Here is a 57671-nt window from a genome sequence, read left to right as displayed (position 1 = left end):
AGATTGGGTAAGCGAGCCATTGTGACTGTACAATCACCTGATTAGAGATTTTTTTGTGGTGGAGAAAGCAGCTTTCTTGAGATAATTATTCTTCCAAATCTTTTTCCGTAATTCCCGCATCTTTCATGATGCTTTTCAAAGTTCCTATTGGCAAATCTCGATTACTATGAACGGGTATGGAAAGGATGGCAGGAACATCTTCTTTGGCATAGATATGATGACTGCCAGTTATTCGCTTCAACTCCCAACCATGCCGTTCCACTACTTTACATAGAGCCTTACCAGAAATAGCTTTCATATCGATAGCTCAACTAACTGCTTCTCTGGCTCAATTTCTTCCCGCTCACTTGCAACTTCTAACCAACCTTGAACAGCGTCCTGTAACATCTCTAGCAAGTGTTCGTAGCTCTCTCCCCAAGTATGACATCCTGGTAATGCAGGTACAGAACCACACCACACTCCATTTTCTTGCCAAATAACCGCTTTAATTTTCATCTAAAAACCTCCGGGAGTGTGGAAACCGCGCACCTTTAGGTCGCGGAGGAAACACGACACGAGCTAATTTATTAGCCGTCCCCTTACGGGGTTGGATAAGCAGAGGAGTAGTGCCTATCCACTTCCCTGTATGCCGGGAACACCTTGCTACTCCAGTAATGTGAGCCTTGCCAAAGTTATCGGTCGGTACCCTTACGGGTTCGGCAATATCCTGCGACGGGAAACCCGTCTTCAGATTTGCCTCACTATCCAAACAGCACTGTCTTACCCCTCGTAAAACTGGTTAACCATTTGGTTGTAGAGCAGCGAACTGGCATCACGTATTCGCAGGTACGAACTTTAACTCTTGCCGATAACGTAGTCCAGTTAAGGACTTAAGCGGGTCAGCTACCTAAAGGCAGAGGCACGAAGCCCCGTTTCTTCAGAGCGGGGTGCTGACAAACTATCCATCAGTCTGTACTCATGAATTTTAACGCATTGGGCATTTTCTGTGCTTCCACTGTAAGACAAACACATTTAAATTTTGAAAGTCATATGCAATAAGAGTTTTAATTCCTTAGCACTCGCATTGAGTATGCTTTTTTTATAACAGCATAGTACTGGCTCCAAAATGCGGTTCATTTAAATAGATAGTCTTCGGTTGGAAAAGGAATAGTCGTTTCGCGAATCGCAAAAAATAATTCTAGACTCGCCTTTACAGTACGATATTACTCCAAATCAACCCCCAAAAAGCGGTCTAAAAATCGCGTGCGCCACATCAACCGTACAATGAAACTCCACTCTATAGCAACTAACCCCAACCACAAGCAATTGATAGGTGAAATTGGTGCTAATTCAAAAAATTCCCGGATAGGAGAAATATATAAAATTAATAAATAGGTAATAATAAGAATTCCTGCTACGCTGGTATAACGCCAGTCGCCATTGAGAGGTTCAGCGGCTACCCATGCTGTTGTAGGCGGTTTTAGAAAAGGAATTAATAGGAGTTCGCAAAATACCAAAATGGTCACAAGTGCTGTGCGAGGAATTTCATAATCAACCCTAGCAATTCCAGCAGCTGGTGGTAAATCGAGTATGGCACTGACTAAGTAGAAAAGGTAAACAATCAAAGCTACCAAAGTGATGGACAAACTTGCGGGAATAATAAAGTGGAGAATTGAACGCACCATGCTTTGTTTTGATTGTTCTCCCGGTTGCGCCCAAACAGGAATAAACATGGTGGGAATACCAACGCCAACGAGAGTGACAATTGCACTGTGTTTGTTCATCAACGGGAAGCTATCGGAGACAATTGCTGTGGCAAAAATAAGTAGTGCGACACAGCAAACTCGCACCATAAAGAGTTTCATGACATCACGGATACCATTGCGAATTCTTTGCCCTTCTAAAAACGCAGGAGGTAGTGCTTCAAAGGAATCTTTTAGCAAAACTATATCGGCAATACCCCTAGTTGCTTGAGAGCCGCTTTCCATAGCAATCCCTAAATTTGCCATCTTAAGGGAGAGGACATCGTTGACTCCATCTCCTGTCATCGCAACGTAATGTCCTGCATCCCTAAGACTTTTAACAATTTTAGCTTTCTGTTGCGGCGCAATTCTGCCAAACACATTATAACTAGAAGCTGCTTGAGCAAATTGGACATCATTCATTTGCTCTAATTCAGCACCAGAAATCAGCTTGATTTGTTCGCTAAATCCTGCTTGTAAAGCAATGGCTGCTACTGTTTGAGGATTATCTCCAGAAATGATTTTGACTGCAATTTCTGCTTGGGTAAAGCCTTGTAGTGTTTCACTTGCTCCTTTTCGCAAGCGATCGCTAAAACTTAAGATCCCGATCGCGCTAAGATCTGGTGGTAAGGAAGGAGTGTCATTTGCGCCCAGAGAAACAGAGACGGGGCTGCGAGCAAACAGCAGAACTCTTAACCCTTGGTTAATTTGCTCCTGAATGTAATTTTTGGCTGTTGCGTCTAAGGGTGTAGCAAGTGATAAAACTTCCGGCGCACCCAATACATATGTACCATCTCTTTCTGTATCGTCAAAGACGACCGAACTCCACTTGCGATCGCTAGAAAAAGGAACTTCGGTTTTGATAAGCTTGGTATAACCGGAGCAACCGTTAAGAATAGCGTCTGTTGTGCGATTGCCTGACTGAGTACTTGCAGCATAATCACCGAGTATAGAGCGAAGATCCCCTACAGGAACTTCTATGGGGTAAAGGTCGTGCAATTCAATTTGATTGGTTGTGAGCGTTCCGGTTTTATCAAGACACAACACATCAACATTACTTAAAGACTCTACAGCATTAGTTTGCTGGATTAAGATATTTTTTCCCAACATTTGAACCGCACCCATGACATAGGCAAGTGTAATTGCAATTAAAAGCCCTGCAGGAATTAAACCTGCAATGACAGCTGCTCTTTGAACAATTTCATTTAATGATTGAGAGCGAATAATAAAACTAATTGCAATTAAAATCCATAAAAAACAGGCGAGAAGTAAAAGTACCCGAATAATTAAGTTAATTTCTTGCTGAAGTGGCGTGTAAACTTGACGAAACTGTCTTGCACCAGCCATAAGTTGGTAAGCAACTGTTTCAGTACCTACCTTCTGCGCTTCATAGCAAGCACGTCCGCTGACACAAAAGCTACCAGAGTAAACTTCCTGTCCTTCCATTTTTGGAATTAAATCTGATTCACCTGTCAGCAGTGACTCATCAACTTCAATTCGTCCTTCACCAACAATTTGACCATCTACTAGAATTTGTTCGCCAGGATAAAGTAGGAGAAGATCTCCCAAAACAATTTCCCTCGGATCGACAGTATATTCTTTGCCATCTCGAATGACAGTTGCTACAGGGCGAGTTAGCAGAGCAATTTTATCGAGTTTTCGCTTTGCCCAAATTTCTTGGCAAATACCAATAACGACACCACTAAAAATTATAACGGCTACAAAAATAGCATCAGAAGGGCGTTGTAAAAACAGAAAAACACCGCTAATGGCAAAAAAAACCGCGTTGACAAAAGTAAAAAGGTTCTCGCGTAAAATTTGAACGTAAGAACGGCTAGTTGGCAGTTTAACATTATTGCTCTTTCCTGCTGTGCGCCTTTCTTTGACTTCTTGTTCGCTCAACCCTTGGAGCTTAGATATCTGCATAAATAATAGAAAATAGAAATTTTAGATTTTAGATTTCGGATTTTGAATTGAAAGCTTTGTATTTAATACTGTTTCAAGCTTGACCTACAATACCAACTTTTCTAAGTTTTGTATAATTTGAGATAATGCTCCTTTTGACATCAGTGAAATCAAATGAGGTAAATAGTGGGTCTTAATGAGTTAATAGACAATAAGTCAAACTATTGTTTCATGTGGTTTCAAGGTTCATAGTTCTTTTACAGTAAGTCTTGATGTTTTTGCTAAAATCGTCAGAGTAATTACACAGTTTATTTCCTCCTTAGGTAACCACAAATTTATATCTAAAGATAGATTTATTATTTGGCATTTTTTCTGTTTGTCAAGAACAGGTTAGAAGCAGCGACACTTGGGAGTCAGCAAATTGCGGCTGGGAACCAACGAGCTCGTGCTGCGTATACCAACCATCGGTGACTGAAACCTTATGATTTTTTCCCTCTCTGGCTCCTTTATCAAACGACCTGTCTTTGCAACGGTTTGCTCTATCATCATTACACTACTTGGGATAGCTTGTATCCCGACATTGCCAGTTGCTCAGTATCCGGAAATTGCTCCTCCCGTAGTTACCGTAACTTCAAACTATGTTGGAGCCAATGCAGAAGTCGTTGAGTCTACTGTAACTAACATTTTGGAGCAACAACTCAATGGTATTGAGGGCGTGCGATACATCAAATCTACAAGCGCCAATGATGGAACGAGTAGCATTAACTTAACGTTTGAACTGGGGAAAGACCAAGACATTGCTGCCGTAGACGTACAGAACCGGGTGTCAACCGTTCTATCGCGGTTACCGGGACCTGTAACCCAAACAGGCGTACAAGTCCTAAAAGCTAACAATAACTTCTTGTTAGCAATTGGGATTTACTCCGATCGCGATGAAAGCAAAGGAAAAGATATTTACAACGATACCTATCTCAGCAACTACACTGACCTTTATATTGCAGATGCCATTAAACGGATCAAAGGTGTCGGTGATGTTCAGATATTTGGCGAGCGGAAATATGCCATGCGCCTTTGGCTAGACCCCAATCGTCTCGCCAGCCGAAATTTGACACCTCAAAATGTTATTACAGCACTTCAGCAACAGAACTTACAAGTCGGTGCCGGACAAATAGGACAACCTCCAACTCAATCATCACAGCAGTATCAGTATGCTGTTAACGCTCAAGGAAGACTCAAGGATGCGGAAGAATTCAACGAGCTTGTGATTAAAACTACGGAAGATGGGACGCTTATCAAGCTCAAGGATGTCGGTCGGGCTGAGTTAGGAGCCGAAAACTACAGTTCTTTGCTCAGATTTACTTCTAGCGATCGGGTAACGCACCAAGGCGTGGGATTGGGTATTAACCAGCAAGCTGGTAGCAACGCACTGGATACAGCCGCAGCAGTCAAAGCGGAAATGAAGCGATTGGCTGAAAATTTCCCTCCAGGTATACACTATGAAGTCGCTTTTGATACTACTACTTTTATCAAAGCAGGAACTGAAGAAGTTATTGTTTCTTTGTTTCAAGCAGTTGGTTTAGTTGTCCTCATTGTTTACCTATTCTTGCAGAATTGGCGTTCGGCATTGGTGATTTCACTGGCAATGCCTGTAGCGCTTCTCGGTACGTTTATCTTCGTCAAACTCCTGGATTTTTCTATCAATACCCTGACTCTATTCGGTTTAACCTTGGCAACAGGTCTGGTGGTGGATGATGCGGTGGTGATTGTAGAGGACATCACTCGTCGCATTCAAGACCAGGGACTTAAACCTGTGGAGGCGGCGATTCAATCTATGAACGAGCTGTTTAGCGCGGTGATTGCTACCTCTGTTGTATTGATTGCAGTGTTTGTACCAGTTGCATTTTTCCCCGGTACAACCGGACAGCTTTACAAGCAGTTTGCGCTGACGATCGCATTTTCCATCACCATATCCACCTTTAACGCGGTTACCTTTACCCCAACACTATCTGCGATTTTGCTCAGGCGAGGTCAGGTACCAAATAACTGGTTTTTTAACAGTATTAACTGGGCGATTGATAAAACTCGCCAGATTTACAGTCGCAGCATAGTCTTGTTAACTAGGTTGAAGTTTGTCGTTTTAGCACTGTTCTCAGGTGCTTTGATACTGACCTATTGGATCTACAATATCGTTCCAGCAGGTTTTATTCCAGATGAAGATCAAGGTATTTTTATCACCCTCGTTCAAGCACCAGAGGGTGTGTCTCTCAACTACACTCAAAATGTGTTAGAAAAAGCAGAAGCAATTCTCAAAGAAGTGCCAGAAGTTCAGCAAATTTTTGCAGTTGGTGGTTTTAGCTTTAGTGGTTCGACGCCCAACAACGGTTTGATATTTACAACCCTGAAACCTTGGGAAGAGCGCCGGGAAGCAAATCAATCTTTGCAAGCGATTATTGGTGGATTTTTTCCACAGCCTTTTGGATTACTGCCTAAAATGTTGGGAATTCAAGAAGCCACTGTGATTCCATTTAATTTGCCAGCTATTAATGGTATTGGTAACTTTGGTGGTTTTGAGTTTCACTTACAAGATAGGGAGAATTTAGGATTTGATGCAATGGGGACAGCCCTCAATAGCTTGGTTGGTCGAGCCAGTACTTACCCATCTCCCGAACAACCTCAAATAAACGGTTTGCGTCCCAACTTCAACGCCAACACACCGCAAATTTCTGTAGAAGTCGATCGCACCAAAGCCAATGCCCTTCAGGTTCCTGTTGAAGATATTTTCAACACCTTGCAAGTTTTTCTTGGCTCGACCTACGTCAATGACTTTAACCAGTTCAATCGAGCTTACCGCGTTTATGTTCAGGCAGACCAGGCATTCCGCTCAAACCCAGAGGATATTAAAAAGCTGTACGTGCGTTCGCAAACAGGTCAAATGATTTCCCTAAGCAATTTAGTGACAATTAAAGAAGTCATTGGTCCTTCAGTGATTAGCCATTACAATCTGTTTCGCTCGGTGGAAATTAACGGTTCCCCAGCACCTGGTGTAAGTTCGGGACAAGCTATCAAAGCAATGGAGGTATCTGCTCAAGAAACTTTGCCTAAGGGATTTGGCTATGAGTGGTCCGGGCTTTCTTTAGAAGAAATTGAATCTGGCGGACAAGCTCTCTTTATCTTTGGTTTGGGTGTTGTCTTTGTCTTTCTCATACTAGCAGCACAATATGAAAGCTTTGTCGATCCATTTATTATTTTGCTGACTGTTCCGTTGGCAATTTTGGGTGCGTTAATTGCTCTTATTATCAAAGGTTCTGCTAACGACATTTACACTCAGGTTGGATTTGTCATGTTGATTGGTATGGCAAGTAAAAACTCAATTTTAATTGTGGAATTTGCCAACCAACTTCGGGAACAAGGTTTGGGTATTACAAAGGCAGCGATCGAGGCTGCTAAGGAGCGTTTGCGACCCATTTTAATGACAGCTTTCTCCACAGTTGCTGGTGGTATTCCACTTTTGGTCGCAACAGGTCCTGGAGCTGCTGCTCGTCAATCTTTGGGAACAGCAACTTTTGGTGGAATGTGCATTGCAACTGTTCTGAGTCTATTTGTTATCCCAATCTTGTACATTATTATCAAGAATGCAGAAGTTTCTTTTGGAAAACGCGATCGCACAGTTGTAGCTGGTGAGGAAACTGTTATAGCAACCAATGACCAGCGACCAAATGCCTAATTCTTTGACTGGTTTGTCCTGAGTCATTCTCTTATTTAGGGAGATTGTTTGAAAAGTGGGTAGCTGTGATTTTAGGCACTCAGCGATCCCCCCTAGCCCCCCTTAACAAGGGTGGAAAATATTCTTAAAGCCCCCTTAACAAGGAGGAAAGGCTCTTAAACTCTTCCTTTAAAAAAAGAGGGAAAAGCTCTTAAACTCTTTCTCAAAAAAAGAGGAAAAGACTTTTAAACTCTTCCTTAAAAAAGGGAAAGACTCTTAAAGTCCCCCTTTTTAAGGGTGATTTAGGGGGATCTTGAATGTTTTTCTACTGATGAAAGGACTTTTCAAACATCCTCTTAACTGCAAGAATCTATTTTAAACTCATTGTATCTGCTCAATAAATTGGGGTAGGACAAAAAATAAATTAAGAGAGAGTTAACGCAATTACAAGTAACACAGCAACTTGCTTTGATGGGAGCGATTTCTTAGAGTTTGGAAACGGAGATTTTCACAAAATTGCTAAACTTTGTTTCCATCTTGTTAAAGTATCACCTCTGGATTAATTAACTCCTCGCAACTTGCGCGTATTTTCAACCAAACTCTGAGCGAATTGGTCAAAGCGTTGTGAAAGTTTCTCATCTAACAGTTTACCCTCAGGGCTAAAAGCTTTCCACGCTTGTCCGATCGCTATTTGTTCCGGAATGACCCAACCGTGAACCCATCTCATGATGATTCGTAGATCGTTCAGGGCATTACTGTTGGGTTGTCCGCCCAAAATACTGATAAGCCCGGTCACTTTACCAGACAATTGATCGAAACTCATCAAATCAAGGGCATTTTTGAGGACACCACTGACGCTACCGTGATACTCTGGTGTTGCCAAAATTAACCCATCAGCTTGAATGACCGCATCACGCATGCGCTGAACATCCGGGTAATCTGGATATTCCTGCTCGCCATTACAAAACGGTAACTGCATTTGCCGCAAATCGATAATTTCAACCTCCGCACCCAAAGCTTCGACTCTTTGTGCAGCTATCTTCAAACCAACTTGCGTGTAAGACTCTGTTCTTAAACTGCCACCAATTCCAACAATTTTTACCATAACGAACTCTCAATCTCTTAATTTATTAAGTAGCCTTAATCCAAGGTTAGGTTTTTGCAAAGCGTAGTCATTACGAGTATGTTTATATATTAGCTTATAGACCAGCCAGTTGTGACAAAACGTGTAAAATTTCAATTGGTAGAGAATTGTTTGCTATTGAGAGTGAGTTTTATTCTGTTTGAGGAACTGTAAGATCCAAGGGCGAATCAGTGCGAAGTTAGGGATCTCAGATACAGGAATTTGTAAAGAGTAGACGTATGCAAGAGAAAAACTTGGGAATGGTTTTTTGTGGAAGCTACACTAGACAATTAGACACCAAAAAATTATTTGCTAGAAGAACAGCCATAAAAATGAGCGCTCAGCTTCTGCCAGCACAAAAAGGGTAGTTATTTATGAAAAAGGTTGAGAAAAAAACATCGATGAAAAAGCAAACAGCAAAGCGAGCTGCCTTGACTGGAGCGCTGGCTGCCAGTTTGCTCGTCTTGCCTAGTTTATCGGGAGGAGCTTCTGCACTGGCACAAAAGGCAGAACGCGACTCTCAAGCCCTATCTTATGGCGATTTAATCCAGAAAGTTCAGAGTGGAGAAATTGCCAGAGTAGAGCTTGATGAAACCGAACAGGTCGCGAGAGTGTATTTAAAAGACCAAAAGCCAGATACACAACCACAGCAGGTGCGGCTTTTGGAACAAAATCCAGAGTTAATTAACAAACTCAAAGAAAGGAAAGTTGAGTTTGAGGAAGTTTCTTCTGCTAACAGTAGAGCGGCTGTCAGCCTTTTGATTAACTTAATGTGGATTTTACCACTCGTGGCTTTGATGCTGTTGTTCTTACGCCGCTCCACAAATGCTTCGAGCCAAGCCATGAATTTTGGTAAATCAAGAGCACGCTTCCAAATGGAAGCAAAAACTGGAGTGAAGTTTGATGATGTTGCTGGTATAGAAGAAGCGAAAGAAGAACTGCAAGAGGTTGTCACTTTCCTCAAACAACCTGAAAAATTCACCGCTGTTGGTGCGCGTATTCCCAAAGGAGTCTTGCTCATTGGACCACCAGGGACAGGTAAAACACTTTTAGCAAAAGCGATCGCAGGTGAAGCTGGAGTACCGTTCTTTAGCATTTCCGGTTCGGAATTTGTGGAAATGTTTGTTGGGGTCGGTGCGTCTCGCGTGCGCGATTTATTTAAAAAAGCAAAAGAAAATGCTCCTTGTCTAATATTTATAGATGAAATTGACGCTGTTGGACGGCAAAGGGGTGCAGGAATTGGCGGTGGAAATGATGAACGGGAACAAACCCTCAACCAACTGTTAACGGAAATGGATGGATTTGAGGGCAACACGGGGATCATTATTATAGCAGCCACAAACCGTCCGGATGTGTTAGATGCTGCTTTGCTCAGACCCGGAAGATTTGACAGACAGGTCATCGTAGATGCCCCAGACCGTAAAGGTCGCCTTTCTATTTTACAAGTTCATGCCCGAAATAAAAAAGTTGACCCATCTGTTTCCTTAGAAGTGGTTGCGCGTCGCACGCCCGGTTTTACAGGAGCAGATTTGGCAAACCTTTTGAATGAAGCTGCTATTTTGACAGCACGCAGGCGAAAAGAAGCAATTACACAGCTAGAAATTGACGACGCTATTGACCGTTTGACAATTGGTTTAACTCTCAATCCACTGTTAGATAGCAAGAAAAAGCGGTTGATTGCTTACCATGAAGTTGGACACGCTCTTTTAGCGACACTTTTAGAAAATGCTGACCCACTCAATAAAGTGACTATTATTCCTCGTTCTGGAGGAGTTGGTGGTTTTTCACAGCAAATTTTGAATGAAGAAATGATTGATAGCGGGCTTTACAGTCGGGCTTGGATGATGGACAACATTACCATGACCTTGGGTGGAAAAGCAGCAGAAACAGAGGTCTTTGGAGAATCTGAGGTCACGGGTGGTGCGAGTAGCGACTTGAAAGTTGTGGCTAATCTTGCACGCAAGATGGTAACAATGTACGGAATGTCAGAACTGGGGTTGGTGGCTCTTGAAAATCAAAACAGTGATGTTTTTCTCGGTCGCGATTGGATGACCCGCAATGATTATTCAGAAGAGATGGCTACCAAAATCGACCGACAGGTTAGAGAAATGGCAAGTATATGCTACCAAGAAGCCCGTCGTATTATTCGTGAAAACCGTCCTTTGGTAGATCGGTTGGTGGATTTATTGGTTGAACAAGAAACAATCGAGGGCGAGCAATTCCGCAAGATTGTTTCGGAGTATACTGAGTTGCCAGAAAAACAGAAGATTGTGGTGTTTGGCTAATTGTTAGTTGTTACCCCAACCACTAACTAATAATTTGAATCCTGTTGAAGTTTAGACTCCTCAATTACGACTTGCGATTGTTGGGGAGTCCATTTTTGTGATGATGCTCTTGCAACTTGTTGCTGTGAGAACATTGCTCGCAGAACGACAGCGGGATCTACATAGTTTTTGGCATATTTTAATCCCCAGTGAAGGTGAGGACCTGTTGTACGCCCAGTCATCCCTACCCGACCAATCCTGAATCCAGCTGGGACTGGCTGACCTTCCCAAAGTTGAATACCTCCGTCTCGGTCTATGAGGTATCGCCGACCACTTGCGCTTTCTACGTGTCCTTCCATATGGCAGTAGGTGTGTTCCCACGGACCGGATTCAATAACAACGTGAGTACCGCAAGCGTTGCGATCGGCTACCTTACTCACTCTACCAGCCCACCAGTTGCGAATGTAACTTCCTTGTGGTGCGGCTATATCCAAGCCACTGTGAAATTCCCACCGGGAACCACCAGTTGCTGAGGGGCGATATCCAAATGCTGAAGTGTAGGCCTTAAAATTTTCCACGGGGAAAGAAGCGGCTAACCAAGTGTTATTATTTGTTGCTTGTAAGCTTGATTTTGGCTGAATTTGGCGCGGTGGGGTCGCATCTGGTGTGGATGAGCGTGGTATTCTTGCTATCGGAGTCGGAGAGGAACTGTGTGAATCTCGCTCGGGGATTGAAATAAAGGAAAACGCATTAACGTTTTTATTTTCCTTGGGCAAGAGAGTATTCAAATTAGCAATACTCAATCCAGATACAAATAGTGTGACTACAGAAATTGCTACTGTTTGTCGCCACTGACTCATTTTAAAATTCCTCTAAGCGATGATTTATCTGTAAATTAGTAGACAGAAATTAAACGCAGCAGAAGTTTCAATCTGATGGTCGATTGTTATTGACATCTGCTCGCTTTTACCCTGTATGCCGTAATGAAAAATGAAAATCGTCTTATTTTTGTTTTTTCCACCGAAATATATTACCAAAAAACCTTCCCAATGGTAGAGTGAAAAATAAGTAAAAATGCTGATAAGTTATCACAATACCTTTGGTGAAAAAGTAGATTTGGCTTCGATAGAAGCAGAAAAGCATCATCTACAGTACCTTCGGAAGCCATGTTGACTGAAATACTGCCTTTTAGCCTTGAGTTCGATAAAATAGCGATCGCAGGAACGAGTTTGTGGTCGCTAGCGTTGTATTTGGGATTTTCGACCGCCAGTGAATGGGTAACTCTACAACTCAACAGCTGGTTTAACTTTGCAGAGCGCTCCCTCTACATGAGCCAATCGGAATTTGAAAAAACTAAAAAGGCAAGGGAATCTCAAAATGCCCTTTATGCTTCGCTTTTTAGCATTCTGCCTTTTTTAGTACTTGGCGGTTTGTGTAATTGGGGAATAGAAGTTAGCTTGGGTCAAAGTTGGTCTATCAGCATGGGAATACTGGCTTGTATCGGTTCGGGAGTTTACGAACTTGGACGGCGCGATGGAAAAAAGGATGAAGGATGAAGTATGAATTATGAATTATGAATTATGAAAAATATACTTGGTTAAGTATGTTAGCTACCGCAACTAACACTCCCCTTAGTCCGACTCTTCGTAAGCAAATCCCGTAACCAGTTTTGTCGTTCAGCATTCATAATTCATAATTCATCATTTCTCCAATTCTTCTTTTACCAAGTATGCTAGCTTTTTCGCTGCACCGGGTTCTCCTCGAATAGCGCGTAACTTGGCTCGCATCTGTTCTAATTTTTCTGGATTATTTAGATAATCTATGACCATTTCCCCAACTTCTTGAGGTTGAAGTTTTCCCACTAATTCTGGTACAACCATTTCTTTTGCCCAGATATTAGGCCAAGCTAATAAACCCAATCTTCTCAGTGCTAACCAGTTAATCAATTTGGCAAAACTCGAGCCAATCAAAGGCATATTTGCTAGAAGCCCAGGTAATCCATCCCAAGAACGCATGGCATCTAGCTGTTGTGTTGGTAGTAAAACAATCATCGGTACAGCCAAAGAACCAAGTTCAGCTGTGTTTGCGCCTACGGTTGTTAAACAAATACTGCACTTAGATAATATACCGTATGCTGGCGTCTCAGTATGCAGTTCGACGTTTAAGCCCGTTTCTGTTTTGAGGATAAAGACTGAAGATTGGGTATTGGAAATAGGTTTGAGAGAAGCGCTATTAAAACCAAAGGTTTGAACAAAAGTGTTTTTCTCAGGATCGGCAAAACTTGCCAAAGTTTCCACATCTAAAGTCGGTGCAACGGGAATCAAAAATTGAGATTGCGGTCTTTTTGCCTTCACATATTCGGCAGTTGCCAACATGAAAGGGACTCCCTGTGTCAGTTTTGCAGCCTTCGATCCAGGAAGCAAACCAATCAATTCGGGAGAAGACAAGGGAGATGGGGTAGACACGGTAGACAATGGAGGAAATTCTACCTTGTCCTCCCCTCCCTGGGCTTCTGCCATTAAATCGCCAATGACGGTGAACTTATGAGTATATTTTTGAGGGACGCGTGCTGCTACTTCGGGCTTCATCACTCCAAAACGGTCTATTAAGTTACACCATCGTGCTTCCCATTCGGCATAAACAACTGTACGGTATCCCAACCTTTTGCCAAGAATAACCGGGAAAATTTGATCTCCACCTAAAAAAACAATAACACCGCACTTGCGCCATTCCCAATTCTCAAAGGTTTTTCCCCAAAGCAAAAAATTCCAAAAATGTTCTGCGGCTTGGACTCTATCGACTTCGGGAAAAGAGCGGGCTATTTCTGCTTCTTTACCACTGGAGTTGGGACAGGGTGACAAGATGATAGAAATCCTAATTTGTTCGCGGTTATTGCCCAATTGTTGTCGTAATTGCTTTACTACTGGGCGTACCCAAGTTGTGACTTCTCCAGGTCCATTTGAAAGAATTAAAATATCGGCAGTCATTAGGGGAGTATGGGGTATAGGGTAGGGGCATAATGCCTTAAGGTAGAGAGATCTCCGACTTCTTGATTGGGATGCTGTTGGTGAATCATGGGTCTCACGCCTTACCTCATTCCAGTGGCGCAGCCACCGGATTCCCTTGAGAGAGTCTCCACTTCCTGTACTCGTCTGTCACGCGAGCTAAAGCCTCGCAGACTGCATTCCCAGCCAAAGTTTGGGTTTTGAGAGATAAGGGAGCGTTGAATGAGGGATGTCACCCCTATGGATCGGCTGTATTTTTGAAGAAGTCGAGCATCTTGCACCATTGTCATTATTAAGCAAATATTTGTTCCGTTATTGATTAATTACTAATTAGCTATATACAAAAATAAAAAAAGAACGATTAATTCTCTACACAAAAATACCCAATCCCGAAAAAGAATTGTTGCAAAAAATTAACAAATAGTGAGTAGATACTTCTAATAATTGTCAAACAAGTTTACAAAATATTGCATTTTTTATATCATTTTGTGTCAGATAGACGACAAAATGCCCTACTAATAAGCATTTTCTGGTAAAAAACTGATATTGCCGACCAGAGGAAGAATCGATTGGCAAATTTGCCAAAAAGTTCTTTCTGTCAGAGAACACGCATCAAAGGAGCCTAGGAAGCATGTTCACTCACGTCAAGTCCACCATTAGACACATAGCCCCCAACCAATTGCAGGGGCGTCACTTAATTAAGGTGGTCTATGTCGTGTTAGAGTCCCAGTACCAAAGTGCATTGTCACAAGCGGTTCGGGCGATTAACGAAAACAATCCCAATCTGGCGATTGAAATCAGTGGTTATTTAATCGAAGAACTCCGCGACAAAGAGAACTACGAGGAGTTTAAAAAAGATATCGCAACTGCCAATATCTTTATTGCCTCACTGATTTTTATAGAAGACTTAGCCCAGAAATTAGTAACAGCAGTAGAACCATACCGCGATCGCCTTGACGTAGCCGTTGTGTTCCCCTCAATGCCTGAAGTTATGCGCCTAAATAAAATGGGCAGTTTCTCTTTGGCACAGTTGGGGCAATCTAAAAGTGCAATAGCACAGTTCATGCGAAAGCGCAAGGAAAAATCCGGCGCGGGTTTCCAAGATGGAATGCTAAAACTGCTAAGGACATTGCCGCAGGTGCTTAAGTTCCTGCCAATGGATAAAGCACAAGACGCCCGAAATTTCATGCTCAGCTTTCAGTACTGGTTGGGAGGGTCTCCAGATAATCTGGAAAACTTCTTACTCATGCTGGCAGACAAGTACGTTTTGAAAGGCGTTGAGACGAGAAATAGAGAGTCCGTACAGTACCAACCACCGGTAGTGTACCCAGATATGGGGATTTGGCATCCTCTTGCTACCACAATGTATGAGGATGTGCGAGAGTACCTGAATTGGTACAGCAGCCGTCAGGATATCTCTCCGGATCTCAAGGACCCTTTAGCACCATGTATAGGGTTGGTCTTGCAACGCACGCACCTTGTTACTGGTGATGACGCTCACTATGTAGCGATGGTACAAGAACTCGAAGCAATGGGAGCAAGGGTTGTTCCAGTGTTTGCAGGAGGATTGGACTTTTCCAAGCCTGTAGAAGCATTTTTCTACGAACCCACTCATAAAACTGCCTTGGTGGATGCTGTTGTATCTCTAACGGGCTTTGCTTTAGTAGGTGGACCTGCACGTCAAGACCATCCTAAGGCAATTGAGGCGCTGAAGCGGTTAAACCGTCCTTACATGGTGGCATTACCCCTCGTCTTCCAAACTACAGAAGAATGGCAAGATAGCGATTTGGGATTGCACCCAATTCAGGTAGCATTGCAAATTGCGCTTCCTGAGTTAGATGGTGCGATTGAACCAATCATTCTATCAGGACGTGATGGCACAACAGGGAAAGCGATCGCACTGCAAGACCGCATCGAAGCAGTCGCACAACGCGCTCTTAAGTGGGCAAATCTACGCCGCAAACCAAAGTTAGACAAGAAAGTTGCTATCACTGTGTTCAGTTTCCCACCAGATAAAGGGAACGTGGGAACGGCTGCATACCTAGATGTGTTTGGTTCCATTTACGAGGTCATGAGAGCACTCAGGAACAACGGGTATGAAGTGCAAGACTTGCCAGAAAACGCTAAGGAGTTGATGGAACAAGTCATCCACGATGCACAAGCACAGTACAGCAGCCCCGAACTTAACGTTGCTTACCGGATGTCGGTTCGCGAGTATGAAGCACTCACGCCTTACTCCCAACGATTGGAAGAAAACTGGGGACCACCACCAGGACATCTCAACAGCGATGGTCAAAACTTGCTGATTTATGGTAAGCAATTTGGGAACGTTTTCATTGGGGTTCAGCCAACTTTTGGTTATGAAGGCGACCCAATGCGGTTGTTGTTCTCCCGTTCTGCAAGTCCCCACCACGGTTTTGCGGCTTACTACACCTACCTAGAACAAATTTGGCAAGCGGATGCAGTGTTGCATTTTGGAACTCACGGTTCCTTGGAATTTATGCCAGGGAAACAAATGGGGATGTCTGGAGAATGTTATCCAGATAACTTGATTGGAACCATTCCCAATCTTTATTACTATGCAGCTAATAACCCGAGTGAAGCAACAATTGCCAAGCGCCGCAGTTACGCTGAAACAATTTCTTATTTGACTCCTCCTGCAGAAAATGCTGGATTGTATAAGGGTTTAAAAGAACTCAGCGAGTTAATCGCTTCTTACCAAACTCTCAAAGATAGCGGACGGGGTATTCCTATTGTTAATACCATCATGGATAAATGCCGGATGGTTAATTTGGATAAGGACATAGCCTTACCAGAAATGGATGCCAAGGATATGAGCGGTGAAGAACGCGATAATATCGTTGGTTTGGTGTACCGCAAGTTGATGGAGATTGAATCGCGACTGTTACCCTGTGGATTGCACGTCATAGGGAAACCACCTTCTGCAGAAGAAGCGATCGCAACTCTCGTTAACATTGCCAGCCTAGACCGTCCTGAGGAGGAAATTCTCAGTCTTCCCCGTCAAATCGCAAACAGCGTAGGACGCAATATTGATGAAGTTTACCAAAACAGCGACAAAGGCATTTTAGAAGATGTCCAGTTGCTGCAAGATATTACAATGGCAACCCGTGCTGCTGTTTCTGCCCTTGTCAAAGAGCAAACAGATGCAGAAGGACGAGTTTCCCTTGTTTCCAAGCTCAACTTCTTCAATATGGGTAAAAAAGAACCTTGGGTAGAAGCGCTGCACAAAGCAGGTTATACCAAGGTAGATGCTACAACCCTGAAACCGCTATTTGAGTATTTGGAATTCTGCTTGCAACAAGTTTGCGCTGATAATGAATTGGGAGGATTGCTCCAAGGTTTAGAAGGTGAATATATTCTTCCCGGTCCCGGTGGTGACCCCATCCGCAACCCAGATGTATTGCCTACAGGGAAAAACATCCACGCCCTTGACCCCCAAGCTATTCCCACAATGGCTGCGGTACAGTCCGCAAAAATTGTCGTAGATCGATTGCTAGCAAGGAATAGGGCAGAAAATGGCGGTCAATATCCTGAAACCATCGCTTGCGTGCTTTGGGGAACCGATAACATTAAAACTTATGGTGAATCCCTAGCACAAATCATGTGGATGGTGGGAGTGAGACCGGTTCCCGATGCATTGGGACGGGTAAACAAGTTAGAACTGATACCTTTAGAAGAGTTAGGACGCCCCCGCATTGACGTGGTTGTTAACTGTTCTGGAGTATTCCGCGACTTGTTCATCAACCAAATGAACCTGTTGGATCAAGCAGTGAAGATGGCTGCAGAAGCGGATGAACCTGTAGAAATGAACTTTATCCGCAAGCACGCCTTGGAACAAGCTGAGGAAATGGGGATTAACCTGCGCCAAGCAGCAACTCGCGTGTTCTCCAATGCTTCTGGTTCCTACTCATCCAATATTAACTTGGCAGTAGAAAACAGTACTTGGGAAAGCGAAGCTGAATTGCAGGAAATGTACCTCAAGCGCAAATCCTTTGCTTTCAGTGCCGATAACCCCGGTACGATGGAAGAATCAAGGGCTATTTTTGAAAAGACCTTGAAAACCGCTCAGGTGACTTTCCAAAATCTTGACTCTTCCGAGATTAGCTTGACGGACGTTTCCCATTACTTTGATTCCGATCCTACCAAGGTCGTTGCTAGCTTGCGGGGTGATGGTAAAACACCAGCATCCTATATTGCGGATACAACTACAGCTAACGCACAAGTCCGTACTTTATCAGAAACTGTACGTTTGGATGCTCGTACCAAGTTGTTAAATCCCAAGTGGTACGAAGGTATGCTTTCTCACGGTTACGAAGGTGTGCGAGAACTCTCCAAGCGATTGGTCAATACAATGGGTTGGAGTGCAACCGCAGGTGCTGTTGATAACTGGGTTTACGAGGATGTCAATACCACGTTTATCAAAGATGAAGAAATGCGGAAGCGTTTGCTGAATCTTAACCCCCATTCATTCCGCAAAATGGTTTCTACTTTGTTGGAAGTGAACGGTCGCGGTTACTGGGAGACGAGTGAAAACAATTTGGAATTGTTGCGCGAGTTGTACCAGGAGGTTGAAGACCGGATTGAGGGAATTGAGTAAGGTCTAATCGTGCAGTCCCCATATGTAGAGACTAGCATGGCTAGTCTTTACTGAGATAATTCCCCCTTTTTAAGGGGGGTTAGGGGGGCTCGAAACTTGTGTACACCATCGTAACCTTTATAAGTTTGGTAAATAAAAAAATATTTTCACAGAATTGCGGAATAGTGGCATTTCATTTTGTAGGTAATTACAGACAAAGAAAAACGGGGTTAACTGATAAGAGGTTAATACCTTAAATCTAGGAAAACCTGACAACCAATAACTTTTTAATTTACTAACTTGAAAATCTTTATAAAAACCCAGACCGCACTGCTGAATAAAGTGGTGCGGTCTTATAATTTTTGACACTTGCACCTCTACCAACGTAGCTTACTGATTTGGGAACCACTATACTGCTCAAGTTTTACAGACCCGTAGTGCGTTCGCTTCTCCAGTTTCGTATAGCATGGGTGTATGTGACTCAACTCCAGGAGAATGAGATGCAAGTTGCCAAGAATTTTGAGAGTGAACTTCAACACGTTACTGAGTTTTGGTCACCTAGAGTTGTAGGTAGAGTGAACGATCGATATATCAAAGTTGCAAAACTTAAAGGCGAATTTGTTTGGCATAAACACGACAACGAAGATGAACTGTTTTATGTTGTCAAATGACAGCTAACGATTCAGTTTGAAGATCGTAAAGTAGAACTGAAAGAGGGCGATTTTTGTGTAGTGTCTAAAGGTGTGATGCATAAACCCATTGCTAAAGATGAATGTTGGATCGTCTTGATTGAGACTGTGACAATCCAGCACACAGGAGATGTTGAGACTCCAATAACCAAAACCATCGAACAGCAACTCGCTCAAGCAGGTACAACCTGAATCACCCCAACAAACTTTTGAGAAATTAAGTATAGCCCCTTCTTTTCAAAGGAGTTGGGGAGATCTGCAATGTGTGAAATCCCTAATACACAGTTGTGGTTGAGAAGAGATTTCTAGCAAGAATTTAAGAAAATCTTATACCATCACTTTTATTTATCCTTTTGAAAACAAAGAGTATTTGCTCTTATAGTTGGGTCGGCGTACATTAAGACACATAAGGTAAATCACAAGAACGCCGAGGTGCAAGATGAAGCTGGCAAAGAAAACATTATCTAACAGTGTTGGTACAAAAGTTGTTCAAAATTCCTCTGTGATTGAGAAACAGCAATTAGTAACCCAAAATATAGCAAATCAAGAATTGACACCAGGACAGCGCCTTGCAGATAAATTAGCAGCACAAGTAGGTTCTTGGGGATTTCTTATTGGTCAAAGTGCGATTTTAGCAGGAGACGATCGCAAAGTTGCTGAAGAGTTGGTTCGTTGGTAAGAGTTAGGCACCAGTGCATTTTTCATTTCTGCGATCGCCCTTGGCGCAAGCTGTACCCAGCTTATCGCTACAAGTATCGCAATGTTACACCAAATCGATACGTTTTTAGGTTATGAGCTAGGCTCTCTTAAAGATTTTGAGAAAAAAGAATATTCGCCCTGTGAAACAAAAGCCCTTGCAGATATAGACCACAGTTAGTTCAAACATTGCTAGTAAGAAGATTAAGGAGACATAGAAATGCACTCATTTGTGACAGCTATCCCTACTGGAATTACAGCTTTTACAGCCACCAACTTGGATGATTTAGTTATCTTGACGCTGTTATTCTCGCAGGTCAATGCAACTTTCCGTCACCGACACATTGTCATTGGTCAGTACCTGGGCTTTTGTACTCTCACAATCGCCAGCTTAGTTGGTTTTTTGGGAGGTTTAGTAGTCCCATCACAATGGATTGGGTTGCTAGGTTTAGTTCCAATCTCCATCGGGCTAAATCGTCTGCTTAATCCAGAAAGCGATTCATCATCGCAAAGCGAGTCAGAAACCGAACTGTCTCATTCTTCTCCTTTTGCTGGGTTCCTTTGTCCCCAGACTTATAGTGTAGCAGCTATTACCATCGCTAATGGCAGTGACAATGTAGGTATTTATATGCCATTGTTTGCTCACTCTACCCTTGGAGATCTGTTGGTTATTATTACAGTTTTCTTGTTACTCGTTGGGGTTTGGTGTACTCTGACTTACAAACTTACTTGCAAACCAGCGATCGCCAATCTCCTGAACCGCTATGGTAATAATCTTGTACCGTTTGTCTTGGTAGGTTTGGGTGTGTTTATTATTTTAGATAGTGCCTCCCTAACTCCAATGACCTTAATAGCTATTTGCCTGAGTTTAATGGGGCTTATCAAAATTATTCAAAATAACAAGTTTAAAGCTCAAAGTTTGTAATTTTAAAAAAAACATGAAACTTTTTCAAGTACTTTTAGTGGTTCTAGTGCTTGTACTTAACCTATTTATGGCTTTTCCCTCTTGGGCAAAAACTCCTTCCTTAGTTAACGATGTTGATGATTTTCAAGTGGGACAGAAAGTCATTTGGCTTTACAAAGCTCGTGCTGACTTTGATGAAGTTCACAAAATTCCTGCTGAAGTCGTGAAGCTAAGCGAAAAACAAGTACAAATTAAAATCCGCAAAAACAACGAATTTATCAATCGTTGGGTAAATCCAAATAAATTGGAGAAGTTTTGCCAAGACAAGAGAAAGTTTAAAGATTGTGAGGAGAATTCATAAATTTCAACTCAACCAACAACTAAAACCATTTATAATTCTCGTTCGTTAGTTGAAATTCAAGTCATTGAAAGTTTAGTAAAACTCATATTAATGTATGATTTTTAACGTTACAAAAATCATAAATAGCATCGAGAAATGGATAGAAAAGTATTTATGTCACTTACAGAAGAATGAAGCAACACCAACTTTCCCATCACATTTTTTGTCAGAAAGCACGATTGTGTAAAACAAAGGAGAAAAATATGCAGTTTATCAAAGTTGTTCTTGTCGCTGTTGTATTTATTGTGAATTTAGCGATCGCTCAGCCTTCTTGGGCGGGTAAAAATTTCACCAAGGGTACTGACTATGCTGAGGTTACTCAGGAGTTGAATGAACTTTTGAGAGTGCAAACTGCTCCAGAGCAAGCAGGCTATACACCTGAAGAATTTCAGAGCCGACTGGCAAAATTACAGTTACAAAAAAATATTATCGAAACAGCCACGAAACGAGCACAATGCCGCAATGAAACTGGAAGAACGTTGGCTGTTTATGCCAATAAACCCAAAAAATTACCAACTCAACTCTACTATTTAGGAGCAGGAAAAATCACGGATGATGATTGGGATTGTGATGGAATCTACTTACCTGCTATGACTCAGGTAGCTCTCAGCCCCAATGCTCAACCACAAGAGTTGACTGAACCTATCGCAGTTAAGTTTGTAGATGGTACACAATCCATTGCTAGATTCAACCCAGCAACTGGTGCCATTGAATTGAATATTGAACCTGCTAAAGTATACAAGGCAGGCGAAAGTGCCTGGTCAATCCCCACATTATCTCAATCATACATTGATACCCAAATTCCCACTCCACAACTGATTGATTAATTTTGTAGAGTAGGTTTGAATTGTCATTCTCTCGTTCCTAGCCTCAACCTAGTGGTTCACCACATAAGTTTTGATAGTCACTCACCTCGTTCCCAGGCTCAGCTTGGGAACGAGAGTGGTTAGTGCGTTCACTTACCCAGTAAAATTAATGCGATAGACCATTAGCAACTGGGAGCATCCCAATTTGGAAAAAACACGTTTGCGATTGAAATCACGACTATACAGGCTAAGTCCACGCAGGTGGACTTTGTTTATGTAGCCCCAGAATTCTATTCTGAGGGCAATTAGCACTCTTTGGGATGCTCCCAGTCCAACTTTTATAAATTTGACCCATAAAAGCTGAATTGAATACTGACAGTGCTATGTACAACAGTTTCGGGAGGTTGAAAAATATTTTCGCAGAATTACGGAATAGTCGCATTTCACCTTGTAGGTACTTACAGACAAATCAAACCGAGGTTAACTGATGGCAGGTCAATGCCTGAAATCTAGCAAAACCTCAAGCTTATGACTTTTAATTTATTAACTTGAAAATCTTTATAAAAATCCAAACCGTACTGCTTAAAAAGTGGTGCGGTTTTATAACCAGAAATTGAAACGATCGCTATTCTTATGATGCGTTTGATGAAATTTTTTCCACTGACCTTATCTGCTTTATTTTCCACTGTACTTTTTAGCTTTGTACTTTATAACTCAAATACTACCACAATTGCTGCTCCTCAAGAAAATAAAGGTCATACAGTAGCTTTTTTAAGTATGAGGCGCAATACGAATCAATTCAATATTTATACGATTGAAACTAACGGTTTAAACCGCCGACAGCTTTCGCGAAATCTAAATGTTAGTCCAACCATGGTTTGGTCAAATAATGGTAAGCATCTAGCTTTTGTTAGCGATGAGACTGATATTTATACAATTAATGCAGATGGATCTGGATTAACTAAAATCTTTGCGGGGTCTTTTTGCAAAGCTTCTAGATATAGAATGAAATGGTTTTTAAATGACAAAAAATTAGCTTTTACAAGAGATTGTGATGGCAGTACCTCCGATACTCCAGGAAACGTATCTCTATATCTCAGCAATACAATTGGTACTGAAAAAACTAAATTGATTAAAGAATGGCAGATAGGAGGTATTCCACCAAAAAAAGAAATTTCGTCTTCTTTATACCTATCACCAAACGGACAAAAAGTAGTCTTTTTCAAAGATAACAGTATATTTCAGATGAGTACGGATGGCTCAGAGTTGACAACGATAACTAGCGCACCAGGAGATGATTACCCTTCCGAACTCATTTGGTCACCTGATGGGACTCAAATTGCCTTCTCATACGGAAAAGAGCGCAATCTACCAATTTATTTACTGAATATAAAAAACAAAACGCTAAAGAATTTATCAAATGCATCTGAGAAACAAGCTTATTCTGGTCTCTTATCATGGTCACCTGATGGAACTCGGCTTGCTTACTATCATGACCAAGGTAGTCAAGAATTTGGGATTCAATTAGATATTTTTGTGCTTGATATTTTTCAAGGAACTGTTAAAAAATTGACTGATAAGCCGGGGGAATATAGTGAATTGCAGTGGTCACCAGATAGCAAGCAGATTGCTTTTACAAGCGGAAATTTTTCTAATAAAAAGCTGTACGCGATCGCAGTTGATGAACTCAAGCTCACCGAGCTAGCTTCACAATTACCGCCATCTAGAATTGAGAGTTTAACTTGGTCTTTAGATAGTCAGCAAATTGCTTTTATCAAAGAAGAAAAAACGAACGAACAATCGGGGAATCAAAGCATTATGTATGCGATCGCTCGAGACGGTTCAAAGTTGAGAAAATTGTCAAATTCTGGAGATTTGTTTCTTTCAAGCCCTACTTGGCGACCATAACTGTGGCTCCACCGATCGCTGCAGACAATCGCGCATATCTTCTAGTAAGTAGATACAACTAAACTTGAGGGAGTTTGTGAATTCAAGGTGCTTTTTGGGGAATCCTAACACCATCAATACCCAATAATTAGCTTCGGGAATTGAAACCCCAAAACACCATGAAACAATTCTTTTCCTGGCAAAACGAGCGCGTCTTCAAACAAGTCGTCAGCTTTTTTTTATTAGTTTTATTAACATCAATGGGAGCTAGTTGTCAAGCACCCTCATCCAACAATCCTGCTCAATCTGGAGCAAAGGCAAAGACGAATTTTACAGAGGCTCAACCTTTAAGAGTGGCTGTCATTCCCTGGCAAAGCCCGGAAGAACAAAAACAAAAATTGCAACCCTTAGCAGACTACCTCCAAAAAACCCTACAGCGCCGGGTCTCCTTCCAAATTTCAAAGGACTACGCAACTGCGGTGGATCTGTTGGTAAACCAGGAGGTAGATATGGCGTATTTAGCTGCAGTAACGTATATTAAGGCACGCGAGCGCAATCCTAACATTGAGCCGCTTGTCATACCAATCGATCAAACCACGGGACGGCCCTGGTACACTAGCATAATTGTTGCTGATACGACCAAAGACATTAAATCCCTGTCGGATTTAAAGGGCAAACGCTTCGCCTTTGTGAGCCCATCCTCTACATCCGGGTTCCTAATGCCCATGAATGCCTTTCAGGAAAAGGGGATCGACCCAACGCGGGACTTCACTAGAATCCGTTATTCTGGCAGTCATGACAAAGCACAAACAGATTTGAAAACAGGTCTAGTGGATGCGATCGCTGAAGACAAAGCCTCTTTCTTAAGAAGTCAGAAAGCAGGCAAACTCTCTACTACCCAATACAAAATTATCTGGGAATCCGATCCCATACCATCGCCACCTATTGTCATCAACACAAAGAAATTTTCCCCAGAAGTCATCATCAAATTGCGACAGGCATTAATTGATGCCCCAGTTGGTGTTGTGGATGTAAGTGGGACAAAATCTGCTGGATATACCCTAGGGAAAGATAGTGACTACGAGCAAGTGCGACAAATTTATCTCCGTTTAAAATCTGTCACAGTAGCCGCGAAATAACAATGAAGATTCTTACCAAGTTTATTGGTTCGACAGCGATTTCTGTAGGGTTGACAATTGTATTAGTGGGAGGCAGTACACTCCTTATTAAACAAACGGAACAATCGGTTGACCGCAGCCAATACCTGACAAATCAAGCCGTTCGCAAAACTCAAGACCTACAGCTTTCCTTAGAAGAGCAAACCTCGGCACTGAAGAACTATCTGTTGCTCAACCGCAGTACAGCAGATATTTTAGTCTACGAACAAGCTGCCTCTCGGTTTTCAATGACTTTGATTCAACTGAAACAACTGATGCCAGAGGCAAAGCAACCCAATGTGGTACTTCGCCGCCACCAGTTTCTGGTACGTCTAGTGGAAGAGCTGAAAAACCAAACCGAGTCTTCCACTCTTCAGGCACAGCAAGATGTTAAAGCTATTAACTCCTTCCAAGATGACATCAAAATGTTTCTTAAAGTACTTGTGGAGGAAGTGCAGCAACAAGATATTGCCACCCGCCAAGCCGCCGAACGATTTCAGCAAACTGCTACCATTGCCACCTACGCCCTGATTGGAATCGTGCTGTTGATTTTCATCGCCCAGTTTGCCTTGACCTTATTGCCCGTGATTCGCTCCATTCAGGAACTCCAACTGGGCGCTGCAAAATTGGGGGTTGGCGAGCTGAATTATCGCTTAAATATTCACACTGGCGATGAAATTGAACAATTAGCGCGGGAATTTAACCAGATGGCAGCGAGATTGTCAGAATTGTATGCTTCCTTGGAACAGAAACGAACGGCTGCCGATAGTGCAAATCAGGCCAAGAGCGAGTTCTTAGCAAATATGAGCCACGAACTCCGCACCCCACTAAATGGCATTCTGGGCTACACCCAAATTCTCAACCGTTCCCACAGTTGGGGAGAAAAAGAACATAAAGGTATTCATATTATTCACCAGTGTGGTTCTCATTTGCTGACGCTGATTAATGACATCCTTGATATATCGAAAATTGAAGCCCGCAAGCTGGAATTGCAACCCCAAGCGATTCATCTACCATCTTTGTTACAGGGCATTGCAGAGATAGTCCGCATTCGGGCAGAGCAAAAAGGGATTGATTTTGTCTATTTGCCTGATGTTAACTTACCAGAAGGAATCAAAGCCGATGATAAACGGTTGCGCCAAGTGTTGATTAACTTATTGGGGAACGCTGTTAAGTTTACCGATCGAGGGAAAGTTACGTTTAAAGTTGAGGTTATTGGTCAAGCAAACTCACAAATAACAATTCGGTTCCAAGTTAGCGATACTGGCATTGGTATGAGTACAGAATCGTTAGCCAAAATTTTTCTTCCTTTTGAACAGGTAGGTGATGGCAAACGTCACGCCGAAGGAACGGGACTTGGACTGGCTATCAGTCACAACATCGTTACTTTGATGAACAGTGAAATTCAAGTGCAGAGTCAGTTGGGAGTTGGTAGCACCTTTTCCTTTGAGGTAAATTTACCTCTAGCCTTGGAATGGCAACAGTCTGTCAGAAATATTACCGGACAGCAATTGGTTGGGTATCAGGGGGGTAAACAAACAATTTTAGTGGTTGATGACAAATGGGAAAATCGTTCGGTAATTGTCAACTTATTGGAACCACTAGGTTTTGTCATTGTGGAAGCGGAAGATGGGCAAGATGCGTTGGCTAAGGTGAATCAGATTATGCCCAATTTAATTATTACCGATCTCTTAATGCCTGTAATGGATGGGTATGAATTTCTCAAAAAGATCAGACAGTCTGAGACATTTAAGGGACTTCCCGTAATTGTTTCTTCCGCATCAGTTTCGACAATCGATCAACAACAAAGCCTTGATGCTGGTGGTGATGATTTTTTGGTGAAACCCGTCCAAGCTGAGGAATTATTTAAACTATTACAAAAACACTTGCAAATTCAGTGGAATTATAAATCCAATGCATTACCACTTGAGCCATCAGTTCATTTGGAAGAGACATCAGCAAGTATTCCGTCTGTAAAACTGGTTGTCCCTGATGCAGAAGTCCTTATACAGCTGCTTCAACTTGTTCAAGATGGACGCTTGAACAAACTAGCGGAAGTGGTTGTTACTTTAGAAAATCAGGAGCAAAGTTATGCCACTTTTGTAAAGCATATTCTGGAACTGACCGGAAAATTCCAGGTAGAGGAACTAGAAGCTTTTATTCAGCAATTTATCCATTAATTAAAGATGTAAAGAGGTGAAAGATGCAAGAGGTACAATTAATTTTGGTGGTTGATGATACTCCGGCGAATTTGGCCGTAACTTCTGAAGTCTTGACTGATGCGGGGTTTGAAGTTGCGATCGCGAAAGATGGTGAACGTGCTATTAAACAAGCCGAACGCAATTTACCCAATCTGATTTTACTGGATATTATGATGCCCGGTATTGATGGTTTTGAGACATGCCGTCGCCTGAAAGCCTCACCCATTACCCAAGAAATTCCCATCATTTTTATGACGGCTCTTTCAGATACCACCGATAAGGTTATGGGATTTAACTTGGGTGGAGTCGATTACATTACAAAGCCATTTCAAGAAGCAGAACTGCTTGCTCGTGTTAAAACTCATTTAAAATTACGCCATCTCACGCAAAATTTAGAACAACAAGTTGCCGAGCGTACAGCTGAACTTAGGGCAACCTTACAACAATTACAACAGTCGCAGTTTCAGTTAATACAATCAGAAAAAATGGCAACCTTGGGACTTTTGATGGCGGGTGTTGCCCACGAAATCAATAATCCTGTTAACTTTATTCATGGTAATTTGGATCATATTGAAGGGTATACTCAAACTCTGATAGAATTTATCCAACTTTATCAAAAGCACTATCCCCATCCCCCAACAGAAATTCAAGAGAAAGCAGAGAATGAAGATCTGGAATTTTTACAAGAAGACTTGCTCAAAATTGTGAGTTCTATCAAAATGGGTAGCGATCGCATCCGAGAAATTGTCAAGACTCTCCGTAATTTCTCTCGCACCGATGAAGTGGAAGTTCAAGCTGTTGATATTCATGAGGGAATTAACAGTACTTTGACGATTTTGCAACACCGTCTCAAAGCTCATTGCGCTCGTCCAAGTATTGAAGTTATTAAAGATTACAGTGCTTTACCCCCAGTAGAATGCTATCCCGGACCTCTAAATCAGGCATTTATGAACATTTTGGTTAATGCGATCGATGCTTTAGAGGATTCATTTTACGGAGGATTCATGAATCTGAAAACACCAAGTATCTCTATCCGCACTTCAGTTATTGATACTCAATGGGTAGAAATCGCTATAGCTGACAATGGACGTGGTATTCCCGAACAGATTAAACAACGTATATTTGACCCATTTTTTACTACCAAACCTGTTAATAAAGGTACTGGAATGGGATTATCTATTAGCTACCAAATTATTACTGATAAACATAACGGCAAGTTGGAGTGTTTTTCTACTCCTGAAGCAGGCGCAGAGTTTGTGATTCAGATTCCCATTCAACAATGTTAGAACTCCAAGAGTTCAGCAACCGCAGATGAATGCTGATGAACGCAGATTGTATCTACCTTATTGGGATGACAATTCGTTAACATCACCCATTTACGAAACCTCGATCAATTCCATACATTTTTTTAAAAGTTCATCTGCCATTGACACAAATTCTACATCAATACACATAAATCCAAAACACTCAACCTCCTCCCTCATGCGTTGATTGTAGAACAGGGTACGGTTTAGAAACTTTTGAATTAGGTACTTTTCATCCTCACCTACATTATAAAAATTACTTTCACGCTTAATTCGGTTTTGGAACAGTTGGTCGCTAGCCGTAAGCCAAATCGCTTTAACACCATTTTTGCCAACTAAATTCGCTACAAATCCCGGCCATAACGCAGAGCCTTCAAGTATAAGGCGTTCTGTTGATAAATCAGACGCATGAGAATGAACAATAGCCTCGACTTGCGGCAATACATTTTTCTCATAATGCGATAATACATCCAAAAAAAGAGCGTCAATAGACAGCGTTCGATAATGTTTTGCTACGTACTCTGAAATAGCCTTTCCATTTGCACCTACCCAAGGACGTCCGGGATGTCGAGCGAGGTTGTCCGTAGAACGATAACTCCAACCAAGCTTCGCCGCCAAAGATTGGCTGAGGGTCGATTTGCCTGTGTGAGAGGAGCCACCAATTAGAATCACTCGTGTTTCATTAATTAATGTATTCATAAACCTATTTTTAATGGGAGCATCTTTAAGAGTACCGATTGCCCTCAGAATAGAATTCTAGGGCTATACAAACAAAGTCCGCCTACGCGGACTTAATTTAAGAAGCGTGGTTAATGCATTTGTAATGAATAAATTCATAATTTGTAATTATGAATTATTCGGTCAGTCTCTTCCGTTGATGCTGCTTAAACCAATCAAATAGTACTGGATTGTTGTAGGTCTGCGTCCACGAGTCGTGGTCGGCTTCTGGATAGACTGTGAACTTCACATTACCACCGCAAGCTTTCAGTGCCTCAACCATCTCTTGCGAGGCACTGATGGGAACAATGAAATCGCGTGCGCCATGAAATGCCCATACTGGAATGTCTTTGAGATTGCAGGCTTCCGTTGGGTTTCCACCCCCACAAATTGGCGCTATAGCAGCAAATCGATATGGTTGGGCAGCAGCCCAACGCCACGTTCCATAACCTCCCATGCTGATGCCTGTTAGGTAAACCCGATCTGGATCGACGTGATAGGAATTTAAGACTTCATCTAAAAGAATACTCAAATGCGGCACCGACCAATACTGACCTTGGGGACATTGGGGAGAAACAACCATAAAGGGAAAGTCTGGTTGCTCCTCTACAATTCTAGGAACACCATGCCTTGTGACATCTTCTAAGTTAGACCCTCTTTCACCTGAACCATGCAAGAACAGGATTGCCGACCATTTATCTTGTGTTTCATAACGTTCCGGCAGGAACAGCAAGTAATTGTAGCTGCTTGTTCCAGTGATTTGTTGTTGTCGAGTTTGCATGAGTGAGAGTTTGCCTTTACCAATGCAGGCTCCATTGTAGTGCATCGCCATCAATTAAAATCAGGTAATTTGTTTTATGCTTGTGGCATAGTAAACTCGAACAACTTATTAGAGTGAATGTTTACTCTGCGCGATTACCAACAAGAATTGGTATCAAAAGCCCTAAGTGCTTGGTCAAATGGGATGAGAAAAATCTTGCTGCAACTGAGTACGGGTGGCGGTAAGACAATTATCTTTGCTGCTATTGCAACTGAATTTAGTTGTAGGGGTGAAGGTGTACTGGTTGTGGCTCATAGGGAAGAGTTGATTCTCCAAGCAGCAGAAAAATTAGCAGCATTATGTGGAGTGCAACCAGGAATCCTCAAAGCAGGATACAAACCAACTGATTCTTTAATTCAAGTAGCCAGCATCCAGACTCTTTATCGCCGCAAAACTTACCCAAAAGCGGAGTTAGTGATTGTTGACGAAGCTCACCATTGTTCGGCTCTGAGTTACCGTAAATTGTTAGATGCTTATCCTCATGCACTCATTTTGGGAGTGACGGCTACACCAAGACGAGAAGATGGTTATGGATTGCGAGATATATTCGAGTACTTGATTTGTTCTATTACAACTAAGGAATTGATCGCTCTTGGGTATTTGACAGATTATAAGTTAATAGCTGGTTTTAAGTATTCCAAACACAAACTTCCTTCTAAACGTGATTTTACTAAAAAAGAATTAGAGGAAGTCGCTTCTGATTACAAACCTTCTGAGGTGTTAAAGCAGTGGCAGAATTTTTGTGCTGGTAAGAAAACAATTATTTTTGCAGTCAATGTCAAGCACTCGCAAGCGATCGCAGCAATGTTTTGCTCCAACAGTATCGCTTGCGAACATCTTGATGGAGATACACCTTCTGATGAGCGGAAAGCAATTTTAGATAGATTTAGGAGTGGTGAAACGCTTGCAATTAGCAATTGTGCCATTTTGACAGAAGGGTTTGATTGTCCCGATTCTGAGGCAATTGTGATTGCTCGTCCTACGACTAGCGTTACGTTATGGTTGCAGATGATTGGCAGAATACTGCGTCCGGCACCAGGAAAAGAGTTTGCTACCATCTTAGACATGACCGACAATTGGTACAGGCTTGGTCGTCCCTGCGACCATCGAGAATGGAGTCTTGACCCGGTATCCTGCGATCCAGAAACCTTAGGATCGCGGTGCTGTCCGCACTGTCACCACGTCTTCAAACCAATGCCCGGTCTGATTCGTACTCTTGAATATTTTCACTCTGTCCCATCTGAGTTTGTGACCGTATATGAAGCGGATTGTCCCAACTGCGAAGAATATTTTCGTTGGACATTATCAGAATCAAATGGAATAGAAAATGGTGGAGTGCCAACCGTGATTAACACCTTTGATATTGAGTTTAAAGAGGTGCCACCTGAAATTCGACCGAGTTTGCTGCGCCCAATATTGGATGCTAAAAAGCGCAAATTTAGGACAGAAGAAAAGAAATTGGTTTTTTATAATGATACTATTAAAAATTGGTTTTTAAATTGTCAAGAACTCACATTATTAGAACTAAACTACGCTATTGAACTACTGAATTGTCAAGAATGGGCATTTGAGTACAGTATAGAATGTTTGGTCGCTCGAGTTCGCAAGGCTAAAGAATGGGACGATGTAACAAAAATTATGTCACGTCGTCCGGACAGTGTGAAAAAAGTGATTTGGTCTCAATTGTCTCGTCTCGAAAAAGACAAGCTCAACCAAATGAAAGTGGAGCATGAGAAAGAACTGGAGCAATGGTTAAGCGAAGAAAACCTTATAACAATAGCAAGTTATCTTGAAGCTTGTGAAGATATGGAAATGATTTCTTCTTTATGGCAAATCTATAACAAAGAAGCGATTAGAGTGGCGAGTCAGCGGCTCTCTACTGATAAGCTCGATCGAATCAATCAATGGATTTCTCAGCTAGAAAGAACCAGTTAACCCAATACTCCCGCAATTCCGAGGAGCTTGAAACCAGAGCAAGGGGGAGAAATTTCTGCCATCGCAATGACTGCCTATGCTGCCGAGATCGATTATCAACAGGCTATAGCAGTCGGATTTCAATTGCATATTCCCAAATCTGTAGAGCCAGAGGAGTTAGTGAGGGCAATCCAGTCCTTAAATGGTAAATGACAACGGTGTCATTACTCAAAGATTTTGCCATCTGGCATAATTGCCCCAGTCAGGTTAGCTCCTATCAGTTTTACAAGAATTCTATCGCCAGAACTCATGCGTGCTCCTGTTAAATTAGCTCCTCGCAAATCAGCACCACTTAAATCGGCTCCTATCAAATTAGCGCCGCATAAATTCGCTTCTCTTAAGTCAGATAACAATAAATTTGCCCTAAACAAATTTGTGTCAGATAAATTTGCACCTCTGAGATTGACTTTATGCATAAAACTATCACTGAGATCGGCACCGCTCAAGTTGGCGTAGCTCAGATTTCTACCGGATAAATCTTTGCCTTTCATGTTAGAGTTGCTGAAATCCTTCCCACTTAAGTCGTTGCTAGGCTTTGGAGTTGGAGATTGATAAGTTTTTTGAGGGGGTTTTGTCGGCGTGTAAGACGTATATGCCGCTCTGCTATGTGACATTTGATACTGAGATTTGAAAGAGCGCAATTTGTCCCGAGCTTCGTTGATGTCTTTCAGCTTTTTTTGCGCTTTCTCTTGCAAGCGGACGTTTTCTTTTGGCAGGCGATCGGGATGCCATACAAAAGCCAAATCTTTGTACGCTTGATTGACTTCCTCAAGTGTTGCTCCAGGCTCTAATTCCAACAATCTATAGTACCGCTCCAGCTCGCTCATAAGACTTTATGGGGGAAATTAATTTCATTATGAGTGATACAGACAAATTTCGACTGCATCATTATGTATAATCTTTCTTTAACAGTGACCAGTGACCAGTGACCATTGCTGGAACTTAAGGTTATAGCCCGTTCTTGCGTTTTGTTTGGAGTTGCTTTTATTTCCGCTTACTTCATCCTTCATCCCTCATTCTTTATCCTTCATAATAATCAAGAATCCAACAGATTTTTTTTTAGCTCATAAACCTTACAAGAATGTAAATACTTGATACAAGTATTTAACGCTCGTGTTATCAATTGTAAATAAGTAATACAAAGTGTATTCCTTATTTCTGGATGAAAACAATTGAACTGTGAGCATCTACTATCAAAAGATATATTTTCTGAATTAAATCAATCTTTATGTTACCCTCTGCCTAGAAATCGCTGCTGTAATGCTCGTACATAAGCTCGCATCGGAATTTGATAAACCTCAATCAGCAGCCAAACAATAATGGCTAAATGAAAAGAAAAGGTTAATATTGTCCAAATATATGGCACCCACGATAAAGGAACTTCTGTATTGGGTGGAAAATTATACGCTACTATACCAATTAAAGCAGTGGGAAGAAGTATAAAACCAACTGCAGCTAGCACGTAACCCCAACCAAATTCGACTCCTTCTATTTGGGCTTCTGTCCAATTGAAGCCGTTCCAATACCAAATAAGAGGAGGTTGTCTCGAAGGCATTTTGAGTTGTTGTTGTTCTACATTAGCAACAAAAATTTGCTGACAAAAGTCACAAGACATAGCCTCCATCAGTGGCATATGACTAATTTTACCCACACGGCACACAGGGCAAGGGTAGACTCCCTGATAATTAAAAGATGTGGAAAGAATTTTGGAACCGGGCATAAGCAATTCAAAAAGATTCAACACTAAGAAACGTACTCCTGACAAGTATCCTACCTTCTGCTTAACTGCAATAAAATGCGTAACAGCTTGGTTACCCTTTATATGGGGTAAGAAGTTCGTGAGGTGAAGTCAAAAAATACAGCCCCTTTGGTCTGCGCCAAGCGCACGCACTTGCGATTCGCCATTCTTCAGGCATAGGACACCTGCCTACAAGTTTCATAACGTTGTGGGGGGGTTGACGCAACTCTCTGCCTCTGTTAAGGTCATGTATATAAGTCTAATCTATCTTTTTCCACAAAGCATTAATCAAATGTTAAGCACTAATTCCTATTTTTATTTTTGGTTTGGGGTGGTTCACCGGGAGTGAATTTAGTTTCCACATGGAAATCACCCGGTGAACCGCAGAGCGCACTCTGCGGTTTTTGTTTTTTGAGGAGAAATAGAAAGGATAAAGGATGAATGATGAAGGATAAAGTTAGAAAAAATCGCTATTTTACCACAAGCTTTTATTTTTGGCCCAGAATAAGTTCCGGGTAATAGCGTTATGCAAATGCATCGTTAAAGCCCGGAACTCAGATTCTGGGCTTTTTTGTTGTCAACCACTTATTTTCGCGATACGGGCGCAAAGCATTGCACTCGTACCAACTACCAACCACTAACTACTCACCACTAACCATTCTGCTCATGAATAACGCCAAACTTGTCACCAAATCTCACTCTCATCACCAAACAATCGTCCGCCTCTCCCCAACAGTTGCTTTTGGCGGAAAGGAACTGGTTATTATTGGCGGTCCTTGTGCTGTTGAAAGCCAAGAACAAATGGAAACTGTAGCTCAAAAGTTGTCTCTCGCACCAGTTCAAGCCTTACGTGGGGGTGTTTATAAACCCCGTACCTCTCCCTACGCTTTCCAAGGTATGGGAGAAGAAGGACTGCAAATTTTGGCAGAAGTGCGATCGCGTTACAGTGTTCCAGTTGTGACAGAAGTCATGTCCATTTCCCAAATAGAAGTTGTAGCGGCTCGTGCTGATATGCTTCAGATTGGTAGCCGCAATATGCAAAACTTTGATTTACTTAAAGCACTGGGACAAGCCGGTAAGCCGATACTCCTAAAACGAGGTTTGGCAGCAACTATAGAAGAATTCGTGATGGCAGCTGAATATATAGTCAGCCACGGCAATCCGAATGTTGTGTTGTGCGAACGAGGTATCCGCAGCTTTGACAATTACACCCGAAACGTACTCGATTTAGCTGCGGTCGCAGCACTCAAACAAATAACTCACTTACCCGTGATTGTCGATCCTTCTCATGCTGTGGGTAAGCGAGAACTCGTTGCACCTGTGGCAAAAGCAGCCGTTGCTTGTGGGGCAGATGGGTTAATTATAGAGTGCCATCCAGAACCAGAACAATCTGTATCTGATGCACGTCAGGCGTTGTCTTTGGAAGATATGGTGAATTTGGTTGATAGCTTAAAGCCCGTGGCTGCATCTGTCGGGCGGAGTATATCAGAAACAATGGGGGTAGGTTCACAACCTACCCCTATTTGTTATGCAGCATGACTGTCTTGAAGGATAAAGGATAAATTGAAGAAGGCGGAGCCAGCATTCCCTTCTGCCTCCTGCCTCCTGCCCTCTGCCTTTCTTGATAAAATCTTTATCTTTTATCCTTCATTTGACTTAAGCTACGGCTAGCAACATCAGCACTCAATCCCCAAAGTATTAACCCTAGAAAATCAGTAAAAGGTCTGGCTCCAAAAGTTTTACCATTTTCTATGTAGAGAGAATTTAGTCCCACAGCAGTTAGAGTCAGTAACAGAGTTAAGGACAGCAAAGGTTTGATAAACCATAGTGTTGCTTCAGCACGAACTTGTTCTGATAAGCCAGAAAGCATTACTAAAAACTTTTGCAAACGCTCGGCTAGGGTAGGTTTGTAGAATGGAACAGATTCTGTTTTGATAATACGGTCGGTGGCAGCCTCTGCATTGTTTATAGACCTAGTCATTTCTAAATCAACGGCCGCTCTAGTCTCTATACCCTCAAAAATTGTTTTTAAATTTTCTAATAATTCCTTGGCTGCAGCGTCATCTTGTACCGCAAGAAAAAAGCGGATTCTTTCTATTTGCGATCGCACCAATTGTTCTGTTTTTAAATCAATTTTTTCTTCCCCTATTTTTTGCTCCATAAGTTGTAAGTTTAGTAAAACTTCCAAACGATTTCTGATAGCTTCAATGTGAGACATTGCCATATCAATTTTGTCTCGAAAAACTAATTTTCGGACTTCATCAGACATATTAGCTAATATCTTTTTATCATCTTTATTTTCTAAATCGGCATCTGCGATATCTAAATCAAGACGATTCACTTCTTGCAAAGCCTCTGCTTGAGCACCACCCGACTTTTCTACGTACTGCATGAGCCTGCCAAGAATCACTCCTAATAACAGTACAAGGAGAGGAACAAGTGGACCACTTCTGACATTTAAATCTAGTGGTAATGTTAAGCGGCTACCAGTATCAAAATTGAGATAGACAGCACCGACGTAATGGTCGGGAGGCATTGCAGAGCGTTTTAATATAAGATTGATACCAACTATTTGATTGGCAGGTAAAATCTGAGATTTAGGCGAGATGAATGTAGCAGATGTATTGAGTTGATAGCCCGTAATTTCACCTTGACCGATAACTGCAGGATTGAGAACACTGACATCTCTTGGAGTTCGGTTATCAAATTGCAACTCTCTACTATCAATATATGCACTAGTCGGCAGAAAAACACCTGCCAAAGCACAATCCAACCACCCGCTACAATTAACTAAATTTAGTTGAATTTGCTTAGTCCCTTCTAAGGGAAGTAATGTTAACTGTTTGTTATCAGAAGTGGTGAGTGGAGGTGTTTGAGCTAAAGCTGAGTTCTGAAGTAGCACTAGAGGTAGTAGAACTGTAAGTAACCATTGTTTCATTGCATTCTTGAGAGAATATTTTCACGTTCATTGCAATTGGCGATCGTGCGATCCCCAAGTCCTTCCTTAATACTAAGAATTTCTTTCTTATGGTCAAGATTGACAAAAGTGTATACCGCTAACATAGCCACTTTTTCAACAAATTCCTACCTTACAAGTTGTAAATTGCGTGAATTAAATCTTTTGTAAACATTGACAAGCCGTTAAGCATCGAACACGGAGTTATACTTCAAGAGTCATCAACTGAGTCCCCCATCTATGATGTTGCCAGACGTTGAGCACAACAAGCGTGTATTAATCCTAACAGCAGGTTCACGAGGGGATGTTCAGCCGTACATTGCATTGGGTTGCGGTTTGCAACAAGCAGGTTTTGAAGTCATGCTGGCGACAGATGAAAGTTTTGCTTCATTGGCGATCTCACACAAGTTAAACTTTGCTCCCATTCATGCAGATTTTGTCAACCTCATTCAAACAGATGAAGGTAAGTCAGCGATCGCAGGTAAGAAATCCGCTAGTTTGATGCGGAAAGTGATGCCGATGCTGCGCCAGATGATAGACGATGCGTGGGATAGTGCTCAACAATACCAACCAAATGCAGTGATTTACCATCCAAAAGCACTAGCAGGGTATCATATTGCAGAGAAACTTGGAATACCGGGATTTCTGGCATTTTCACTTCCAGGGTATTCTCCAACACGAGCATTCGCCAACCCCATGCTTGGGGGTGGCAATTATGGTGGATTTTTCAATCAACTGAGTTATACCCTGTTTCTCAAGTTCGTTGTTTTGTCCTATCGCCGCACGATCGATACATGGCGTCAAGAAAAACTTGGTTTGCCACCGTTCACAGATGAGTTAACTTTACACGGTCAACCTGTACCCAAGTTGTATGGCTACAGCGGGTATGTTGTCCCAGTACCTGCTGATTGGGATAACACATCTTTCGTAACAGGCTATTGGTTTCTAGAGACTCCATCTAATTGGCAACCATCAGCTGATTTACTGACATTTTTAGAACGTGGTTCTGCTCCTATCTATGTTGGCTTTGGGAGTATGGTGTCACAAGATTCAGCTAAAACAACTCGGCTAGTGATAGACGCAGTACAGAAGTCCGGTCAGCGTGCTATTTTAGCAACTGGAATTGGTGGTTTGTCGCCATCAGAAGTTCCCGATAGTATTCACATCCTTGAGTCTGCGCCTCACGATTGGCTATTTCCTCATTGTCTTGCGGTTGTTCATCATGGGGGGGCGGGTACCACTGGTGCGGGGTTATGGGCGGGAAAACCAACCGTCATTTGTCCCTTCTTTGGGGATCAACCATTTTGGGGAAAGCGCGTTTTTGAGCTAGGCGTTGGTCCCCGTCCGATTCCTCAGAAGAAATTGACGGTAGACAAATTAGCGCAGGCGATCGAAGTCGTTACTAGTGACGAAAATATGCGCCAACAAGCTCGAGAGTTGGGCAAGAAAATTCAAGCTGAGAATGGTGTTATGCAAGCTGTTGCGATTATTAGAGAGCAATTGGCGATTAGAGGTAGTTATTCTGTTGACTAGCGAAAATGCAAATTACCAAGCGTTTTTAATGCTAAAAATAATGAGCTAATATGTAAGGCTTGCAATACTATCCCACTTTCAATTACTTCTATAGTTCTTTCTAAAGGTAACAGCGATATATCAATCTGTTCCGTGTCATCCAGATTTAACTCGCTTACCTTTTCTACATTTGTAGCTAAAAAACAATGGGTAAGATTATTATGAGTTGCTGGATTTGGTGACAAAATGCCAGTTTCAACAAAATTATCGCTAGTGTAACCTGTTTCTTCTAATAGCTCGCGTTTTGCTGCTGCCAATGGTGAAATATCTTCTGCTTCTACAGCACCACAAGGTAATTCTAAAACTGTTTTTTGTAGACCGTGGCGGTATTGTTTTACTAAAATAATTTCTTGATTTTTTGTTAACGCTACAATATTTACCCATGTTGGATATTCCAAAACATAATAAGGCTCAACTATTTTGCCATTAGGCATTTGGCAAGTATCGGCTCGTAGTGATATCCATTTATCTTTAACAATATATTTAAAGTTTAATAAATTCCAATTGAATGAATCCACTTGATTGAATCCTCTATTTTTTAATGAAAATGCAATCATCTACTATCACATCGGTATTACAGTAATCCAAAAGACTTGCCGTATATTAAGATATAACTCCCCCAGCTATTACTGTGTTGTATTAAAAGGGGTTTCCCCGTTCAATCCACATTGTGTAATCTAAATGTTGAAGTCTGTTTTTAGTTTAGTCAAATGAAAACAATAATTAATACTTTAGATATTATCAAAGAAATTGAGTTTCTCTGTGTTTACTGATTTCTCAATAATGCTTTTTATAGGCTGGACATTGCTCACCGTATGTTGGTGGGCAGTGCCCACCCAACACTAGATAATAGATTTTGGTAAAGTTGAGCTTAAATCAAAGCTTTCTCAATTCAAAATCTATTATTTAAAATTCTGTCATTAAGTTCCAGAAGTCCAAGAGTTGATGTACTCAATTTGGTCTGCGGTTAGGCTGTCAATCTGAATGCCCATTGCTTGCAGTTTCAAACGAGCAATTTCTTGGTCTGCTTCAGTTGGTACGGAGTGAATACCGGGTTCTAAACTACCTTTATTCTTCACTAAGTACTCGCAAGCTAGAGCTTGGTTTGCAAAGCTCATATCCATCACCGCACTGGGGTGACCTTCTGCAGCAGCCAAGTTAATCAAGCGTCCTTCTCCCAAAACAACGATTGATTTACCGTTGTTAAGAAGATATTCTTGGGTGAAGGGGCGTACTGTCTTCACGTCTTTTGCTTTAGCACCTAAGGCGACAAGATCGAGTTCGATGTCAAAGTGACCGGAGTTACAAATAATCGCACCGTCTTTCATAACATCGAAATGCTCGCCACGAATGACGTGCTTGTTACCTGTCACGGTGACAAACAAATCGCCCAGGGGTGCGGCTTCTGCAATTGGCATCACTCGGAAACCATCCATTACAGCTTCGATCGCTTTGATGGGGTCAATTTCTGTCACGATCACGTTAGCGCCAAGCCCTCTTGCGCGTAACGCTGTTCCTTTACCGCACCAACCATAGCCGACAACAACAATGGTTTTACCTGCTAACAAGATATTTGTTGCCCGGATGATACCATCAAGGGTGGATTGCCCCGTACCGTAGCGGTTGTCAAATAAGTGCTTTGTGTCGGCGTCGTTAACGTTAACTGCGGGGAAGGAGAGTACGCCATCTCTAAACATGGCGCGGAGTCTGACAATTCCTGTTGTTGTTTCTTCAGTGGTACCGATAATGTCAGCAAGTTGGTGCTGGCGTTGTTGTACCAAGGTAGCGACGACATCACAACCGTCATCGATAATGATGTTGGGGCGATGATCTAGAGCAATTTGTACGTGGCGGTTGTAGGTTTCTGCATCTTCACCTTTGATGGCAAAGACAGGGATTTCATAATCGGCTACCAGACAAGCCGCTACGTCATCTTGAGTTGAAAGGGGATTGCTAGCAATCAGTACAGCGTCCGCACCACCAGCTTTGAGTGCAATTGCTAAGTTAGCTGTTTCTGTGGTGACATGACAGCAAGCTACCAGGCGAATTCCGTCGAAAGGTTTTTCTTGGGCAAAGCGATCGCGAATCTGCCGTAAAACGGGCATTTCTCGTCCAGCCCATTCAATGCGCTGTCTTCCCAAGGAAGCTAGGGCGAGGTCTTTAACCTCGTGCTTTAATCGGGGAGAAGTTGCAGTCATTAAATAGTCCTCAATTTGAGTAAAAAGATGCGTAACCATTTACGCACTCTACTAGAGTATTCCAAATTTTTAAAAATGCAAAAGGGGATGAGGGGGATGAGGGGGAATGAGTAAGGCGCTCAATGTCCAATCTTCATGTTGGCGATCGTTAAATATTTGTTACAAATGAGGAGAGGCAAGTAAAATTACTCAGATTGGGTTTAGGGCTAACCTCTAAACATGACTCGACAGTCTATTCTGCACGAGGAGGTGTATACAGTGCGCTTTAAATTTTTGGCAGTCGCTCTTTTTTCCGCAGTTATAACGATTGGGGCGATGCCTCCAGCGTCAGCGCAAATACCCTTTTTGCCTGTTTGGCAAACTCCTACGACTCAAACAACTGAATCAGATACGAGAGTTGTTTCGCGTTGGGTTTCATTGGATGGTCGCTCTTTGTTCCAGGTAGCGGCACCAAGGGCAAATATTTCAGAAAGATTAGAACAAATCAACCAAAATCTGGAAACAATCAGTCAAACTTATTTCCAATCACCCAGAGATGACCTCAAAGTAGAGGTGACATCAGAAAACCAAATCCCCGTTATCCGCGTTAACGGCAGATACTTGATGACCATTACCCAGCAGGATGCTAACCTGCGGCAAGTAGAACCGAAAGAGGCAGCAACTAGGATCTCTCAATTATTAGAAGAACATTTGAGGGAAGGAAAACAGGAACGACACCCAAAAAGTTTAATTCGTCAAAGTGGAATTGCTACTGGTGCGGGTTTAACCGTGCTTGTTATTAGTTTGGGATTAAACCAATGGCAGAAACGATCTAGCAAGCGATTGGCACAACAGCTTGCTCCCACTCCTTCCATTGATAAACCTATTACCACCCAACTCAAACAGCAGCAAAATCGAGATATGCATGAAGTCAGGAGACGCTTGTTTCAACTGGCTCAAGCAGTGCTGTGGGGAGGTGGAATTTATTTTATCCTGGGTCTGTTTCCCATCACGCGAGTACTGCAACTTGAAATTCTGACAGCCCTACAAATCCCTTTAAGATTGGGTATTGTAGGATTGGTCACTTATGTCGCTACTCGCTTTAGCTACGCTCTCATCGATCGCTTTACTTCAGCACTCGTCAACAGCCGCGTTTTGCTGACTCCTGAAACTTCCGAACGCTTGCAGTTAAGAATTTCCACTATCTCTGGCGTAACTAAAGGTGTTGTGACGATCGTTTGGATAGTTGCGGGAATCTTAGCAGCACTTACTTCATTAGGTATAAATATTCTGCCCTTACTAGCCGGTGCTGGTTTAGTGGGTGTGGCAATTTCCCTTGCCTCGCAGAACCTAATTAAAGACGCAATTAACGGCTTTCTCATCATTGTAGAAGACCAATACGCAGTTGGCGACGTTATAGATGTGGGTAATGTGGGAGGTTTGGTAGAAAGTCTCAATCTCCGCATGACTCAATTGCGAGACGCCGAGGGACGGCTGATCTCAATTCCTAACAGTGAAATTAAAATAGTCGCCAATCGTTCAAGTCGTTGGTCGAGGGCCGATCTCACTATCCCGGTAGCTTATGATGCCAATATAGATGGAGCCTTGGAATTGATTGGCAAAGTTGCCTTGGAAATGGACGAAGATCCTAAATGGCAGTATCAAATTGTCGAAACCCCTCAGGTTTTGGGAGTCGATAATTTTGGCGACAGGGGTTTGATTATCCGGGTATGGATTAAAACACAACCCCTCAAGCAGTGGGATGTCGCACGGGAATATCGCCGCCGTCTGAAAATTGCCTTTGACCAAGCCGGAATTTCTATTCCCGTACCTCAGCAAGCTATTTGGATCAACGAAGGACAATTGGCGAAATCTTCCCTTGATGGCAGAGGTGATTGAGCAACGGTTAGTTGTTAGTTTTTAGTTGGGTGGGCAATGTCCACCCAATTTGAACGTGTTTCTGGCAGTTTGGGAGCAGACATTTTTAGTACTTATGTACTATAATAGATATAGCGTCCTAAAGCAAAGTCAAACGCAAAACGGGTGCAGAACAGTTATAGGGAGAAGGGTTCAACGATTTGTCCTATGATTAAGCATTATATTCTCAGCCTCAATCCAACTGCCAAGCACGAATGGGATCGCTGTATCTTACGCGACCCGTTGACAGCAAAACGCCCAGATATCGCAAAATTAGTCGCTGAGGTCGTTGGTTCGGATACGGGGAGTTATCTGGTGAGTGTCAATATTGAAGTTCAAGTATTGGAACAAGCTGTAGTTCCTCAAACCGAACAACTTACGCTAAATATTTTGGAGGTGAATGACAAGCCTCAAGTACGAGAAGCCGCGTAGAAAAATACGCAATTTTTAATTCGCAATTACCGCCAGCATTGGGAATTGCGAACTACTTACAATTTTAATAGGGATAACTATATTTAATTTATGATGCAACTGAATCATTATCCAGCTGCGATCGCTCAAGCTGTTCAAAGAGTTAATGAAATTGACTCTCAGTTGATGGCGGTACAGCACCAGATAAACCGATTTGAAGGTAATGCAGATCGCAACGCTGCCTTTGATATCGATTTAAAGAACGATACTCAACGCAAAGCACGTCGTTTTGAATTGTTACTTGTTAATCAAGAATATCAAAAAGCGGTAGATACTTTCATGCGTTTGACGTCTGATAAAGCAAATGCCGTAGCTCATGTAGAATATTTACGCAATCAATTTAGTGTAGCAAAATTGGAGACAAGACTGGCGATCGCGCAACAACTTACAGATTTTGAAGCTCGTGAATTAGTTGGATTGTAGGGGCTAATAGCTAATGGCTAATGGCTAATAGCTAATGGCTAATGGCTAATGGTAGTGTTAAGAAGTTGAGCAATTTGGTGATTGATAACTGTGACATTAAAACGCTGACTTGCAGTGTCTCTGGCATTGTTAGCGATAGTCACGGTTTTCTCTTTCTCTTGAAAACAATTCGTAATGACTCTTGCTAGTTCTTGAGTATCTCCTGGCGTTACTAAAAAACCATTGATACCGTGTTCTACTAACTCAATCGCACCTCCAGCTTTTGCTGCAATGACCGGTTTTCCACAAAGCATAGCTTCTACAATAACTCTCCCAAAAGGTTCTGCAGCAGTTGAGGTGTGAGCAACAACATTGCAAGCTGTCATTAATAGGGGAATTTCCGAACGAAATCCTAAAAATTTTACTCTGTTCTCCAGTCCTAGTGTTTTCACTTTTTGGTGCAAATTCTGGACGTATTCTTGTTCGCCAAACAAAGCATCACCCACTAAAATAACTGTCACTTGTTGGGGACATTTTGCCAGTGCTTCTATTAATATATGCTGTCCTTTCCAAGGTGCAAGACGGCTAAAATGTCCGACAATAAATTGACCATCAAGTTCTAGTTCTTGTTTGAGTTGCTGAATCTCGGATTCTTGAACTTTAAAGCTTGCTGGGTCAAAACCATTGTAGACAACTTTTGTTATTTTTGCATTTCCCCCTGCTTCTATAAAAGCAGCTTTACTTGCTTCAGAATTGGCAATGACTAATGAAGCAAAACGATTGGCTAGAGTAACGGCAATGCGACGGTTTATTTGACTAAAATGCTCTGGTGAAAGAATATCATGTAAGTGATAGACAAGGGGGCGTTGGCTGAAAAAACTGGCTAATGCACCAACCACTAATGCTTTTTGCGTGTTGGCGTAGATGACATCAAATTGCCTTGCTCTCTGTACAACTTTAGTAATTAAGGGTATGAGTTGGCTCAAGCTACCCAATCCTTGTACCAAGCTACTTTCTTTACGGACTTGTATTTGTTGGGTTGTCAGAACTTCGACGGGAATTTGATTTTTTTCTAGTAAATTTCTAAAAGAACCATCAGCAAATAACCCTACCAAAGATTTATCTTTATAGGGTTTAGCAATGTCTATCAAGCATAGTTCTGCTCCGCCCGGTTTGCCACTTTGGTCGAGGAAGAGAATTTTCATATTAAGTGTAGAATATTTGAATAAATTTGATTGTAGGGTTTTTGATAGCTGCTATAGCAATCCTAAATCATTTGTCAAAAAATTGGATTGCTAATAGCTAATAGCTATTAGCTAATGGTCAAAAAGTTATTAGCCCCTCACCTCGTTCCCAGGTTCTGCCTCTGCTCGATACTGCTACGCAAGGCGGAGGCTCCATTCCCAGGTAGGGGCTGGGAACGATAAGAAGTAAGGATCTAAGGGGATCTAGCTCATCAAGCAAGCAACACACTGCGGACATCTAGGGCTATTTTATGCCAGTCGAAATTGGCAACGGCATACTGGCGACAAGCTTCTCGTGAAGGCGCTTGCACTTTTCCTAAAAGGGCGTGTTCTAATTTTTCTGCAATAGCTGAAGTTTCTGGAGAACTTGTAATTAAGTCTGGTGAAAATGGTTCTATAATTTCGGGCATTCCTCCAATAGGGGTCACAACTACTGGTGTTCCACAAGCTAAAGACTCTACAACGGCTAGTCCAAAACCTTCAAAAGACTGACTTGGCATTACGCTGAAATCGGCAGCTTGGTATGCTACTGGTAAGTCTGGATCGGGTAAGTAACCAAGAAATCGGACGCGATCGTGAAGACCTAATTCATCAGCTTGTCGTTGTAGGGTCTCTTGAAGCGGACCGCGACCTGCTATTGCCAACCAAACATCTGGAATTCTTGGCTGAATTTCTGCTAGAGCTAGTAATAATTTATCCAGTCCTACTCGATTTACCAGGCGGCGAGATGTGAATAGAATTGGACGATCTACAGGCCACCCCAATTTATTACGAGCCTCTTGTTTTGATAGATTTGGTTGGAAACGCGCAACATCAACCCCACCGGGAATGATGTGAATTTTATGCCATGGAATTTTATACTGTTGGTGTAAAATATTGCCAAATGCTTTACTGAGAACAATAAAGCGATCGCAGTGATTGTAGGTTCTTTGTTCTACAAAATACGCTTTTAGAAAAACACTTAGATTTTGCTCGGTGACTTCTTCTTTACTTTCGTATGCCCAAGGACCGTGAAAGTTAAAGGTAATCGGTACTTCTTTTGGCAGGAGATCCAGAATTGGAACGCTGTATAGCGCGAAATGTAAATTAATGGCGTCTGGTTTAGCACATCTTGTTTTCTTAAATGTATTGCGAATCGACAAAAATCGCTTCCAGATTGGCATTTCTGGAGATGCCAAGTTAGTCAATTTTACTGGCGAATTTGGTTCGTTTTCTGGTAGACCAACTCCGCATAATTCAACTTGGTCTTGATTTGCTGCTAGCTCATGAGTGAGGTCGTAGATATATCGTTCGAGTCCGCCTGGTGTTTTGGGAAACCAGCCTACTCCTACACAGAGAATAGACGCAGATGTTGAAGCAGCATTTCTTTTGTTACCTTCCACTTACCTTTCTCCAAGTACTGGTTGTGCGAGTGTCTACTTATCTTTATTTTTTCGCCTTTGTCTGGAATTCAGCATACTTCGTTGATGCTGACAGTAAATTTATTCTTCATTTCCGTACAGAATCAGAAAATTTTATGTCATTCTGCCGGGAGATTTTACTGCTTATCATCTATCTTCAGGATAGTTTAATTTTATTTGATAAAATGTGCAAATTAGCTTTGACTGAGTTGTTCTTGTTTATACAAAAATATTTTGAATCAATTGCATAAAGTTTGTAAATCTTACAATACAAATTTTAATGGCTGTTAATTTATAGCAATCCTATTTAAGATCTGAACAAGAGGGACAAGGGAGACAAGGAAGAGGTGTTTGTAACTCAGTTAGGACTGCTATATAACATAAGCCATCTTTGAATTAATTTTTTTATCTAGTTGGGCAAAAAATAGTTTGAGTATTATTTAATACTTCCCCGTAATTGTCCAATAGATTAAATAAAATCATTGAATTTTTACATCCCATAAAATTATTTGAGTATTTAAAATGACCTAATAAATAATAATGTAGGATAAACTTCAGGCAATGAATTAAAATCTATTTAAAAAATATGTTTTTTTGATAAAGTTTTGGTAAATATTAATGATGGAAATTCTACTCTCAGTATAACTAGGATAATTTTTAATGTGAGGTATGGCAAATTAATAAGACTTATGGGTTCAATTGATGGTTTCAAGAAGGGGAGTTTTTATTGTAGAAAAATAAGACGAAATAGTAAGGGGTTAAATTTTAATCATGTATAAAAGGGATACTCAGTATATGAAGGCGAACAGCAGGTAGACAATTTAGCTGTAGAGAAACTATACAGATGTAAGTGTGTAGCGATATTGACTAATAATATTGAACCAAAATATATATGTTTAACCGTTACAAACAAAGTTTATCTCAACGCAAGCACTTTCTACAGAGGAAGTACTATAGGTTTGCACTAGCTCTAATTGTTGGTGCGATCGCAGCCACTTTTATAACAACATACTTTGTTCCCAAAATTACACCTGCTGCCAATGCTTACACAACGTCTTGGATAGCAAATTCGTTTGGTGGAGCAAAAAAGTGGGTGCAAATTCAAATCAGTGGAATGTACGTTGCTGCTGATGGTACAGTTTATACTAACAGTCACTGGGATGAAGCTGGTCGAGAAGTAGGAATATATAAAAATGGTGATGTCATTGGTTTAGCTGATGATTTACACGGATGGGAAAGACTTGGTGGAGTTGCTGTCACGGCTGATAAAAATTACCTTTACGTCGCTATGTCCCAGCGTCTGAGTGGGAGTCCGGGAGAGGATTACCCACCCAAGGGAACAACTTGGTACTGTGTAAGACGCTACAACAAGACGACCGGAAAAACCGCTCCGTTTTCAGGTGGTCGTGGCTGGGATAAAAGTATGGCGATCGTCAGCACCAAAAGCCAAGTTACGGGATTGGCAAACGCGGGTTCGGAGTTGTATGTAAGCGACTCGGGAGGGAACAAAATTCGAGTCTACGATACAAACACAATGAAGGAACTCCGCAGTTTTTCTGTTTCCAACCCAGGTCCGCTCGCTGTTGATAGCAAAGGCAGTCTCTGGATTCTTCCAAAGGAAGAAAGCGCTGCTTCTGGTAAGATTCTCCATTATTCAAAACAAGGAAAGCAATTGCCAAGTAGCATCGCAGATGTTGCCAAGCCGAGTGCGATCGCAGCTGATAATCAAGGCAAGCTATTGATAGCGGATAATGGACCTCGCCAACAAGTACTGATCTACAACATAACGGGAGCCAAGCCAGTACAAGTAGGAACATTAGGTACAAAAGGTGGGATTTATGCAGGTGTTCCCGGTGCTGTAGGGGATTTAAAGTTTGGTGGTATTGCTGGAGTCGGTGCAGATGCCAAAGGTAATCTTTACGTTGCTACTGATGGTTTTAAACGTTCCGGCGCACAATTAAAACAATTTTCTCCATCCGGAAAACTACAATGGCGGTTAATGGGTTTGTCATTTATAGATAATGCTGATGGAGATCCCGCCACAGACGCTGTAGATGTTTACACAAAAGACGAACACTTCGTCATGGATTACAGCAAACCTCCAGGGAAACAGTGGACTTATAAAGGTTTCACCATCAATTCCTTTAAGTATCCTCAAGATCCGCGTTTGAATACCGCACCCGACGCCCCCTTCTTCCGCCGTATCAAGGGCAAGCCGTATTTGTTCCTCACGGATATGTACGGTGTCTTTCTTCAAATCTATCGTTTTCAGAAAGACACAGATGGGGAAATTGCTATTCCATCGTCCATGTTTGTTGGCACTTACGAAGGTAAACAGGCCATTCAAGGAACTTGGCCACCCAATCAACCAAAATCAGGCGAATGGATCTGGCGGGATAAAAATGGTAATGGAGCCTTTGATACTGGTGAATACGATAACAGCCTAGATCATCCGTATATTGGCGGATGGTGGGTAGATAGCAAAGGTGATGTGTGGAAAACTCTGCGAACGCAGGATGGTGTTGGCATTCGGCATTATCCTTTACAGGGAATAGATAACAAGGGCAACCCCGTCTATACTTATAAGTCCATGGAAAAGCAGAAGACTCCCAGCTTCTTTACCGATTTACGCCGAATAGAGTATTTTCCCGAAACGGACACTATGTATTTAACGGGTTATACCAAAGAAAACCCTGCCATTAATGGTGATTATGCAAAATTAGTGGGATCGGAAATTGCCCGCTTTGATAATTGGAGTAAGGGTAATACCAAACCTCGTTGGCGGATTGTTTTTCCAGTCGATAAAACTGCCCCTCCTGAAGTGCTAACTCCTTCAGCAGTCGATGTTGCAAAGGATTATGTTTTTGCCGTCAGCGTCAAAAAGGCAGAAGTCTACGTTTACAACGCGAAAACGGGGGTGCTTGTTAAAACATTACAACCCGGTCCTGAAGTTGGGAGTGAAAGTGGTTGGGTGGATATCCCTTATGGAGTCCGGGCTTTCCGCCGTTCCAACGGACAATACTTAGTGTTTGTTGAGGAAGATCACAAAGGAAAAGTCATTATGTACCAAATGGGAGGGTAAACGAAATTTTCTAATTTGCCAGTGTAGAAAAATGCAAGCACCATAAAAAGCGGGTTACTCTGAAGTGACCCGCTTTTTTGTGAAAAACACCCCTTAAAACCTGGGGAATAGTACTTGTCAATTAATTTTTCAGTTCACACTGTCCAATATCTTAGTAAAAGTACAAATTGTTGCGTAGATAACAGAGATTACAATAAATTTATATTTTTTTAGTCAAAAGTGAACATATTTTGAATAATAAAAAGCACAAATTAAAGGATAATACTGAAAGTGTGTTTTTTAAATCTTCGTAGGTTCCGAAAATACATGAGTATAAAAGAAATTCTGAAACGAATACAAAAACAAGTGCCAAACACTTGGCTTTACCCGATACAAGATGTTCATTCTAGCCTAATTTTTTGGTGGCTTTTACGTCGTGGCAGTCAACCGGAAACCTTTAGCGAAAAATCTGCTTTGGTGTTTTCACCCCACCAAGATGATGAAACCTTTGGCTGCGGTGGTACGATCGCTTGGAAAAGGGAACGTGGAATACCTGTTGCAGTGGTCTTTTTGACAGATGGACAGGGTGGACAGAGTTCCGATTCACCCTTAGGGCGCGAAATTGTTCAAATTCGCAAGCAGGAAGCCTTAAAAGCTTTAGATATTTTAGGAGTAGAAGCATCAAGGATTCACTTTTTAGATAAACCTGATGGAGCTTTACCAGACTTACAACCCGAACAACGAAATGAGACAATTGAGCAAATAGTTCAACTGATAAAGCTTTACAATCCAGAGGAAATTTATGTTCCTCATAGAAAAGACTGTCATAAAGATCATGAAGCTACCTATACACTAGTAAAGGAAGCCATAGGCAACGCAGGTGTCAAAGTAGATCTATTGCAGTATCCTATTTGGATATTTTGGCGAGCTCCTATTTTTCTCATGCTGAAATTGCAGGATATGGCAAATGCACGCCGCCTTTCAATTACTTCTGTTCAAAATAAAAAAAGTCAAGCAATTGCCTCTTACTGCTCGCAGCTAGGAGGTTTACCAGGTGGATTTGTAAAGCGGTTCTCAAGTCATTATGAAATCTTTTTCAAAGTCATCCAGTAGGTAAATGTTTTATGAGGATTCACTTAGAGAGCCGGTTGCCTTTGTATATACTAATTACACACACACATACAACTAAATAAACATAGTCAGCGACCGCTGTGGAGATAATATAAATGCGTATACTACATCTTACAAATCACGTAGAGAAAATTGGGAACGGGATCGTTAATGTGGCGGTAGATCTTGCCTGTCAGCAAGCAAAGTTAGGTCATGATGTGGCGGTCGCATCTGCAGGAGGAGAATTTGAAACGCTCCTACACAGTTATGGCATTACCCATTTTCATCTAGACCAATCAAGAACGCCCATCAAGCTTTTAAAAGCAGCGTGGAATTATTTAGACATTGTGCAAAAGTTTCAACCGGATATCGTCCACGCCCATATGATGACGGGGGTTGTATTGGCTTCTGTTTTAAGAAACTCATCATACCGCTTGGTTTCTACAGTACACAATGAGTTTCAGCGGAGTGCAATATTTATGGGATTGGCTGACCGCGTCATTGCTGTCAGTCATGCAGTTGCTAAATCAATGGAACGACGGGGTATACCACAGAGCAAATTGAGCGTTGTTGCCAATGGAACATTAGGTAGCCCCCGCCATCGGAGCATCAAGGAATACCAGCCCCTACCCCTACACCGTCCCGCAATTACGACTGTTGCAGGGATGTATCAACGCAAGGGAATTGGTGAGTTAATTGATGCTTTTGTAGAAATTGCCGATAAATTTCCCAATGCCCATCTTTATCTGGTGGGAGATGGTCCCGACCGCAAGATGTTTGAGGAAAAGGTGAAAGGGACAAAATTGACAAATCGCATTCACTTTGAAGGTTTTCAGACAGAGCCTCAAAAGTATATGCTGGCGTCTGATATTTTTGTCCTAGCTTCATACAACGAGTCCTTTGGCTTGGTTTTGACAGAAGCACGGGAAGCGGGATGTGCGATCGTGGCTAGTGATGTAGATGGTATTCCTGAAACATTAGACAATCGACAAGCAGGTATTTTAATACCACCTAAAGATAGTCATGCTTTAGCAGACGCTATAACAAAACTATTGAGCGATTCTACTGAACTGCGTAAGTGGCAATCTGTCGCCCGACAAAATTTAGAACGATTTAGCAGTGTACGGGTTAATGAAGAAACTCTAGCTATTTACCAAGAATTATTAAAGGAGCCTTGTAAAACTGGACACGAGCCTTGTAAAACTTCAGTGGTTTTGTAGCGAATTTACAATGAAGGTAGAAGTAAGAAAAGCCCGAGGTAGAAAGCTCAAAAGTTTGGAAAACAGGGTTTTGAATAATTTCTTATAGCGCCTCTTGTTTAGTCATACTGTATTAGGAATCCTGTATCATTTATAAAAAACTTTTAGTAGTGTAGGTAGGTTTTCTGCTCTACCAAACCCCTACCACCCGCTCTCTGCCCCGGACGTTTTCTTCTTATTAAAAAATATTAGGATTCTTAAAAGATTCTTTGAAGTTTTTTTTTCATACGCAAAATTTGGCAAATCTATCCGGAGAAACCTAACTTCTTTTGATTGATGTTATATGTTTTAAGGAAGAGCCGAATTCAATGCGTGTTCTGCACATTTTAAACCACGTCCAAGAAATCGGTAATGGAATTGTCAATGTGGCGGTAGATTTAGCTTGCTTGCAAGCTAAAAATGGTCATGAAGTAGGTGTTGCTTCTGTAGGTGGAGAGTACGAGACACTGCTCGCAAGTTATGGTGTCAAACACTTCAAATTGGATCAAACAAGAACGCTCATCAATCTTCTGAATGCAGCTTTGCGTTACCGAGAAATTGTTAAAGCGTTTGAGCCGGATATTGTCCATACCCATATGATGACTGGGGTTGTACTGGCAAGATTGTTAAAGGCTTCATCTAGCTATGGTTTAGTCTCTACAGTACACAATGAATTTCAGCGCAGTTCAACACTCATGGGTTTTGCAGACCGCGTCATTGCAGTCAGCCATGCCGTTTCTGAGTCAATGGCACAGCGCGGTATTGCCCGACAGAAACTGAGGGTTGTGTCTAATGGGACTCTGGGAAGTGTCCGTGGTCGAAGGCTTCAAGAGTACTTACCAATGCAACTGCATAAACCAGCAATTGCAACTGTTGCAGGAATGTATCAGCGCAAAGGGATTTTTGAGTTAATTGATGCTTTTGCTCAAATTGCTTGTGATTTTCCAGATGCCCATCTCTACTTAGTAGGCAATGGTCCCGACCGTCCTATCTTTGAAGAGCAAGCCAAGAACAGCCCTTTTAAAGACAGAATCCATTTTGAGGGCTTTCAAGCAGAACCACAACCCTATATGTTAGGTTGTGATATTTTTGTGTTGGCTTCTCACCGAGACCCATCTCCACTTGTCATTCCAGAAGCCCGTGAAGCCGGTTGCGCGATCGTCGCTACACGTGTAGACGGAATACCCGAAGCATTAGATGATGGTCAAGCGGGGATATTAGTTCCACCAGCTGACAGTGGTGCTTTAGCATCTGCTTTAAAGCAATTGCTCAGTTCTCCCGATCTACTGCAGACATGGAAATACAAAGCGCAACAAAACTTGGAAAGATTAAGCGTGTTGCGCGTTCATGAAGAGACTATGGCAGTATATGGGGAACTAACGACAAACCATAATGTTTGGTCAGCTGTAAGTGGCTAGTGGTTATACCAATTCTCGCGCATTTATAAGAGATCGATCCAACTCAGGTTAGGGTTAGTAGGGGCGCGGTGGTCCTGCGTCCCTACCAACCATTTAACCCTGAGGAAAGTTATTGATATCTGGGTTTATGTTTTGGTAGTACTGAAGGTATGCTTGTTGAAAATTATTCGCTTGTTGTTGGTGTTGATAATACTTATGACCAGCCATAACAATGGCAACAAAGCCCCACAGCAACATCCCAGAAAAGGCTAGCATTGCACTACCTCCAGGTAGCGCTACAAAACAACCAAGGGCGACAGCACGGGCTGCTGCCATAAAAGCATCAAAACGATACTCAGTATATTGAAATACCTTGAGAAAAAGCAGGATCATTGACCCTAGGTAAAGGATCGCTCCAAACCAGCCTATGGTAAAAAATGTTTCTAGAATTCCGCTATCAATAACAAGTGGTAGTAGTTTGCCGTCTTTGTCAACAATAAACGTATTTCCGATACCATTGCCCAGATAGTTTGTTATAGCCCTGTTAAGACCATCTTCATAGATCTTTTTTCGGACATTTGCACTATCGTCTTTATCAAGCTCTGTTAATGTTTGCAAACGAGAATTGATTGCGTCGGCGAATGGTTCCATAGTGGTTAAGGGAACAACACAAAGTGTCATTACCAAAATCGTTACCATAAGACGCATTTGTAGTTTTGGCTTGATAGCAGTAATCATACTGAGCAGCCCGACTAACCAGCATCCCCATAAAGTCCGTACCAATGCTAGTAGGAAGGAGAGGTAGCCAAAGGCTGCGGTCGGAATAACGATTGGCCCAGTGCAATTAAATAAAAGTAACAACCCTGCCATCATCATGACGGCAAAAGGACCTGGGGATGCCATCGTACTCCAAAGCCGGATTTTTAATGGTTCTGGATCTCCAAAACTAGTAATTTTTGTACCGAGTAGCCAAAATCTATCCCACTCTGGTGCAATTAGGTATTGTATGACTCCATAAACTCCTGCGACCAACACGCCCCACAAGAAGGCACTTTGTATGCTTTTGCGGTACTCAGGATAATTTCGCCAGTTGGCAATGAAATAAAAGGCGAAGGAGATAGGAACCAGCCAATCCAAAAGGGAACGGGTTGCGGTGACTGGTGAAGTTTTAATTAATCCTATAAGATAACCATAAACTACGCCTAGGAAGGCAAGAATAAATGGTAACCCTCCCTGTCGGGCAAATTTGGGTAAGTCCTTGAAGGAATACATGGTGATGAAGCTCACCAAATATTGGGAGACTAGTATCAATCTAGACTCATCAAAGCTGCCACTGTAATAATCAATTAAGCGAGAAACGAAGGGCGTGATAAACCACATCCATAAAGTGAACCCAACGTAGAGGGCAGGATATCGAAAATACAGGAGAAGAGCAACAGCGAAAGATATGACTATGTATCCCGGACGCATAATACTGGCAGCACGCACTGCAATACCCGCAGCCGTAAAAAGTATTAGCGCTCCAATGGCTATCCAAGCGTACAGGGGTGGTGCTTGTGGAATATTATTTGCTACAGGGTATGGATTTGAGATCGGCTGCCTTTGAAACACTGCGCCACTCCAAGGTGAAAGTATCTAAATAGTTTTTAGGTAGGTCGTCAAGCTGCTGTGCGGAAATTCGTAATTTGTAACCAAGAATTTATTAATCACAAACTACGAATTACGAATTATTTACTCACTGGTTACTGTTAATAATGTCTTAGTTGATGCTTGGTTTTGGGTAGCTTGCCAAGTTAGCCAGCCTTGCCAGCGTCCCCGAACTGATGCCAACCACTTTTGCCTAGCAAAGCTTCCTTCACTCGGTAAAAATCGCAGCAATTGTATTAAACCTAAAGCTTCTTGGGTTCCTATTAACATAGCCCACAATATAAATGCTATGCGTCTAATTAAGGGTAAATGTTCCAATAATACTACGGTTTCATTGTGTACTGAATTGATCACTGCAGTTTCATTAAGTCTGTCCCGCTTGTCCTCGTCAAAACGTTGTGCGGGGAAGTGATCGACTGCAATTTCTGGATCGTAAATAATTTTCCAACCCGCTCGTTTCACTGCCAAGCATAGTGACATTTCAAAATGAACTTGAGCACCCGTACCTCTCATGCGTTCGTCAAAACCAATGGAAGCGATCGCCTGTCGGCGAAAACTCATGTTCACACCTTTGAGAAGATCGACTTCGCGGGCTTTCCCTACGCCAATGTGGTGTTTGCCGATTGCTCGTCCCCACCATTGAACGATACCTACAACTTCACTTGTACCATCATCGAGCAATTTGTTTTGCCAGTACACCCAATCTCTTCCACCCACGCCGCCAACGAGATGGTCTGACAGATAGTATTTTTCCATCCGTTCCAACCAATCGCTGTGAGGTGCTGCATCATCATCGGTAACTGTAACGATATCTCCTTTTGCTTCTTTTAGAGCAGCGTTCAGGGCGGCTACGACTCCCGGTACTGTAACTGTTACAGTTCTTAATTTTAAAGGTTCGGGGTTGTATTCTTTAATAAATGCCCAACTGTCGGTGTCTGTGTCGCGCACCACCACTAGCACTTCATCTGCCAGACGGTTTTGTCTTTTGAGTGCTTCCAAACAACGACTGAGGTCTTTTGGGCGACGGTAAGTCGGAACAATGGCAGTGATGGTAATCATGAGTTGCTGCTTAAATGATTGAGTCAGTTTATACTGATGTGTTAACAGTAACCAGTACCGGGCAGTTACTAGCGATCGCTAGTAACTGCTAACAGATAACTTAACTTACTGTGTTGAGTGTTGAACGAGCTTTAAGCTTGCTTAACCAATCTTTTACTATGCCTTTTAACTTAAGCTCTGTATGGAGCTGCCATTCAAAGAAAGGAGCCAGTCCAAAAGATAGGGCGAAAAGACGCAGCCGCAACGATGGTGAATCTCCCAATTGTTTTAGAAGAGTGACCAGTTCTGCTCGTTCCTTTCTATCAAAAATAGGCAAAAAACAATAAGCAGAGTGCAAAAGTGCCATCTTGCGTCTCTGCTTGTCTAGTACTTTTGTATCCCAACCCCGACGTTGAAAAGCGGGTAAGAAACTTTCGTTGAAAATCCGAACGTATCCCTTTAATTGCAAATGCTTGCGTTTGGATCTTGTTTTTTTAACGTCAGTCCATACTCGATAGCAAGCCAGTACATCATCTGAATAGACATTACCATAGCCAGCATCTGCTATTCTTACGGATAGATCGTAATCTTCCACGAATTCAGGACGGTTTTCATAGTACCTAAGTTCCCTTAATGCATTTGCTCTAAACATGACGATATTGGCTGCTACTCTATAGCCAGACACTGCTGCCATAAGGGCTTCATCTGCATCTTGAAACTCGTGATTTCTAGAAACTCGGCTCGTGGAACGGTTATTTCCATACTCGTCAATTTCTTGAATAGCCGTATGAGCGTAACCTGCTTGTGGATACTTTTGTAGTAGCGCAACTAATTTTTCAACATAATTGGGAAATATGACATCATCTGAGTCCAAGCGCACGATGAAGTCAGTTTTTGGCTGGCTCATTAACCAAGTGTTATTGCCAGCAATTCCCAGATTTTTTGGTTGGCGGTAATAGTGAACCTGGGAAAACTGCAGGCAGAGCTGTTCCATAACTTGAGGAGTTTCGTCAGTGCTACCATCGTCAGCAACCCAAACTTCGACATTTGGATATGTTTGACTGCAAGCACTACGCACGGACTGAATTAAATATTGAGCTTGATTGTATGTGGGAATACAAATAGCAACGGAGGGAAAATCTGCCATTGAAGTCATCTTAAGTCAGAGCATATAAGACAGAGCAATTTGTAGTTAAGGATAAGAGCCTGATTTGACTCGCAAAGCAAAGACTCCCATCCTTACTATAAAACAGTCTTATTATGCTTAATTCCGAAGAGGATCTGCAACCTACTTTTTTTTCGTTTGTAGATTTTATTTTCAGGATGACTTTAGCGTGTTTTGATTATGCTGCTTTTATTTGATTTATCGTCTTAATTTTAGTTAACCAACTCTTAACTATGCCTTTTAACCTTAATTCTGTATGATGCTGCCATTCAAAGAACGGACCCAAACCTAAGGAAAGTGCAAAAAGACGAATCCGCAAGGCAGGTGAATCTCCCAATTCTTTTAACAAATCGATCAATTCTGCCCGTTCTGTTTTGGAAAAAATGGGAGAAAAACAAGCGGCTGAATGAATAAGAGCCATTTTGCGCCGATATTTATCAATGACCTTCGTATTCCAACCGCGTCTTTCAAAAGCAGACATTAACGATCGGTTGTATATCCACAGATAAGCCCGCAACTGATCGCCTTTTCTCTTGACTCGCACACCTGCAGTATCTTTCCATACACGATACTCAGCCAATAAGGCGTCAGAGTATACATTCCCATAACCCGCATCGGACATTCTGACTGCTAGATCGTAGTCTTCGCTATACTTGAGTTGTCCATCACCATAAAACCCTACTTCTCGTAAAGCTTTGGCTTTAAACATGAAAATGCTGGAAGCAGTTCGCAATCCAGAAACGGAAGCTTTGAGTGCCTCTTCTCCACTTTGAAATTCATGCTTTCTGATGACTCGTCGTTCGGAACAGTAATTGCCAAATTGATCGATTTCCAATGTGGCTACATGACCCCAACCTGCTTCTGGATACTTTTGCATCAGAGCTACTAAAGTTTCCACATAGCTTGGAGACATATTATCGTCTGAGTCCAGGCGAATCAAAAATTCTGTATCCGGTTGGCTTAAAACCCAGTTACAATTGGGAGTCATACCCATATTTTCTGAATGACGGTAATACCGCAATTGAGGAAACTGCTGGCACAATTGTTTCATGAGTTCAGGGGTTTCATCGGTACTGGCATTGTCTGAAACCCAAACTTCTATATTGGGATATGTTTGGCTGCAAGCACTTGATACTGAATGAATGAGGTATTGAGCCTGATTATAAGTGGGAATACAGATGGCGACTGATGGCAATTCCTGCATATGATGATGGCTCCTTTGAATGAGCAGTCACTAGTTATAGTTATGGATCTACTGGGTTAAC

45 protein-coding genes are annotated in these 57671 nt (G+C 42.0%); 25 read left to right on the top strand and 20 right to left on the bottom strand.

Annotation, left to right across the window (positions count from 1 at the left end; all coding sequences use genetic code 11):
- Window positions 1-85: 85 nt before the first annotated feature.
- The 3 genes from AB0756_RS10555 to AB0756_RS10545 form a co-directional block, all read right to left on the bottom strand.
- Window positions 86-298 carry a type II toxin-antitoxin system HicA family toxin gene (locus AB0756_RS10555; protein WP_038071673.1) on the bottom strand — a complete coding sequence of 71 codons (213 nt, stop codon included), beginning with the start codon at window positions 296-298 and terminating at the stop codon, window positions 86-88.
- The gene (locus AB0756_RS10550) at window positions 295-495 is read right to left on the bottom strand and encodes a type II toxin-antitoxin system HicB family antitoxin (RefSeq protein WP_038071672.1); all 201 of its coding nucleotides are present in this window, start codon (window positions 493-495) and stop codon (window positions 295-297) included. The genes AB0756_RS10555 and AB0756_RS10550 overlap by 4 nt, the downstream gene beginning before the upstream one ends.
- 707 nt (window positions 496-1202) lie before the next feature.
- The gene (locus AB0756_RS10545; protein WP_038071669.1) at window positions 1203-3647 is read right to left on the bottom strand and encodes an HAD-IC family P-type ATPase; all 2445 of its coding nucleotides are present in this window, start codon (window positions 3645-3647) and stop codon (window positions 1203-1205) included.
- Window positions 3648-4107: 460 nt separating this feature from the next.
- Between AB0756_RS10545 and AB0756_RS10540 the strand changes: the two genes are divergently transcribed.
- Window positions 4108-7350: an efflux RND transporter permease subunit gene (locus AB0756_RS10540; protein ID WP_050046094.1), complete on the top strand. Its 3243-nt coding sequence runs from the start codon at window positions 4108-4110 to the stop codon at window positions 7348-7350.
- 538 nt (window positions 7351-7888) lie between these two features.
- On the opposite strand, the gene AB0756_RS10535 is transcribed toward AB0756_RS10540, so the two are convergent.
- Entirely contained in the window at window positions 7889-8434 is a 546-nt protein-coding gene (locus AB0756_RS10535; RefSeq protein WP_038071667.1) for an NADPH-dependent FMN reductase, read from the bottom strand.
- Window positions 8435-8826: 392 nt separating this feature from the next.
- On the opposite strand from AB0756_RS10535, the gene ftsH reads away from it, so the two are divergent.
- Window positions 8827-10737: an ATP-dependent zinc metalloprotease FtsH gene (gene ftsH, locus AB0756_RS10530; protein ID WP_272899690.1), complete on the top strand. Its 1911-nt coding sequence runs from the start codon at window positions 8827-8829 to the stop codon at window positions 10735-10737.
- Between the two features lie 26 nt (window positions 10738-10763).
- Here the strand turns inward: ftsH and AB0756_RS10525 are convergent, their stop codons facing one another.
- Window positions 10764-11576 carry a M23 family metallopeptidase gene (locus AB0756_RS10525; RefSeq protein ID WP_038071648.1) on the bottom strand — a complete coding sequence of 271 codons (813 nt, stop codon included), beginning with the start codon at window positions 11574-11576 and terminating at the stop codon, window positions 10764-10766.
- Between the two features lie 306 nt (window positions 11577-11882).
- Here AB0756_RS10525 and AB0756_RS10520 point away from each other — a divergent pair, with 306 nt between their 5' ends.
- The gene (locus tag AB0756_RS10520; protein WP_038071642.1) at window positions 11883-12272 is read left to right on the top strand and encodes a hypothetical protein; all 390 of its coding nucleotides are present in this window, start codon (window positions 11883-11885) and stop codon (window positions 12270-12272) included.
- A 144-nt stretch (window positions 12273-12416) separates the two neighbouring features.
- Here AB0756_RS10520 and AB0756_RS10515 read toward each other — a convergent pair whose 3' ends face one another.
- On the bottom strand, window positions 12417-13703 hold the full coding sequence (locus AB0756_RS10515; RefSeq protein ID WP_038071640.1) for a glycosyltransferase family protein: 1287 nt from the start codon (window positions 13701-13703) through the stop codon (window positions 12417-12419).
- Window positions 13704-14352: 649 nt separating this feature from the next.
- Between AB0756_RS10515 and AB0756_RS10510 the strand changes: the two genes are divergently transcribed.
- The 11 genes from AB0756_RS10510 (at window position 14353) to AB0756_RS10460 (ending at window position 28344) form a co-directional block, all read left to right on the top strand.
- On the top strand, window positions 14353-18339 hold the full coding sequence (locus tag AB0756_RS10510) for a magnesium chelatase subunit H (protein WP_050046095.1): 3987 nt from the start codon (window positions 14353-14355) through the stop codon (window positions 18337-18339).
- Window positions 18340-18818: 479 nt separating this feature from the next.
- Window positions 18819-18989 (top strand): cupin domain-containing protein, encoded by a 171-nt coding sequence (locus AB0756_RS10505; protein WP_202048576.1) that lies wholly within the window; start codon window positions 18819-18821, stop codon window positions 18987-18989.
- A 75-nt stretch (window positions 18990-19064) separates the two neighbouring features.
- Window positions 19065-19199 carry a hypothetical protein gene (locus tag AB0756_RS10500; protein ID WP_272899691.1) on the top strand — a complete coding sequence of 45 codons (135 nt, stop codon included), beginning with the start codon at window positions 19065-19067 and terminating at the stop codon, window positions 19197-19199.
- A 247-nt stretch (window positions 19200-19446) separates the two neighbouring features.
- Window positions 19447-19686: a DUF1003 domain-containing protein gene (locus AB0756_RS10495; protein ID WP_038076169.1), complete on the top strand. Its 240-nt coding sequence runs from the start codon at window positions 19447-19449 to the stop codon at window positions 19684-19686.
- Window positions 19687-19923: 237 nt separating this feature from the next.
- On the top strand, window positions 19924-20628 hold the full coding sequence (locus tag AB0756_RS10490; RefSeq protein WP_038076173.1) for a cadmium resistance transporter: 705 nt from the start codon (window positions 19924-19926) through the stop codon (window positions 20626-20628).
- Between the two features lie 13 nt (window positions 20629-20641).
- Window positions 20642-20968, top strand: a complete 327-nt coding sequence (locus AB0756_RS10485; RefSeq protein WP_050046096.1) for a hypothetical protein — start codon at window positions 20642-20644, stop codon at window positions 20966-20968.
- Window positions 20969-21210: 242 nt separating this feature from the next.
- Entirely contained in the window at window positions 21211-21834 is a 624-nt protein-coding gene (locus AB0756_RS10480) for a hypothetical protein (protein WP_038076176.1), read from the top strand.
- Between the two features lie 624 nt (window positions 21835-22458).
- On the top strand, window positions 22459-23721 hold the full coding sequence (locus tag AB0756_RS10475; RefSeq protein WP_162002336.1) for a PD40 domain-containing protein: 1263 nt from the start codon (window positions 22459-22461) through the stop codon (window positions 23719-23721).
- Between the two features lie 158 nt (window positions 23722-23879).
- Complete coding sequence (locus AB0756_RS10470) at window positions 23880-24839, top strand: substrate-binding domain-containing protein (protein WP_038076181.1); 960 nt, start codon at window positions 23880-23882, stop codon at window positions 24837-24839.
- A gap of 2 nt (window positions 24840-24841) precedes the next feature.
- The gene (locus AB0756_RS10465; protein WP_038076184.1) at window positions 24842-27037 is read left to right on the top strand and encodes an ATP-binding protein; all 2196 of its coding nucleotides are present in this window, start codon (window positions 24842-24844) and stop codon (window positions 27035-27037) included.
- 23 nt (window positions 27038-27060) lie between these two features.
- The gene (locus AB0756_RS10460) at window positions 27061-28344 is read left to right on the top strand and encodes a sensor histidine kinase (RefSeq protein WP_038076186.1); all 1284 of its coding nucleotides are present in this window, start codon (window positions 27061-27063) and stop codon (window positions 28342-28344) included.
- Window positions 28345-28434: 90 nt separating this feature from the next.
- Here the strand turns inward: AB0756_RS10460 and AB0756_RS10455 are convergent, their stop codons facing one another.
- Complete coding sequence (locus tag AB0756_RS10455) at window positions 28435-29061, bottom strand: 2-phosphoglycerate kinase (protein WP_038076189.1); 627 nt, start codon at window positions 29059-29061, stop codon at window positions 28435-28437.
- A 154-nt stretch (window positions 29062-29215) separates the two neighbouring features.
- Complete coding sequence (locus AB0756_RS10450; RefSeq protein WP_237265819.1) at window positions 29216-29911, bottom strand: carboxylesterase family protein; 696 nt, start codon at window positions 29909-29911, stop codon at window positions 29216-29218.
- A gap of 66 nt (window positions 29912-29977) precedes the next feature.
- Here AB0756_RS10450 and AB0756_RS10445 point away from each other — a divergent pair, with 66 nt between their 5' ends.
- Window positions 29978-31834: a DEAD/DEAH box helicase gene (locus AB0756_RS10445; protein WP_050046098.1), complete on the top strand. Its 1857-nt coding sequence runs from the start codon at window positions 29978-29980 to the stop codon at window positions 31832-31834.
- Window positions 31835-31861: 27 nt separating this feature from the next.
- Window positions 31862-32026 carry a response regulator gene (locus AB0756_RS10440; RefSeq protein WP_153021616.1) on the top strand — a complete coding sequence of 55 codons (165 nt, stop codon included), beginning with the start codon at window positions 31862-31864 and terminating at the stop codon, window positions 32024-32026.
- Window positions 32027-32037: 11 nt separating this feature from the next.
- On the opposite strand, the gene AB0756_RS10435 is transcribed toward AB0756_RS10440, so the two are convergent.
- Window positions 32038-32700 carry a pentapeptide repeat-containing protein gene (locus AB0756_RS10435; protein ID WP_038076192.1) on the bottom strand — a complete coding sequence of 221 codons (663 nt, stop codon included), beginning with the start codon at window positions 32698-32700 and terminating at the stop codon, window positions 32038-32040.
- Window positions 32701-33104: 404 nt separating this feature from the next.
- Window positions 33105-33593 carry a hypothetical protein gene (locus tag AB0756_RS10430; protein ID WP_038076195.1) on the bottom strand — a complete coding sequence of 163 codons (489 nt, stop codon included), beginning with the start codon at window positions 33591-33593 and terminating at the stop codon, window positions 33105-33107.
- Window positions 33594-34277: 684 nt separating this feature from the next.
- Here AB0756_RS10430 and aroF point away from each other — a divergent pair.
- A complete protein-coding gene (gene aroF / locus AB0756_RS10425) occupies window positions 34278-35150 on the top strand; it encodes a 3-deoxy-7-phosphoheptulonate synthase (RefSeq protein ID WP_038076197.1) in 873 nt (290 codons plus the stop codon).
- Window positions 35151-35244: 94 nt separating this feature from the next.
- Here the strand turns inward: aroF and AB0756_RS10420 are convergent, their stop codons facing one another.
- On the bottom strand, window positions 35245-36549 hold the full coding sequence (locus AB0756_RS10420) for a hypothetical protein (protein ID WP_050046099.1): 1305 nt from the start codon (window positions 36547-36549) through the stop codon (window positions 35245-35247).
- A complete protein-coding gene (locus tag AB0756_RS10415) occupies window positions 36546-36674 on the bottom strand; it encodes a hypothetical protein (protein WP_272899692.1) in 129 nt (42 codons plus the stop codon). The genes AB0756_RS10420 and AB0756_RS10415 overlap by 4 nt, the downstream gene beginning before the upstream one ends.
- A gap of 133 nt (window positions 36675-36807) precedes the next feature.
- On the opposite strand from AB0756_RS10415, the gene AB0756_RS10410 reads away from it, so the two are divergent.
- Entirely contained in the window at window positions 36808-38100 is a 1293-nt protein-coding gene (locus AB0756_RS10410; protein WP_202048577.1) for a glycosyltransferase, read from the top strand.
- On the opposite strand, the gene AB0756_RS10405 is transcribed toward AB0756_RS10410, so the two are convergent.
- Both AB0756_RS10405 and ahcY read right to left on the bottom strand, forming a co-directional pair.
- Window positions 38097-38696 carry an NUDIX hydrolase gene (locus AB0756_RS10405; protein WP_050046101.1) on the bottom strand — a complete coding sequence of 200 codons (600 nt, stop codon included), beginning with the start codon at window positions 38694-38696 and terminating at the stop codon, window positions 38097-38099. The genes AB0756_RS10410 and AB0756_RS10405 overlap by 4 nt on opposite strands.
- Before the next feature lie 363 nt (window positions 38697-39059).
- Window positions 39060-40337, bottom strand: coding sequence for an adenosylhomocysteinase (gene ahcY, locus AB0756_RS10400; protein WP_038076417.1), 1278 nt, complete (start codon window positions 40335-40337; stop codon window positions 39060-39062).
- 315 nt (window positions 40338-40652) lie between these two features.
- On the opposite strand from ahcY, the gene AB0756_RS10395 reads away from it, so the two are divergent.
- The 3 genes from AB0756_RS10395 to AB0756_RS10385 all read left to right on the top strand — a co-directional run bounded on the left by AB0756_RS10395 (window position 40653) and on the right by AB0756_RS10385 (window position 43127).
- Entirely contained in the window at window positions 40653-42215 is a 1563-nt protein-coding gene (locus AB0756_RS10395) for a mechanosensitive ion channel family protein (protein ID WP_050046139.1), read from the top strand.
- A 186-nt stretch (window positions 42216-42401) separates the two neighbouring features.
- Complete coding sequence (locus tag AB0756_RS10390) at window positions 42402-42665, top strand: hypothetical protein (protein ID WP_038076389.1); 264 nt, start codon at window positions 42402-42404, stop codon at window positions 42663-42665.
- A 90-nt stretch (window positions 42666-42755) separates the two neighbouring features.
- On the top strand, window positions 42756-43127 hold the full coding sequence (locus AB0756_RS10385; RefSeq protein WP_038076387.1) for a hypothetical protein: 372 nt from the start codon (window positions 42756-42758) through the stop codon (window positions 43125-43127).
- A gap of 38 nt (window positions 43128-43165) precedes the next feature.
- Here AB0756_RS10385 and AB0756_RS10380 read toward each other — a convergent pair whose 3' ends face one another.
- Both AB0756_RS10380 and AB0756_RS10375 read right to left on the bottom strand, forming a co-directional pair.
- Window positions 43166-44311, bottom strand: a complete 1146-nt coding sequence (locus AB0756_RS10380; RefSeq protein ID WP_038076384.1) for a glycosyltransferase family 4 protein — start codon at window positions 44309-44311, stop codon at window positions 43166-43168.
- 251 nt (window positions 44312-44562) lie between these two features.
- Complete coding sequence (locus tag AB0756_RS10375; RefSeq protein WP_038076380.1) at window positions 44563-45732, bottom strand: glycosyltransferase family 4 protein; 1170 nt, start codon at window positions 45730-45732, stop codon at window positions 44563-44565.
- Between the two features lie 910 nt (window positions 45733-46642).
- On the opposite strand from AB0756_RS10375, the gene AB0756_RS10370 reads away from it, so the two are divergent.
- The 4 genes from AB0756_RS10370 (at window position 46643) to AB0756_RS10355 (ending at window position 52577) form a co-directional block, all read left to right on the top strand.
- Window positions 46643-48832: an NHL repeat-containing protein gene (locus AB0756_RS10370; protein ID WP_038076378.1), complete on the top strand. Its 2190-nt coding sequence runs from the start codon at window positions 46643-46645 to the stop codon at window positions 48830-48832.
- Between the two features lie 306 nt (window positions 48833-49138).
- Window positions 49139-49924 (top strand): PIG-L deacetylase family protein, encoded by a 786-nt coding sequence (locus tag AB0756_RS10365; protein ID WP_038076375.1) that lies wholly within the window; start codon window positions 49139-49141, stop codon window positions 49922-49924.
- A gap of 113 nt (window positions 49925-50037) precedes the next feature.
- A complete protein-coding gene (locus AB0756_RS10360) occupies window positions 50038-51141 on the top strand; it encodes a glycosyltransferase family 4 protein (protein WP_038076373.1) in 1104 nt (367 codons plus the stop codon).
- Window positions 51142-51488: 347 nt separating this feature from the next.
- On the top strand, window positions 51489-52577 hold the full coding sequence (locus AB0756_RS10355; RefSeq protein ID WP_038076413.1) for a glycosyltransferase family 4 protein: 1089 nt from the start codon (window positions 51489-51491) through the stop codon (window positions 52575-52577).
- 93 nt (window positions 52578-52670) lie between these two features.
- Here AB0756_RS10355 and AB0756_RS10350 read toward each other — a convergent pair whose 3' ends face one another.
- The 4 genes from AB0756_RS10350 to AB0756_RS10335 form a co-directional block, all read right to left on the bottom strand.
- A complete protein-coding gene (locus AB0756_RS10350; protein WP_038076370.1) occupies window positions 52671-54167 on the bottom strand; it encodes a glucose-6-phosphate isomerase in 1497 nt (498 codons plus the stop codon).
- A 120-nt stretch (window positions 54168-54287) separates the two neighbouring features.
- Window positions 54288-55262 carry a glycosyltransferase family 2 protein gene (locus tag AB0756_RS10345; RefSeq protein WP_038076368.1) on the bottom strand — a complete coding sequence of 325 codons (975 nt, stop codon included), beginning with the start codon at window positions 55260-55262 and terminating at the stop codon, window positions 54288-54290.
- Between the two features lie 100 nt (window positions 55263-55362).
- Window positions 55363-56397: a glycosyltransferase gene (locus tag AB0756_RS10340; RefSeq protein WP_167844610.1), complete on the bottom strand. Its 1035-nt coding sequence runs from the start codon at window positions 56395-56397 to the stop codon at window positions 55363-55365.
- 187 nt (window positions 56398-56584) lie between these two features.
- Entirely contained in the window at window positions 56585-57610 is a 1026-nt protein-coding gene (locus tag AB0756_RS10335; RefSeq protein ID WP_038076365.1) for a glycosyltransferase family 2 protein, read from the bottom strand.
- Window positions 57611-57671 lie beyond the last annotated feature (61 nt).

This window comes from Tolypothrix campylonemoides VB511288_2, assembly GCF_045999855.1.
GTDB classification, from domain to species: Bacteria; Cyanobacteriota; Cyanobacteriia; order Cyanobacteriales; family Nostocaceae; genus Scytonema; species Scytonema bouteillei_A.
The sequence above is the reverse complement of the archived record's forward strand: the minus strand, read 5'-3'. Positions and strand labels throughout refer to the sequence as shown.

Bases quoted from the DNA above. Each gene is read 5' to 3' on its own strand.
- AB0756_RS10430 (WP_038076195.1), bottom strand. From the start codon at position 33,593: ATGCCCGGTTCCAAAATTCTTTCCACATCTTTTAATTATCAGGGAGTC.
- AB0756_RS10545 (WP_038071669.1), bottom strand. From the start codon at position 3,647: ATGCAGATATCTAAGCTCCAAGGGTTGAGCGAACAAGAAGTCAAAGAA.
- AB0756_RS10465 (WP_038076184.1), top strand. From the start codon at position 24,842: ATGAAGATTCTTACCAAGTTTATTGGTTCGACAGCGATTTCTGTAGGG.
- AB0756_RS10445 (WP_050046098.1), top strand. From the start codon at position 29,978: ATGTTTACTCTGCGCGATTACCAACAAGAATTGGTATCAAAAGCCCTA.
- AB0756_RS10460 (WP_038076186.1), top strand. From the start codon at position 27,061: ATGCAAGAGGTACAATTAATTTTGGTGGTTGATGATACTCCGGCGAAT.
- AB0756_RS10550 (WP_038071672.1), bottom strand. From the start codon at position 495: ATGAAAATTAAAGCGGTTATTTGGCAAGAAAATGGAGTGTGGTGTGGT.
- AB0756_RS10410 (WP_202048577.1), top strand. From the start codon at position 36,808: ATGATGTTGCCAGACGTTGAGCACAACAAGCGTGTATTAATCCTAACA.
- AB0756_RS10480 (WP_038076176.1), top strand. From the start codon at position 21,211: ATGCAGTTTATCAAAGTTGTTCTTGTCGCTGTTGTATTTATTGTGAAT.
- AB0756_RS10385 (WP_038076387.1), top strand. From the start codon at position 42,756: ATGATGCAACTGAATCATTATCCAGCTGCGATCGCTCAAGCTGTTCAA.
- AB0756_RS10505 (WP_202048576.1), top strand. From the start codon at position 18,819: ATGCAAGTTGCCAAGAATTTTGAGAGTGAACTTCAACACGTTACTGAG.
- AB0756_RS10360 (WP_038076373.1), top strand. From the start codon at position 50,038: ATGCGTATACTACATCTTACAAATCACGTAGAGAAAATTGGGAACGGG.
- AB0756_RS10380 (WP_038076384.1), bottom strand. From the start codon at position 44,311: ATGAAAATTCTCTTCCTCGACCAAAGTGGCAAACCGGGCGGAGCAGAA.
- AB0756_RS10520 (WP_038071642.1), top strand. From the start codon at position 11,883: ATGTTGACTGAAATACTGCCTTTTAGCCTTGAGTTCGATAAAATAGCG.
- AB0756_RS10470 (WP_038076181.1), top strand. From the start codon at position 23,880: ATGAAACAATTCTTTTCCTGGCAAAACGAGCGCGTCTTCAAACAAGTC.
- AB0756_RS10405 (WP_050046101.1), bottom strand. From the start codon at position 38,696: ATGATTGCATTTTCATTAAAAAATAGAGGATTCAATCAAGTGGATTCA.
- AB0756_RS10525 (WP_038071648.1), bottom strand. From the start codon at position 11,576: ATGAGTCAGTGGCGACAAACAGTAGCAATTTCTGTAGTCACACTATTT.
- ftsH (WP_272899690.1), top strand. From the start codon at position 8,827: ATGAAAAAGGTTGAGAAAAAAACATCGATGAAAAAGCAAACAGCAAAG.
- AB0756_RS10435 (WP_038076192.1), bottom strand. From the start codon at position 32,700: ATGAGCGAGCTGGAGCGGTACTATAGATTGTTGGAATTAGAGCCTGGA.
- AB0756_RS10335 (WP_038076365.1), bottom strand. From the start codon at position 57,610: ATGCAGGAATTGCCATCAGTCGCCATCTGTATTCCCACTTATAATCAG.
- AB0756_RS10555 (WP_038071673.1), bottom strand. From the start codon at position 298: ATGAAAGCTATTTCTGGTAAGGCTCTATGTAAAGTAGTGGAACGGCAT.
- AB0756_RS10450 (WP_237265819.1), bottom strand. From the start codon at position 29,911: ATGGCGATGCACTACAATGGAGCCTGCATTGGTAAAGGCAAACTCTCA.
- AB0756_RS10535 (WP_038071667.1), bottom strand. From the start codon at position 8,434: ATGGTAAAAATTGTTGGAATTGGTGGCAGTTTAAGAACAGAGTCTTAC.
- AB0756_RS10455 (WP_038076189.1), bottom strand. From the start codon at position 29,061: ATGAATACATTAATTAATGAAACACGAGTGATTCTAATTGGTGGCTCC.
- AB0756_RS10420 (WP_050046099.1), bottom strand. From the start codon at position 36,549: ATGAAACAATGGTTACTTACAGTTCTACTACCTCTAGTGCTACTTCAG.
- AB0756_RS10475 (WP_162002336.1), top strand. From the start codon at position 22,459: ATGAAATTTTTTCCACTGACCTTATCTGCTTTATTTTCCACTGTACTT.
- AB0756_RS10515 (WP_038071640.1), bottom strand. From the start codon at position 13,703: ATGACTGCCGATATTTTAATTCTTTCAAATGGACCTGGAGAAGTCACA.
- AB0756_RS10395 (WP_050046139.1), top strand. From the start codon at position 40,653: ATGCCTCCAGCGTCAGCGCAAATACCCTTTTTGCCTGTTTGGCAAACT.
- AB0756_RS10540 (WP_050046094.1), top strand. From the start codon at position 4,108: ATGATTTTTTCCCTCTCTGGCTCCTTTATCAAACGACCTGTCTTTGCA.
- AB0756_RS10495 (WP_038076169.1), top strand. From the start codon at position 19,447: ATGAAGCTGGCAAAGAAAACATTATCTAACAGTGTTGGTACAAAAGTT.
- ahcY (WP_038076417.1), bottom strand. From the start codon at position 40,337: ATGACTGCAACTTCTCCCCGATTAAAGCACGAGGTTAAAGACCTCGCC.
- aroF (WP_038076197.1), top strand. From the start codon at position 34,278: ATGAATAACGCCAAACTTGTCACCAAATCTCACTCTCATCACCAAACA.
- AB0756_RS10390 (WP_038076389.1), top strand. From the start codon at position 42,402: ATGATTAAGCATTATATTCTCAGCCTCAATCCAACTGCCAAGCACGAA.
- AB0756_RS10340 (WP_167844610.1), bottom strand. From the start codon at position 56,397: ATGACTTCAATGGCAGATTTTCCCTCCGTTGCTATTTGTATTCCCACA.
- AB0756_RS10510 (WP_050046095.1), top strand. From the start codon at position 14,353: ATGTTCACTCACGTCAAGTCCACCATTAGACACATAGCCCCCAACCAA.
- AB0756_RS10365 (WP_038076375.1), top strand. From the start codon at position 49,139: ATGAGTATAAAAGAAATTCTGAAACGAATACAAAAACAAGTGCCAAAC.
- AB0756_RS10345 (WP_038076368.1), bottom strand. From the start codon at position 55,262: ATGATTACCATCACTGCCATTGTTCCGACTTACCGTCGCCCAAAAGAC.
- AB0756_RS10485 (WP_050046096.1), top strand. From the start codon at position 20,642: ATGAAACTTTTTCAAGTACTTTTAGTGGTTCTAGTGCTTGTACTTAAC.
- AB0756_RS10490 (WP_038076173.1), top strand. From the start codon at position 19,924: ATGCACTCATTTGTGACAGCTATCCCTACTGGAATTACAGCTTTTACA.
- AB0756_RS10355 (WP_038076413.1), top strand. From the start codon at position 51,489: ATGCGTGTTCTGCACATTTTAAACCACGTCCAAGAAATCGGTAATGGA.
- AB0756_RS10500 (WP_272899691.1), top strand. From the start codon at position 19,065: ATGCATAAACCCATTGCTAAAGATGAATGTTGGATCGTCTTGATTGAG.
- AB0756_RS10415 (WP_272899692.1), bottom strand. From the start codon at position 36,674: ATGTTAGCGGTATACACTTTTGTCAATCTTGACCATAAGAAAGAAATT.
- AB0756_RS10370 (WP_038076378.1), top strand. From the start codon at position 46,643: ATGTTTAACCGTTACAAACAAAGTTTATCTCAACGCAAGCACTTTCTA.